The organism is Halorubrum miltondacostae (genome assembly GCF_041379815.1).
Classification (GTDB): Archaea; Halobacteriota; Halobacteria; order Halobacteriales; family Haloferacaceae; genus Halorubrum; species Halorubrum miltondacostae.
The window spans coordinates 223,557-279,687 of record NZ_JBEDNY010000003.1; the positions used below are offsets into that span (position 1 = coordinate 223,557).

Sequence of the window (56,131 nt, forward strand, 5' to 3'; positions counted from 1 at the left end):
GGAGCGGGAGCCCCGCGGGACGCTCGTGACGGTCTCCGTGCCGGTCGAACGGTCGGGAGTGCCCGGTACCGATCGCTGAACGGTCCTCGACCGGACCGCCGCCGGCAGACGGCAGGGAGTCGATCCCGGGTCGACAGGCACTTGCCGCCGGGCGTCGACCCCGAAGTATGGACGCCTCGGCCACGACGTATCTCCCGTTCGCGCTGCTCGCCATGGGCGCGTACGCGCTCGTCTCCCCGCTGATGCGCGTCGCCACGACCGGACCGAACGCGATCCCGAGCGACGTCGCCGTCGTCGTCTCGAACACGCTGCTCGTCGCCATGGCGGTCGGCGTGATCGCGTACACCGGACAGGGATTCACCGCGCACCTCGGGTCGCCGAAGCTCGCGTACGTGCTCGCCGCGGGGGTGTTCCTCGGGATCGGGATCCTCGCGCTGTACCGCTCGCTGTCGCTCGGCCCGGTGAGCGTCGTGACGCCGATCTTCGCGATGTTCCTCGTCTTCTCCTCGGTGATCGGCTTCCTGTTCCTCGGCGAGTCGTTCACCGCCCGCAAGGGGGTCGGCATCCTCTTCGCCGCCGCGGCCGTCTACCTGGTCTCCGGGGCCTGATCCGCCCGGCCGCACCCCGCCGATCCGGAACCGACTGCCGCGTGACGAAACGCCTTTAGCCGCCAGTAAAAAAGGAGCGTATCTGCCGTGTCTCGCCTGCCGAACCCCTTCCGTGCGCTGATCTTGTACATCGGCTTCGCCCTCGCGCGCGCTGGGCTGATCGACCGGCACCGGGTGGTCAGGACCACCGACCTCGCGTGGCCGCGGATCGTCACCGGCATCGCCCGGATGTCGAAGAACGCGGTCGACGTCGCGATGGTCGGCGTCGCGGTCGGCACGAGCGCCGTCGCCGGCGTCGGCTTCGCGGGGCCCTACTGGGGGCTCGCGTTCGCCTTCGGGGGCGGCGTCGCCGGCGGGACAATTGCCTTGGTCTCCCAGCGGTTCAGCGCCGAGGCGTTCGGCGAACTGGGCGACGCGGTGCGCTCCAGCGTCCTCCTCGCGGTGGCGATCACGCTGCCGGTCAGCGCGGCGTTCTGGCTGTTCGCCCCCGCGTTCATCGACGCGCTGAGCAGCAACGAGGTGGCGATCGCCTACGGCGCGGACTACCTCCGCGTCGTCGGGCTGGGCGTCCCCTTCGCCGCGCTCAACCTCGTCGGGAGCCGGATCCTCGTCGGCTGTGACGACGCTTACACCGCGATGCAGGTCCGAGCGGGCGGCGCGGTCGCGAACATCCTCCTCAGCGCGCTGTTCATCTTCGGCTTCGGGTGGGGCGTCGAGGGGGCCGCAGTCGGAACCGTCCTCTCGAACGTGCTCGCTGTCGGCGGGTTCACCGTCGGGCTCGTGCGCGGGAGCGCCCCCCTCATCGGCCAGTTCCCGGTTGCGATCGACCCGACCGGATCGTACCTGAACCCCGGCATGCTCCGGGACCTCGTCGAGATCGGCGTCCCCGTCGGCGCGCGCAACCTCGTGTGGACGGCCGCCGAGTTCCCGATGCTCTCCATCCTCGACGTGTTCGGCGAGAACACCGTGGCGGCGTTCGTCATCGCCCGCCGCATCTGGGGGATCATGAACACGCCCGGCTGGGGGTTCGGCCTCGCTTCCTCCAGCCTCGTCGGGCAGGAGCTCGGCGTCGAGCGCCCGGACGAGGCGGAGGCGTACGCCAGCGACATCATCCGCTTCTCGGTGGCGACGTACGCCGTCTCCGCGGTGCTGATCGCGGTCTTCGCGACCGACATCGTCTCGATGTTCGCCGAGTCGCCCGACAGCCCGGAGATACCGATCGCCGTCAACCTCGTGTACGCGGCCTGCGCCGCGGTGATCTTCCAGGGCGTCTCCGGCGGCGCGGCCGGCCCGCTCGACGCCGCCGGGGACACGAAGATCCCCTTCGCGAGCCAGTTCCTCGGGATGTTCTGCGTGTCGATCCCGCTGGCGTACGTCGGCGCGCACGACGCGACGCCGGCGATCAACCTCCCGCTCGTCGGCCTCACGATCCCCGAGGTGGCGCTCCCGGCGATCGGACTGTGGGGGCTCTACTTCGCGTTCATGGCCGAGACCACGATCCCCGCCGCGATCAACTACCTGCGGTTCCGTTCCGGGAAGTGGAAGGCGATCAGCGAGGCGTATCGGCCCGAGGCGACCGCCGACGACTGAGACGGCTCGGTCTTCCCGGTGACCGCACGCTCGCCGGTATCCGCAACTGAACCGGACTCCAATACCGGCGGTACGAACGGACAGAACGGCTACCGCTCTCCGAGGCGCGGAAGTCCTCGGAGCGGTCGCGCTCGTGATCCCGACGTTCTCGGTCCCCGACTTCACTGACGCGGCGCTCGCGTGGTGCGTGCTCGCCGCGTTCATGGCCGCCGAAGGCGGTTACAAGCACTTCGACGTCATGAAGACATGAGCGCCGAGGCCCCCGTCCGGTCACTTCTCGTCGCTGTGCCGGACCTCGACCGCGACGCCGCGGGTGGACCCCGCCATCTCCGGCCCGGACATCGCCGCCCGGCCGACCGCGAACGCCTTCGGCCCCTCGATCACGACCTCGTCGCCGACCCGAATGTCGTCGGCGGCGTCGACGACGCCGGGCGCGAGGACGGAGCCGCGCGGGACGAAGGAGTCGATCTCGACCCGCTTCGTCGGGGCGTCGCTCGCGACCCAACGGCGCGCGCCGGCGAGGGTGAAAGAGAGGGTGCCGTACTGCGGGACCATCGTCGCGAGCTGTTCGCCCGGCTCGCCCTCGCGGCCGGCGTCGGGGTCGTCGCCCCACACCTGGAGCTTGGGGTAGCGGCCGGTAGTGCGCACGTCGGCCTCCCCCGGTCCGCCGAACAGGGCGTCGCCCGCGCCGTCGCCGATCAGGTAGTCGGCGATGGCGCGGACCGTGTTGTGCTCGCGCTCCCGCTTGCTGTACGCTGGCTCGCCCTGGAGGGCGGCGTTCAGCTCGCCGAGCGACTCGTCGGTCGTCGGGTGGTCGACGCAGGTGTACTCGAAGTCGAGGTCGACCGCGCCCTCAACGCGCTCGCAGATCTCGCGGTAGCCGTCCTCGGGGACGTGCGCGACGACGCGCGAGTAGTCGTTGCGTTCGAGGTACCGCCGGAGGACCTCGGCGACGAACTCGATCTCGCCCTCGCTCCAGTCGCCGGTGACGACCGAGTCGTAGTGTTGGGCGGGGTAGGTCGTCTCCAGCTCCTGGGGCACCACGCCGATGGGCGAGGTCATCGAGACGGTGTGGCCGCGCCACTTGATCGCGTCGTGGAACTGGCGGTGGCTCTGCGAGTCGCTGTACGGCTTCGTCGCCGAGCAGGGGACCAACACGAGCGGCTGGTCGGTGAACCGGTTCCGGTAGCGGCTCGTGACGCGGTCGGCGAACCGCCGGATCTCGACGCGGTCGAGCGTCTCCGCCGAGGCCGCCGTCACCTTGGCGTCTCGCATGAGCGGGGTCCGTTCTTCGAGGTACCCCCACTGGTCGTCGAACTCGCGGAACGCGGCCGTGAGCCACCCCTCGTGGCGGGCCTGTCCCTCGACGTAATCGCGCAGGCGGCCGCTCCGGATCCGCTCGCGGACGCGGCGGAGCTCGGAGCGGAGGGCGTTGACGTTGTGGTCGGCGCAGTCGGCGCGAGTGAACTCGTCCCGAGGTTGCGCGCAGGCCGGACAGGCGCACGGCAGTTCGTCCAGGTCCTCGAGGAAGTGTTCCGCGTCGGCCGTGAGGTACATCCCCTGGGTCCCCTTCGTCCGCGCGAGCGTCGCGTCGACGAGGTCGACGCCGGCGTACGCGAGCAGCGCGACGTTCCGTGGGGTCGCGACGCCGGAGAGGCCGAGCGCGGCGTCGGGCGGCAGCGCCGCCTTGGCGCGGACGATCGCGTCCCGGAACGCCTCGCCGTGGCCGACGAACCCCTGCGCGTCCGACAGGAGGTAGGCGTCGGCCCCGAGGTCGCGGGCGCTCCGGCTGTCGACGGCCGCTGCGGCCGGGAACGCGACGTCGGGGTGGTCGACCGCGAACGACTCGCGGACCTCGTCGCGGGTGCCGGCTGGGAACGCCCGGTGGGGGAGCACCGTCAGCGCGCTCTCGTCGCCGTCCGGGACCTCGCGGTCGCCGGCCCAGAGGCTCCCGGCGTCGTCGAGGAACGGGTCCGCGAGCGCCGGCGTCGGCGCGGGGTCGGCGAGGCGGACCTCCCCGAGGCGGGCGGCACCGTCGCGCTCGTGGACCTCGAAGTAGTCGGTCATACTTTCCCTCGCGGGGGGACGGTCAATTCTCTTGTGTTCCGCCGCCGGCCGGACGCCTGAGTTCCTCGCCGTCCGGCCGTCGACCCCGCTCGGACCGAGCGTCGCCGCAACTGTTAGGCGGACGGCGGCCGACCGATCGGTATGGACCCGACCGGGCCGTGGGACCGACCGCGAGTCGACGAGTTCCTCGGCGCAGCGCGCGTGCCGGTCCGCCTCGGCTGCCGGACGCCGGGCGACCACCCCTGGATCGTCTCGCTGTGGTTCGCGTGGGACCCGGAAGCGGATACCGCCGACGACGGGGAGGACTCGGCGAACGCGACCGGCGCGATCCGCTGTGCGACGAGCGCGAACGCGGACCTCGTCGAGTTCGTCGACCACGACGACAGCGTCTCCTTCGACGTGTCGACGAACGACCCGCCGTACAAGGGGGTCCGCGGCCGCGGCCGGGCGTCGATCCATCCCGACGAGGACAAGCGACTCCTGCGGTCGCTCTTGAAGGAGTACCTCGGCGGCACCGACAACTCGACCGCCGAGCGGCTCCTCCGCCCCGAGCGCGAGGAGGTCGAGATCCGGATCGAGCCGGAGCGGCTCCACACGTGGGACTACTCTGAGCGCATGGGATCGGCCGAGGAGTGAGCCGCCTCCGGTCGGCTCCGATGCGGTCCCCGTCGCTCTCCGACAGGCGACGTTTTAAGCTGTCCCCGGGCCACCCACGGGTATGAGCGTTCTCGAAGACGACGAGTACCGCGCGTTCCGCCGCGACCTCCACCGCCATCCCGAGCCCGCATGGCGCGAGTTCTACACCACCGCCCGCATCGTGGCGGCCCTCGGCGAGCGCGACCTCGACGAACTCCACATCGGGCCCGACGCGCTCGCGGCGGACGAGCGCATGAACGTGCCCGATGACGAGGAGCTGGCCGAGTGGGAGGAGCGGGCGCGCGAGGCGGGCGCGGACCCGGAGATACTCGATCAGCTCTCCGGCGGCTACACCGGCTGTGTCGCGGTCGTCGAACGCGGCGACGGGCCCGTGGTCGGCCTGCGGGTCGACATCGACGCGCTGCCGATCACGGAGTCGGAGTCGGGCGAGCACGTCCCGGCCGCGGAGGGGTTCCGCTCCGAGCACGAGGGGTTCATGCACGCTTGCGGCCACGACGCCCACGCGACGATGGGGCTCGGCGCGCTCGACGCCGTCCTCGACTCCGACTTCTCCGGGACGCTGAAGGTGTTCTTCCAGCCGGGCGAAGAGCAGGTCGCCGGCGGGAAGCCGATGGCCGAGTCTGGCCACCTCGACGACGTCGACTACCTCTACGCGGTCCACGTCGGTCTCGATCACCCGTCGGGCGAGGTCGTCTGCGGCGTCGAGGGGTTCCTCGCGGTGCGGCACCTCCTCGCGGAGTTCACCGGCGAGCCGGCGCACGCCGGCGCGCGCCCCGAACAGGGCCGGAACACGGTCCAGGCGATGGCGGCCGCGGTCCAGAACCTCTACGCCATCCCGCGCCACGCCGACGGGCCCACGCGCGTGAACGCCGGGCTAGTCGGCGGCGGCACCGCGACGAACATCATCCCGGAGGAGTCGCACATCGAGGGCGAGCTCCGCGGGCAGACGACCGAGCTCGCGGAGTACATGTCCGACCACGCCGACCGCATCCTCGACTCCGCCGCGGATATGCACGACTGCGAGGTCGACGTGTCCACGCTCGGTGAGGCGCCCAGCGCAACGAGCGACGACGCGCTCGCCGCCCTCGTCCGGGAGTCCGCGGGCGACGTCGAGGGCGTCACGAATATCGTCGACAGCGACGAGCTCGGCGGCTCCGAGGACGCCACGTACCTGATGAACCGCGTCCAAGAGCAGGGCGGGCTCGCCTGCTACCTCGGCGTCGGCACCGACCACCCCGGCGGGCACCACACGACAGACTTCGACGTGGTCGAGGACGACCTGTCGGTCGGCATCGACGTGATCGCCGGCGCGATCCGGCGGGTCGCGGAGACGCAGCCGTAACGAATCCTCTTTTACAAACAACTCTGCGGCGCGTGTCTACGAGCGGGCCGCAGGCCCGCGAGTTAGCACGCGGGAGGGATTCGGTCGTCGAGCGAAGCGACGGCGACCGACGAGGCTGGGGAGGTATGAGGTGTAGCTGCGGTGCGGGAAGTGAATCGAAGGGGCAGCCGCGAGGCGGGCGCAGGCGACGCGAGCACCGCAAGAGCGAGTGAAACGAGCGACGAGGAGCGCGGCGAGCGTGCGCCCGCCTCGCGGCTGGGGCTTCGGTGGTGTTGGTGTCGGTCAAAAGGTTATCACCTAAGGAGTAGAACGGCGCGCTGTCCGCACGAACCTCTCGCCGACTCAAAATGTAAGGTGCGAACTCGACGACGGCCCCTCATCGCCGTCGCCGTCGTCCTCGTCCGGCAGCCCCTCGCGGAGGTAGTTGAGGTCGTCGTCGGTCAGGAACACCGCGCCGTCGCGGACGGTCACGTCGACCGAACGGAGCGTCGTCCCCGCCGCCTCGCCGTTGTCGCAGGATCCCTCGCAGGCGTCGAACGCCGAGCCGTGCTTCGGGCAGACGACCGACCCGCCGCGAGTGACCGCGCCGACCCCCTCGCGGTGGAGCCGCTGGTCCTCGTGGGTACAGCGGTTGATCCACGCCCGGACGGGCTGGTCCGGACTCGCCTCCTCCCAGTCCGGCTCGTCCGCGCACGGCACGAGGAACACCTCGCGGTCCGCGTCACCTTCCCGGGCCGTGAACGCCCACGACCCCCGCTCGCGGACGGTCTCGACGGTAGTGAGCCGGTACCCGCTCACGGCCTCAGTACTTCGCGTCCGCGCCGGTCGTCTCGTACACGCGGTCCATGATCGCGTCGCGCTGACGGGTCCAGTTCGCCATCGCGGCCGGGCTCGTCGGGTACTCGTCGTAGTGGCCGATCAGCTCGTCGGCCAGCGACTTCGTCTGGTAGAAGTTCCGGATCGTCCCCCAGTAGCCGAAGCTCTTGACCGCGGCCTTCAGCTTCAGCCCGAAGGACATCGAGGTCGACCCCTCGTACAGCGCCTCCGCCAGCTTCTCGCCCGGGAGCGACGCGAGCAGGCCCATCAGGTTGTCCACGTCGACCGCGGTCGCGAGGACGTTGTACACGTCGAGGCCGGCGTACCGGCCGCCGAAGTGCTCCATCACGCGGGTGTTGTACCGCCAGAGGTTCTCCTCACTGACGTCGCCGTCCGAGATCGCCTTCACCGCCTGCTCGCCGGCGTACTTGCCCGCGTACGCCGCGCCGGCGATGCCGCCGCCGGTCGTCGGGTTCACATGGCCCGCGGCGTCGCCGACCGCCATGTACCCCGGCGCGACCGCCGAGTCGTACGGGCGTCGGGTGGGCAGCGCGGCCCCGAGCTTGTCGCGTACCTCCGCGCCCTCGAACTCGGGGCGGTCCCGGAGGTCCTGCTTCAGCGACTCGACGAGCTGCATCGGCTCCTCCGTCATCTGGAAGCCGAGGCCCGCGTTGATCTCCGTCGCGGTCCGCGGGAAGTACCAGAGGTACCCCGCTGCGCGGTCGGTCGCTTTGAACACCAGCGCGTCGTCCCACTCGACCGGCTCCGGGACGTCGACGATCTCGCGGTACGCCGAACAGAACTGCGAGTACCGGACGTTCGTGTCGAAGGTCGTCCCCTCAAAGTCCGCCTTGTCCTGGAGCAGCGAGAGCGACCCGGCGCCGTCGATCACGACGTCCGCTTCGTACGTCCGCGGGTCGCCCTGCCGCACCGCGTGGATCCCGGTGACGCGACCGGTCTCGTCCTGTCTCACGTCGTTGATGACGGTGTCGTAGTGGAAGTCGACGCCCGCGTCCTCGGCGCCGGAGATGAGCTGGCGGCCGTACTCCCAGCGGTCGATGACGGCGAGCTCGCCGGGGACCGGGATCTCTAAGATCGTGTCTTCCTGGGGGATCTCGAAGCGACCGTGGTCGACGCCGGTGTTCGTGAACGCGGGCTCGAGTCGGTCCTTCGGGATCGCCTCCGGGAAGGCGTCGGCCCCCTTCAGGGCGTCACCGCAGGCGATGTGGCCGGCCTCCTCGACGTCCTTCCGCTCCACGATGACGACGTCGAGCCCCTCGTTCGCGATCGTCGCGGCGGCGTAACAGCCGGCGGTCCCGGCCCCCGCCACGACAACGTCGTACTCGTCGATATCCATTACCGGACCGTGTCGTGCCCCCGGCAAAACTCTTTGCTCCCGTTTCGGTCGGGTTCGATGGGACGGATTTCGTCCGCCGGCCGGTCCCGACGCCGCCCGGCGATGCCGGCGGCCGAGCCTAACTGTTCAGGCTCACCGTTTAATGGCTCCGAGACGGACGCTCCGGTATGAGTCAGCTCGATCGGATCGACGCGGACCTGCTTCGGGCGTGACTCCCGGAGGTCCGCTCGGCGGACGCGACCGCGGCGCTGATGATCGCCGTCGCGTACGACAGGGGGATCGGCACGGCGGAGCTCGCCTCGTGGTACGACCGCTCGGAGGAGTGGATCGAGGAGACGGTCGCGGCGCTCGACTCGCCGCGGTTCGTCTCGACCGTCGCCCGGCTCGAGGGGGTGAACTTGGAGGCCGTCGCCGCGGAGTCGAACCTCGCCCCGGCGACGGTCCGCGACTGGTTCGACGCGCTCGCCGACGACCCGGTCGACGAGGCGGCCGACGTCGTCCGGCGGTACGCGGAGGGGTCGGTCGAGCCGGTCCGCACCGGATCGCCCTCGACCGTCTACCACCTCGACCGCGACGCGCTGACGGAGCGGGGGTGGTCGCTGTCCGACGACGATCTCTTCGAGAAGACGGCCGACGCGGACCTCGACCTCCCGGAGTATGGGCGCTTCCTCGTCGAACCCGGCGAGTCGATCCTCGACGCGGCGGAGCGGGGCGGCCGCTCGTGGCCGTACGCCTGCCGCGGCGGGGCCTGCTCGAACTGCGCCGTCGTCGTCGTCGAGGGCGACGTGGCGATACCGGGGCAGTCGATCCTCTCCGACGAGCAGATCCGAGGGGCGAACGCCCGGCTCTCGTGCGTGGGAGTCCCGATCACCGACGAGGTCAAGATCGTCACGGGGATCGGCGACACCGAGGCGTTCGCCGATCTGCGGCTGCCGTCGCCGACCGAGGTGGCTGGGGCGTCGAACTGACGCTCCGGCCGCGGCGATGGCCGCCCGGGAGCGCGACCTACTCTTCGGTCTCGTAGTGCTCGCCCGCGGCCTCGGGGATCTGCGTCCGCCCGACCAGCGTGAGCACGACGATCACGACGACGTACGGGATCGTCTGGACGAGCGTGTCCGGGATCGCGTAGCCGAGCTGTTGGAGCCGGATCTGTGTCGCGTCGAGCCCGGCGAACAGCACGCCGGCCCCGAGCGTACCAAGCGGGTTGTAGTTGCCGAACAGGTACGCGACGATGGCGATGAACCCCTTGCCCTGGACCATCGTCTCGCCGGAGCCGACGAACTGCCCGATCGACAGCGCGAGCGCCGAGCCGCCGACGCCGGAGAGCACGCCAGAGAGGAGGACGCCGGCGTACCGGACCCGAGAGACGGAGACGCCGACGGTGTCGAGCGCCTTCGGGTTCTCCCCCGAGGCGCGGAGGTGCTTGCCGAAGGCGGTCCGGTTCAGGAGCCACCACGAGCCCAGCGTCGCGACCACGACGAGCGTCGCGGAGTACCGCCAGCCGACGCTGGCCCCGAGGTTCGGCGTGTTGACGCCGCCGAAGAGCACCCGCGATAGGAACGGCGCGAGCCCAAGCGCGATGAGCCACACCGCCAGTCCGGCGATGATCTGGTCGGCCTTGAACTCGATACAGACGACCGCGAACACCGCGGACAACACCGTCGACGCGGCGATGCCGGCGAGGAACGCGACCGCGAGGGCGGGAACGCCCAGCACGCTGTTCCCGATCCCGACGACGGACGCCGCGTAGATCGAGACGAACGCCGAGATGATGAGCAGCCCCTCCAGTCCGATGTTGATGACGCCGGACTTCTCCGCGAAGATCCCACCTAGCCCGGCGAGCACGATGGGCGCCGCGAGCCGCGCCGTCGACGTGGCTGTGCTGGTCGAGAACGCAATGGCAGCGAGGTCTCCGGCGACGGAGTCGGGGAATGCCGCGCCCACAACGCCGAGCAGTCCGAACACGACGACGACGCCGACGACGAGCGACCGCGTGTAGTCGGACTCGATCAGGTCGTCGAGGATCGGGATCGAGAGGTCGGCGATCGGGTTACGCATCGGGCTCACCTCCGTCGGTACCGACGGCCTCGTCCGTCTCGTCGGGGTCGGTCCGGACCCCGCTTCCGGGGCCGCTGGCACCGATGCCCGCGTACTTGCCGATCATCCGGAAGAACTCCGGCATCGCGACGAACAGGATGATGAGCCCGCGCAGCACGCCCACGAGCTCGGTCGGGACGTCCGTCCGGAACCCGATCTCCAAGGCGCCGCCCTTCAGAATGCCGAAGAGGAACGCGGCCGGCAACACCCCGATGGGATTGTTCCCGGCGAGGATCGAGACGGTGATCCCGTCGAACCCCAAGGTCGGGATCGAGGCCATCCAGCGGCCCTCGGACATGAGCACCCACACCGAGCCGCCGATGCCGCCGAGCGCGCCCGACAGCGTCATCGCGCGGACGGTCGTGAGCTTCGCGTTCACGCCGCCGTACTCCGCGGCGGCCGCCTGGACGCCGCTCGTCCGGACGTCGTAGCCGAACGAGGTGTGCTCGATGAGGTAGTAGAGCGCGCCGATGAACGCGATGCCGACGAGGAGCGCCACGATCGCGAAGTCGGCCGACTGCGGGAAGAACCACGGCAGGAACTGGGCGTACTCCGGGACGTACTGCGTAGCGACCACGGACGACCCCTCGGCGCGGAACACCTCCAGCACGAGCACGTACGCGACGTTCGCCGCGACGAAGTTCAGCATAATCGTCGTGATCACCTCGTTGGCGTCGGCGTACGCTTTGAGCGCGCCGGGTATCGCGCCCCAGAACCCGCCGCCGACCGCGCCGGCCGCGGTGCCGAGCACGATCAGGACCGCACCGCCCACGGGACCCTCGGGCAACAGCGGCGCGGCCGCGATGACGGTCAGCGCGGTCGCGAGCGCCCCGACGACCAGCTGGCCCTGCGTCCCGATGTTGAACAGGCCGGCGCGGAACGCGACGGCGACCGACAGCCCGGTGAAGATGAGCAGCGTCGTCTCGGAGAGCGTCAGCCCGAGCGAGAGGTTGAACGGCGTCCAGTTCGGGTTGAACAGCCCGGGCTCGCCGACGGCGATCGGGTTGCCGAACGCGCCGTTGAACAGCACGACGTACACCTGTATCGGGTCGTAACAGAAGCCGATCCCGGTGAGCGGCATCGTCCAGGCGGCCGTCGAACACTGAGCGATCCTGCCCGAGACCAGCACGATGACGAACCCGACAGCGATCGAGAGGAGGATCGCGGCGATGCTTATCACCAGCCGCTCCGCGACGCTCCGGTCGACGAACGGCGCGATCAGTCGAGAGACGACGGAGGGGGTTCGGTCGGCCTCCGGGCCGGCGTCGCTCACGCGTCCACCTCGTCGCCGTCGACCGTCGGCTCGCCCGCGACCGGGTCGGTCGCCTCCTCGTGAAGGGAGGCGGCCTCGACCGAGTCGTCGTCGGGCGTCTCGCCCGCCATCAGCAGCCCGATCTCCTCCTCGGTGACGGTCGCGGGGTCGACGACGCCGCTGAACTCGCCTTCGTGGATCACGGCGAGCCGGTCTGAGAGGCCTTGGACCTCGTCGAGCTTCGAGGACACGAGCAGGACCGCCTTCCCCTCCGCGCGCAGTTCGAGCAGTCGGTCGTGGAGGAACTCCGTCGAGCCGATGTCGACGCCGCGGGTCGGGTGCATCGCGACGACGAGGTCCGGGTCGCGCTCGAACTCGCGGCCGACGATGAACTTCTGCTGGTTCCCACCGGAGAGCGCCTCCGCCTCCGCCGCGGCATCGGGCGGCCGGACGTCGTACTGCTCGATCACGGACTCGGCGTGGTCGCGTGACGCGCCCCAGTCCAGTCGCCCGCCCTGAGCGAACGGCTGGTCGTGTTGGCTCCCGAGAATGGCGTTCTCGGTGAGGTCGTACGACATCACCAGTCCGCGCTCCTGTCTGTCCTCTGGGATGAACGCCATCCCGCGGTCGATCCGGTCGCGGCGCGTCGTCCCCGAGAGCGACTCGCCGCGGTACCAGATGTCGCCGTCGGCCAGCTCACGCAGCCCGGTGATCGCCTCGACGAGTTGGGACTGCCCGTTCCCGTCGACGCCGGCGATGCCGAACACCTCACCGGCCCGGAGCTCGAACGAGAGGTCCGAGACGGCCCGCACGCCGCGGTCGTCGTCGACGTCCAGCCCGCTGACGCTCAGCACGCGGTCGCCGGCCGCCTGCGGCGTCGTCGCGGGCTCCATCAGCACCTCCCGGCCGACCATCATTTCCGCGAGGTCTTCTCGGGTCACGTCTGCGGCGGCGACGGTCCCGACGTTGACGCCGTCGCGGAGGACGGTGATGTCGTCGGCCGCCGATAGCGCCTCGCCAAGCTTGTGCGAGATGAAGATGATCGTCTTCCCCTGCTCGGTGAGCTCCTCGAAGACGCCGTACAGCTCCTCGACCTCCTGCGGGGTGAGGACCGCGGTCGGCTCGTCCATGATGAGCACGTCCGCCCCGCGGTACAGCGCCTTCAGGATCTCGACGCGCTGCTGTTCGCCGACGGAGATGTCCGCGATCGTCGCGTCGGGGTCCACGTCGAATCCGTAGCGCTCGCTCAGTTCGACGACGGCCTCGCGGGCCGCCTCCTTGTCGACGCGCAACCCGCCCCACGTCGTCGGCTCGTTGCCGAGGACGACGTTCTCCCACACGGTCATCGGGTCGACCAGCATGAAGTGCTGGTGGATCATGCCGATGCCGGCGTCGATCGCGTCCCGCGGGGAGTCGAACGACTGCGGCTCGCCGTCGAGGCGGACGGTCCCCTCGGTCGGCTGATAGAGCCCGTACAGCACGTTCATCAGCGTGGTCTTTCCGGCCCCGTTCTCGCCGAGCAGGGCGTGGACGCTCCCGCGCTCCACCGCGAGATCAACGTCGTCGTTCGCGACGACCCCGGGGAATCGCTTCGTGATGCCGTCCAAGTGGACCGCCGGGTTCATTCACCCGTAACTCCGTGGGAGTCCCTAAAAACGCGCGGATTCGCGGCCGAGGGGCGCGAGAGCTGTCAGTTTACGGACCGTACCGATGAAAAGTGGAAGTCCGGCCGCCGCGTCGGATCCGGCCCGTAACGCTCGCCGTGCCCGACTCGGCCCGAGTGCTCGCCGCGCTCGGCTCAGTTGCTCGTGGTGTCCGGGACGTCGATGTCCCCGGCGATGACGCCGTCGCGGGCGTCGGAGACCGAAGACACGATGTCGTCGGGGACGTCGTCACCGATCTCCTGTCCGTAGACGCACTCGACGCCGTTCGACTCCAGCCCGAGCGCCGTCGTGCTGCCGCCCTGGTGGTTGTCGTCGATGACGTTCGAGATCGACTCGTACACCGCGGTGTCGACGCGCTTCACCATCGACGCCACGATCACGTCGGCGAACGACTCCTCGGAGACCGACTGGTCCTGGTCGACGCCGAACGCGAACCGACCCTCCTCCTGCGCGGCTTGGAAGACGCCGACGCCCGTCGCGCCGGCCGCGTGGTAGACGATGTCGGCGCCGCTCTGGTACATCGACAACGCCGCCTCCTGTCCGCCCGAGGGGTCGGCGTAGCTGCCGACGTAGCTCGTGATGACGTCGACGTCGTCGGTCGCGTAGTCGACGCCGGCCTCGAATCCGGCCTGGAACCGGCGGATGACGGGGCTGTCGACGCCGCCGACGAACCCGACGTTCGTCGAGTCGGGGTCGGTCGATCCCGCTCCGGCGGAGAAGTCGGTCGTGGACAGCTCGCCGGCGAGGACGCCCATCAGGAACGACCCCTCCTCCTCGCGGAAGAGGTAGTTCGCGACGTTCGGCTCCTCGACCACGGTGTCGACGATCATGAAGTCCTGGTCGGGGTACTGCGGCGCGGTCTCGGAGAGCGCGTCGCCCTGGTTGAACCCGATGGTGGAGACGAGGTCGTAGTCCGGGTCGGTCGAGCTCGCGTACCGCTGCTGGAACTGCGAGAACTCGCCGGCGCCCTCCGGCTCCGCCTCGTTGTACTCGATCCCGAACTCCTCTTCGGCCTGAAAGATACCCTGCTGGGCCGCGTCGTTGAACGAGTTGTCACCCAGCCCGCCGTCGGAGTAGACGATACCGACGGTCGCCGGCGGCGAGTCGGACCCGTCCCCGCCGTCGGAGCCGTCAGAGCCGTCGGAGCCATCGGAGCCGTCCATGCCGTCGGAGCCGTCGGAGCCGTCCGACTCGTCCTCGCCGTCGCTCGGCCCGCCACCGCACCCCGCGAGGCCGACGAGGCCCGCTGCGCTTGCCGCCTTGATGAACCGCCGCCGATCGAAGTCGGATGCCATCTCACTCGTAACCCCGTCGGAACACGGCATAAATTCGTCGTTCCCGCGCCGAGAGGGAGGCACGTTCGTGAAATGAGACGGCCGAACACCGGGTAAAAGCGGGCCTCGATCGGTGTTCCGATCCACGGACCCGTATCATTCACGGTCGTAAACGGGGACAGAACGCGAAGCCCGGACGCGCGCAGCGCCGGGGCGTCTCCCGTCGACGACTGTCTACGCCGCCTATACCGACTCCGTCGCCGCGACCGCGGTCTCGACCACGTTCTCGACGTCGGCGACGAGCTCGTCCACGTCATCGCTCTCGGCGTAGACGCGCACGTACGGCTCCGTGCCCGACGGACGCACGAGCGTCCACGAGGCGTCGTCGAACTCCAGCCTGACGCCGTGGTCGGTGTCGACCGCGGCCGCGGGGAACGCCTCCGGCAGCGCCGTCTCGAGTCGGTCCATCACCGATTCCTTCGCGTCGTCCGGGCAGCCGACGCTCACCTTCCGGTAGGGGCGCTCCGTGACCGGCGCGCGGAGCGCCGCCAGCCCCTCGTCGGCGACGAGGCGGGCGATCACCGCGGCGGAGGCGACGCCGTCGATCCACCCGCCGGAGGCGACGTGGATGTGCTTCCACGGCTCGGCCGCGAAGACGACGCTGGTGTCGGCGGCGGCCTCCGCGCGCACCGCGGCGATCCCCTCGTGGAGCGCGCCGAGCCGCACGCGCTCGACGCGGCCGCCGGCGTCGCGGACGCGCTCGCCGATCCGCCCGGAGGCGTTCGGCGTCGTCACGACGACCGGGTCCGCGGCGTCGCTCGCGCGAGTGTACCGCTCCGCGAGGACCGCGAGGACCGTGTCCTCGTGGACGACCTCGCCGTCGGCGTCGACGATCACGATACGGTCGGCGTCGCCATCGTGTCCGATCCCGAAGGCGAACCCTTCGGTCTCGCTCGCGTCCGCGTCGCCGCCCGCTCCGCCTCCCTCATCTACCGGTCGACCCGGATTCTCGACTCCCTCGTTGGCGTCCGCGACGAACGCGCGCAGGTCGGCGAGCGTCTCCGGCGTGGGCTTGCTCCCGCGGCCCGGGAAGTGGCCGTCGACGTTGCCGTTGAGCGTGACGACGGCGGCGCCGAGCTCGCGGAGGACGGTCGGCGTCGCGGGCGCGCTCATCCCGTTGCCGCAGTCGACGGCGACGCGGAGTCCGTCAAGATCCGCGCCAAAGCCGGCGGCGTACTCGCGCACGTGTCCGAGGTAGCCGCCGAGCGGGTCGACCCGGGTCGCCGCGGTCCACTCGTCCCACGGGGCCACCGGCGCCTCGTCGGCGACCCGCGACTCGACGGCGCGCTCCAGTTCGCGGTCGAACTCGACGCCGTCCCGGAACAGTTTGATCCCGTTGTCGGTGGGAGGGTTGTGCGAGGCCGTCAGCATCACGCCGTGACGGCCGCGCGAGGCGTGCGCCAGCGCCGGCGTCGGGAGCTGTCCCGCGCGTCGGACGGCGACGCCGCCGGCAGAGAGGCCGGCCTCAATCGCGGCCGCGAGCGCCGGGCCGGTCACTCGCCCGTCGCGGGCGAGCACGACGGTGGGGTCGGAGGTCGACTCGTCGGCTCGGTCCCGGATCGCCGCGCCGACGGCTCGCCCGACGGCGAGCGCGAGCGACGGCGTGACGCGGTCCTCGACGCCGCCGCGGATGCCGGCGGTTCCGAACAGGTCCATGTCGCCCACGTCGGCGCGCGGGAGTTAGTAGGCGTCGGTTGCGGGCGGGCCGTTTAACAGGGAGCGCGCCGCACCACCGACCGATGACCGACCGCGTTCGCGCGCACGTGTTCGTCTCGGGCCGCGTTCAGGGCGTCTACTACCGGGCGACCACTCGCGACACGGCCTGCGAGACGGGCGTCGACGGCTGGGTGCGGAACCTCGACGACGGCCGAGTCGAGGCCGTCTTCGAGGGCCCCGAGGGAGACGTCCGCGACATGGTCGAGTGGTGCGAGACCGGGAGCCGGGCCGCCGAGGTGGAGGAGGTAGACGCCGAGTACGGCGAGCCGGAGGGCGAGGACGGGTTCGAGGTCAGGTGGTGAGCGAGCGTCCGCCCCGGTCGACTCAGTCGTCGTCCGCCAGTGCGGCGGCGTCGCCGGGGCGCTCCCGCACGCCGAGCTCTTCTAACGCGCGCAACACGACGATCGCCTCCACGACGTCGCGCTCCTCGGTGTAGGGGTCGTCGACCGCGTCGAGGGTCGTCTCGGCCTCGCGCGCCAGCCGCGCCTCCAGTTCCGTCTGGTCCGTCTCGGCCTTCGTCGCCGACAGCAGCGCCTCGTGGTCCTCGCGGAGGTCCAGGGAGACGTGCGCCGCGTTACACCGCGAGAGCGGGTGGGAGTCCATCTCGATGGCGAGGTCGCTCACGAGGTCCCAGTCGTCGGCGCAGAAGCGGAGCGTGACCGTGCCGACGACGTCGCGCCACGCGATGGGCCCGCCGTTCTCCATGAGCCGGAGCGCCCGCGGCGGCACAGCGATCCGGGTGTGGGTGTCGTCCCGGCCGCACAGGCAACAGGGGGTGTTCTTCAGTCCGGCGTACACGGCGTCATGTATGCGCCGGAGAAGGGTGTGCGTTTCGGCGGTGGAGCGCGTTCCGCCCGTGCTGGGTGGTACTGTGCGGTTGGGGCTTTGGAAGTGTCCGTCGTCGAATTGTAGTCAGCGATTTACGAGCGAGAACCGATCGCGCTAACGCACTCTCACGCGTCGCACTCGGCGAGCCACTCGTTGGCCCACGAGTCGATCTCCTCGAAGACGGGGGCGAGCGACTCCCCCTTGGCGGTCAGACTGTAGTACGTCGCCACCGGCGAGTCCTCTTCCAGCCGACGGTCGACGAACCCCGTCTCCTGGAGGTCGTCGAGGACGCGCGAAAGCGTGCGGGCGTTCGCGTCGGTCTCGCGCTTGAGCTCGTTGAACCGCGACTCGCCGTTCAACAGCTCGTGGAGGACGACGAGCCGCCACTGCGACCCGATCTGTTCGATCGAGTCGACGACCGGACAGGGCGTGTCGGGCGTCGTCACCGCATCCGCCGTCGTGTCCATCTCCGCGTCCGCACCCGTCGCCTCGGTCGCCGCGTCGGCCGCTGTCTCCGCCGTGTCCACCGACTCCGAGCCGGTGAGGTCCTGTGATGACATCGGTGTTACCTACTAACTGTATTGTCCGGGAAGCGATAAATAGATTACGTCCGTATAGCAGGTTACACGATGTTAGCTGAACTCGCGACGCTACCGCTCCAGTTCGACACCCCCCTCGCGGGCGAACTCTTCCTACTCGGCCGGATCCTGTTCGGCGCGACGCTCGCGTTCATGGGCCTCAACCACTTCACTGACCTCGAGACGATGGCCGGCTACGCCGAATTCAAGGGCCTCCCCGCGCCGCGGTTCTCGGTGATCGCCTCCGGGGCCGTCCTCGCCCTCGGCGGCCTCGCCGTCGCCGCTGGCGCGTTCCCGGTCCTCGCCGCGGGCTCGCTCGCCTTCTTCCTCCTCGTCTCGGCCGTGACGATGCACGACTTCTGGTCGATGGACGACCCCGAGGAGAAGCAGAACGAGATGACGAGTTTCCTGAAGAACGTCTACGGCGCCGGCGCCGCGCTCGCGTTGCTCGCCGTCGGCGGCTCCGCGTGGCCGTACGCGGTCGGGATGGGCCTGTTCTGAACGGCGGCCAAAGCTACTGACCGCCCCGGTTCTCGACCGAACAGACTGACCGGACCGCCCGAACGACCCGTTCCGCGACCGCCGCGACATGTTCCACGCCACCGACACGGCCGACCCCCAGGTCGCCAGTACGACTAACTGTCCTCCCGACGACCGACCACACGGACCATGACCGACGCGCCGCCGACGACGGGGCTCCACCACGTCACGAACATCTGTACCGACATGGACGAGACCCAGTCGTTCTACGAGGACGTGCTCGGCTGGCACACGGTCAAGCGGACGCAGAACTACGACGACCCCGGGACGCCGCACTACTACTTCTCGTCGACCCCAGAGGGCGAACCAGGGACAACGGTCACCTACTTCGAGTACCCCCGCTCGCAGGGGACGCCCGGCCCGGGGGCGAGCCATCACTTCGCGTTCGGCGTCGAAGACGAGGCGACGCTCCGCGAGTGGAAGGAACGCCTCGAGGGACACGATGTCCGGGTCTCCGAGGTGAAAGACCGGACCTACTTCAAGAGCGTCTACTTTTCCGACCCCGACGGGCTCGTCTTCGAACTCGCGACGCATGGGCCGGGGTTCACCCTCGACGAGGCGGAGCCGGGCAGCGCGGTCATCGACCCGTTCGAGGACAATCACGAGGAGTGAGACCGTCAGGCGACGACGCGCGCTCGACGGGCTCGGTGGGACGACTGCGCGCGTGCTCGACGTGCTCGGCAGGCCCCGTCGCCCGACTCACTCCGCTCCTTCGACGAGCGCCGCGAACCGGTCGAGCGCCCGCCGACAAATGGGGACGTACGGGGCCGCGACAAGCGGGACCTCGATCACCGCTCGACACCGACCCGACTCTCTCGGGTAGCGGTCGACGCGATGGCCCGTCGCGGGCACCCCAGCGACTCGCCAGTCCCAGCGGAGCCGCGTCGCGGCCGTCACGCGGAAGGAGACCCAGCGGCACGCGACCCGGACGCGCCCGGCCGTCCCGGTCTCGACGTACCGGTCGGTGCTCTCGACGCCCCGAACGGACGGGCTCCACTCCGGCCACCGTCGCGTGTCGCGGAGCGCGGTCGCCGTCCGCTCCACCGGGGCGTCGACGTCGCGACCGACCGCGAGCCTCGCTCCCTCGCGGACCACCCCGGTTCGGGTGTCGTGCGCGGCTGTGGTGTCCACGCCGCGTCGTCCGACGCCGGCGACCCTCATCGCTGTGGTCCGCCAGAATACTCCTACGATCGTACGGTTCGGTGCGGTTCAAGCCCGACTAATTGGCAGTTCGTCCATCGATCGAGGAAGCGCTTCGTGAGTAAATATTAATACCTTATATGGTATCAGGTCTCATTATCTCTTTCCACGAAGGGTTAATACGGGGGTCCGGGCTATCGACTGCCAATATGGCAAGCGATCGCGATACCATGAAAGACGTCTCGCACACCGCACCGAACGACACCTCCGCCGACTCCGTCTGGGAACGAGGACGAGGACCGGTCGAGGAAGAGGAAGAAGAGGAGTAACGCGGTCCAACCGTCTTCTCTCGCCGGGCGGCCCCCCGGCACCACTCGTCGCCGACTGGAGAGCGACGCCGACGCGCCGGGTTCAGCAGTTCCTCCGACACCCTCTTTGGAGTTCTCTCTCGACACGGGGCATGGTCGGAGTCGCACTCGGCGTGGTCGGCGTAGCGGCGGTGATCGTGTTGCTGGGGTTCAGCGCGTTCTTCTCCAGCTCCGAGACCGCGATCTTCTCGCTGCCCGCGGAGTGGTTCGAGCGGCAGGCCGACACGGGCGGCCCCCGGGGCGACGTCCTGAAGCGACTCCACGACGACCCGCACCGCCTCCTCGTGACCCTGCTCGTCGGGAACAACGTCGTCAACATCGCCATCTCGAGTATCGTGACCGTCCTGATCGCGAGCTACCTCCCAGCCGGGCCGGCGATCGTGGTGACGACCCTCTGTACCAGCGTCCTCGTGCTCGTCTTCGGCGAGATCGTCCCGAAGGCGTTCGGCCTCGGCAACGCGGAGACGTGGTCGCTCCGGGTCGCGTCGCCGATCCGGCTCGTCGAGCGCGTTCTCTCGCCGCTCATCACATTGTTCGACGGGGTGGCGCGCCGGATGAACGCGTACATCAGCGGCGACGGGAGCATCGAGAAGCCGTACACGGAGTGACGAGTCTCTTGGCGGAGTCGGAGACCTAAGTATCGGTCACTCGCTGCGTTCCCTCGGTCGCTCGTGCGACTCGCAGTCCCCCGCCCCCGACGCGTTCTCGGGGCCGATAACCGCAGGCGTGGATTTAACCCACGCGCCGGCGGAAGCGCAGACATGATCGAGGTGTCGGGGCTGCGGAAGACCTACGGCGACTTCGCGGCCGTGGTCGACAGCGACTTCGCCGTCGACGACGGCGAGGTGTTCGGGATCGTCGGCCCGAACGGGGCCGGGAAGACGACGACGCTCAAGGTGATCGCCGGCCTCGTCGAGCCGACGGACGGCGAAGTGACCGTCGCCGGGTTCGACGCCTCGGACCCCGAGATGCGCCGACATCTCGGGTTCCTGCCGGAGGAGTCGCCCCTGTACGAAGAGATGACCGCGCTGTCGTATCTCCGCTTCTTCGCCGACCTCTACGACGTGCCCCGGGAGGTGGCCGACGAGCGGATCGAGGCCGCGCTTGACCGGCTCGAACTCGACCACCGCGAGCGCCGCCTTGGCGACGTCTCGAAGGGAATGAAACGCAAGGTCGCCATCGCGCGCTCGCTGGTCAACGACCCGGACGTGTTGGTGTACGACGAGCCGGCGTCCGGACTCGACCCCGTGACGACCAACTCCGTGCTGGCGTTCACCCGCGAGCTCCGCGAGACCGGGAAGACGGTCGTCTTCTCCGCCCACAACCTCTACCACGTGGAGTCGGTCTGCGACCGCGTCGTGGTGATGAACGAGGGCCGGATCGTCGCCCGCGGCAGCGTCGACGGGATCCGTGAGCGACACGGCGAGACGACCTACCGCGTGTTCACCGACGTCGAGCCGACCGCGACGCCCGCCCTCGTCGACCTCGACGCGGCGACGGCGGAAGTCGGTGACCGCTACCGGACGACCGTTCCGGACATGGACGCGGTCGCGGCGGTCCGCGAGGCCGTCGCCGACGCGGGCGGCGAGGTCGTCGACATACGGAGCCGCGAGCCGAGTCTCGAGGACGTGTTCCTCGACATCGTCGGGCGTCCGATGCCCGGGAGGTACACCGGCGACATCGGTGAGGACGCCGACGGAGACGGGGGTGACGGAGCGGATCGGGAGAACGACGCCGGCGGAGGCGGCGACGAGGAGGCGGAGACCGCGGCCGCGACGGCGACGGAGGCAACCGAGTGACCGATCGGCTGCGCCGCCTCGGCCGCCGGTTCGCCGTCGCCGCCCGTCGAGTGCTCCGCGTCGCCAAGTGGGAGTCCGCCCGGGCGTCCGGCGGCGTCGACCGGAAGACCCTCGCCGCGGGGGTCGCCCTGCTCCTCGTCGCCGGCGGGGTCGTCGGCGTCGGCGTGGCGACCGGCGTCGCCGGCCTCGACGTCGACCGCGACGTCTACCGCGTCGGCGTCGACCCCGGCTCGCCGTACGCGGACGCGATAGAGGCCGAACCGTCGCTGCGCGCCGTCTCGGCTGGCCGGGCGTCGCTCGGCGACACCGCCGACGCGGTCGTGGTGACGGTGGTGCGACCCGGTTCGGGAGACGGAGGCGCGATCGACCCGGGGGACGTCGAATCGGTCGTCGTCCGCGCGACCGACACCCAGAAAGGCGAGGCCGCGGCCGCGTCGGTCCGTGAGGCGGTCGAAGCGCACAACGAGCGCCTGATGCGCGCCGAGCCGAACCGGACGGCCGCGTTCCCGGTCACCGTCACGCTCCGGTACGTCGGTCGAACAACCGGGTTCGACGAGGGGACGACGCTCGGCGGGGACGGCGACCAGCCGACCGATTCGGACGGGGCGGCTGACGGTGGCGGGAGCGACGGAGACAGCGGGAGCGGCGGAGGCGACGAGAGCGACGGCGGCGGCTCGGGAGGCGACATCGACGGGGGCGGCGGAGACGAGGCGTCGGACGGCGACGGCGGCTTCGCGGTGCCCTCCATCGGCGGCGCGGCGTTCGGCGCCGACACGGTCGGCTCGCCGGGATCGATCACGCCGCCGTTCCCGTTCGCCTCGCTGCTCCTCGCCTTCGTCTTCCTCGTGCCGATGAACTTCCTGATCCAGGCGTACGGCTCCTCGATCCTCGACGAGCGGACGAACCGCCGGGGCGAGCCGCTGCTCGTCACGCCGCTGTCGCCGGCGGAGATCGTCGCCGGCAAGACGCTGCCGTACGCCGCGGCCGCGGTGGTCGTCACGACGCTCATCGCGCTGACGGTCGGCGGCGGGGCGCTGTCGGTGATCGCGGTGGCCCCGGTCGCCGCGACCTTCCTCGGCGCGACGTTCGTCGGCGCGATGTTCGCGCGGTCGTTCAAAGAGCTCACCTTCGTCACGGTCGGGGTGAGCGTCCTGCTGACGACGTACGCGTTCGTGCCGGCCATCTTCACGAACGTGACGCCGGTCGCGCTCGTCTCGCCGCTGACGCTCGTCGTCTTCGACCTCCAGGGCGAGGCCGTCTCGACCGGAGAGGTACTGTTCTCGACGGCACCGATGGCCGTCGGCGCGTCGCTGCTGTTCGGCCTGGGGCTCGGCGTCTACCGCGAGGAGGACATGTTCTCGCAGAAGCCGGTGACGCGGAAGTTCCTCGACGCGCTCTCGGTCCGCCTCTCCCCGGTCCCGACCGGCGGATCGCTCCTCGACCGGCAGCGGCTCCGAGCGCTCGGGGCCGTGGCGTTCCTCACCGCCTGTACGATCCCGTTCGTGTTCGTCGCGGAGCTGCTCGCCGTCGCGGTGCTGTTCGCGCTGCCGGTGACCGTGTCGATCCCGGTGTTACTCGTCACCATCGCCTTCATCGAGGAGGCCGCCAAGAGCGTCGGCCTCTACGCCGGCTTCGAGCGCGGCGTCTTCGAGCGGGTCGACGGCGTCGCGGCCGGCGACAGCGACGGGACCCTCCGCGTCGCGCTCGCGGTCGGCCTCGCTTCCGGGACGGGGTTCTTCCTCGCGGAGAAGGCCACCGCGGTCGTCCAGGCGGTCGGACTCACCGACCTCTTCCTCGGTCGGGCCGCCTTCGGCGACGTGGCCGGTCTCTCCGGGCTGCCCCCGGTCGCGCTGGTCGCGCTGTTCTTCGCGCCGCTGGTCCTCCACGTGGTCACCACCGGCGTCGCGAGTGTCGGTGCGAGCCGCGGGCGGACCGCCTACGCGCTGGCGTTGACACTGGCGACCCTCGGGCACGCCGCCTACAACGTGGGGGTGGTGAGCCTTGGATAGCCGGCTGACGATCGCCGGGCGGGAGCTCGCGGGGCTGCGCGCCGAGAAGACGATCCTGCTGGCGATCGGGATCCAGCTGTTCATCGCGATGTTCTCGTCGTTCCTCGTCGTCGGGCTCGTCTCGATGTACGACCCCGGCGCGCTCGACGGCGCGCAGATCGAGGTCGCGGCCGCGGGCGACGCGGTCGACGAGCTAGAGCGCGCCGCGAGCGAGGTCCCGGGCGCGTCGGTCACGGCGTACCCCGACGCGGACGCGGCGCGGGGCGCCTTCGAGCGGAACGCGGCCGACGCGGTGGTGGTCACGACTCGCCGGGAGTCGGGCCGGGTGTCGGCGGTCGTCACCGCACCCGACGCCACCGTCGAGACGACGGTGATCGTCGTACAGCTGCGCGAGCTATTGCGGACCTACGAGCTGAACGAGCGGGACGCGCGCGCCCCGTTCCTCGAGGAGTCGCCGCTGCCGCTGCCGGAGCGGAGCGAGACGAGCCCGTACTTCACGTTCACCTACACCGTGTTAATCCCGCTGCTCGTCTTCCTCCCGGTGTTCATCTCGGGGTCGCTCGTCGTCGATTCGATCACCGAGGAGATCGACCAGGGGACGATGGAGCTGCTCCGCGTCGCGCCGGTCACGCTGGCCGAGATCGTCGACGGCAAGGCGGCCGCCGCCATCGGCATCGCCCCCGGGCAGGCGCTGATCTGGCTCCTCCTCTTGGAGGCGAACGGCACGTCGGTCGCGAACGTCGGCCCGATCCTCGCGCTGATGACCGCGCTGACGACGCTCGTCGTCGCCGTCGCGGTCGGCATCTCGGCGGTCGCGCCCGACCGGCGGGCGGCACAGCTGCTCTACTCGGTCGCGGTCCTCGTGCTGTTCGGCGGCGCGACGGCGATGGCCGGCGGGCCCGCGAACGCCGTGGCGCGGCTCGCCATCGACAGCGCCGGCGCGACGACGGGCGCCCTCGTGGTCGCGTACGCCGTGATCGCCGGGGCCGCGTACCTCGGTGTCCGCCGCGTCGTCGCCGCTGAGGGACTGGGTCGCTGAGGGCCAGGGTCGCTGAGGGATGAGTGCGGCGCGGTTCGGTCGCCGGGGTGAGTCAGTCGGCGAAGCGGTCGCCGAACCGCTTCGCGGTCGGGAGCCGCCAGCCGCGGGCGATGGCGACGAGCCGCAGGCCGACGGTCACCGCCGCGCAGGCCGCGGCGGCCAGTCCGGCGGGCGCGCCGGCCGCGCCGACCGCCCAGTACGCGACGCCGCCCAGCACCGCGCAGCTCGCGTAGAAGTCCTCGAAGAGGATGAACGGCGCCCGGTCGAGCAGGACGTCGGCGAGCGCGCCGCCGCCGACGGCGTTGATCGTCGCGACGGTCACCACCCCGAACGCCGAGACGCCCGCCTGCGTCGCGACGATGGCGCCGGTGGTGGCGAACGCGGCGAGGCCGACGGCGTCCGCGACGACCGTCACGGGGTGTTCGTCGGGCGAGGCGAGCCACGCGCTCAGTCCGACCGCGAGCGCGACCCCGACCAGCCCGAGGAGGATCTCGACCGGCGAGCGCAGCGCGAGCGGGACGCGCGCGACGAGGAGGTCGCGGGTGACGCCGCCGGCGAACGCCATCGCCAGCCCGACGACGGCGACGCCGAAGAGGTCGAACTCCTCGCGGACCGCCTTGCTCGCGCCGACCAGCGCGAACGCGACGAGCCCGACAGTGTTCATGACGGCGAACGGGTCGCCGAACAGCGTCGTGAGGACGCCGCCGGTCATCCGCCGAACGCCCCGAGGCTCGACTGGAGCTCGCGCTCCGGGACGGCGTCTGTCAGCTCGTAGCCGACGAGGTCGCGCGCGTCGACCGCGTACGTCGAGCCACCGCGGTCGAGCACCAGCACTCGCCCCTTCCATCCGCGGACGGTCCCCGCAGCCATCGTCTCGACCACGGGGCGGTCGTCGAGGTCCAGCCCGTAGTCGAACGCGAACCGCTCGATCGGGTCGAACCGGTCGAGGAGCGCCTCCCACGCCGCCTCGTCGACCGTGCGCCCGAACCCGTCGAGCTTCGTCGGGACGCGGACGCGGTCGACGAGGTCGTCCCCGGCGGCCAGCTCCGCCTCGACCTCGCGGGCGATCCGCCCGTCCGGGAACTTCCTGACGAGCGCCGCGCGGTCGGCCCCCTGCTCGCGGAGGCGAGTCCCGAGCCGCCACTCGCGGGTGACGCCGACCTTCAGAACGTCGGGGGCGAACGCCGCGAGGTACATCGCGTGGGTCTCGTGACAGTCCATCTCGTCTTTCAGGCACGTCCCGGTACACCGCGCGCACACCCAGACGCCCGAGTGCTCGTCGCAGTAAGGCGCGTCCGCGGCGTCGCAGGCGACGTGGTTCCCCTCGTTGACCGTCCCCGCGCAGCCGCGCTCGCCGAGCCCGAAGGCGAGCTCGGTCCCCGGGTCGGCGGCCACGTAGTCGACGTTCCCGTCGCTCGCGACGTAGAGCCCGCCGCCGACCGGTCCGGCGGACTCGGCGACCCGACCGCCGTCGGACTCCGGCGAGTCGCTCGCGGCGTCCGTCTCGTAGCCGACGACCTGCACACCAACGGATAGGGAGAGCCGAGTTTTATAGCCGTCGTCGGGGAGCGCATTCGCCGCGTCGCGAGGTGGTCGTCCTCGTCGTCTTCACCGGGCTATCACCCCGGCCGCCGAGGTATTTTATTCGCGGGCGTCGCAGACGGAGGCATGCTCGACGCGGCGCTCGCGGCGACACGGGCCGACGACGGCGTGGCGCTCTCCCTGCGGATCGAGAACGCCGGGCAGGGACAGGTGACGCTCGACTTCCGGACGGGCCAGCGCGCGGAGTTCACTGCGTACCCCGCGGAGGGGGAGGTAACCGGATCCGACGGATCGCGGGCGGAACCGGTCTGGCGCTACGGGACGGGGCGGATGTTCACGCAGGCGCTCGGCAGCGAGACGCTCGCGCCCGGCGAGGCGGTCGAGTACGAGGCGACGTGGCCTGACCCCCCGTCCGGCACTCACCGCGTCGTCGTCGAGCTGACGGCGATCGAACACGACGCGCGCGCCGAGTCAGTCGTCGACGTGGCGTGAAACCAGCCTCCCAGATCGATTTTTATAAGTGAATCCCGCGTCGGCTAGCCGGTATGCGCACGGCAGCCCTCCCCCCGGTAATCGCCGCGGTCGTCGCGCTCGCGGTCAGCGGCATCAGGCGACTCGCGCCGATACTGCTCGAATCCTCGTTCTCGCTCCCGTCGGCCGAGACGCTCTCCGTGTACGTCGCGAGCGGTCGGTTCGCCGCGTTCCTGCTGATCTACGGCCTGCTGTTCGGCGTCGCACTCCTCGCCGGTCTGCGCGACGCGGACGTCTCCGCCACGTCGACCGCGCTGGCGACTGGCGCGAGCGCGACCGGCGCGTTCCTCGTCGGCTCCGCGGCGGTCCTCTGGTTCCTCGGTCCCGACCGCGGGCCGACCGTCACTGCCGCCCTCGCGCTCGGCGCGAGCCTCGGGATCGGGGTCCAGTTCGCCGTCGTTGCGTACGCGGGCGTAACGCTCGGCGACAGCCGTCGCGAGGGGCCGAACCCGACCCCGCCCTGACCTACTCGCCGCCCGCGTCGCCGTGAACCGCGGCGTCGACCGCGGCCGCCAACCGCTCGCGCGTGCGATGGCTGGCCTCGGCGTCCGTCTCGACCTCGATCAGGTGCGACCCCGGCTCCTCGTGACTCCGGGAGACGGCGGCGGCGACCTCCTCGGCCACCGTGTCCGCGCGGGCTCCCGGGCTCTCGCCGCGGTCCGCGAGGGCGTCGGGACGCGCGTCGATGTGAGCGTACTCGAGGCCGTGGAGCGCCGCGAGCGGCTCGAAGTCGAGTCCGTGCGGCGTTTTGAACGACTCGGTGAACGGCGGCTCGAACGACTCGATCGGGAGCTTGTGGAAGATGCCGCCGCCGTCGTTGTTGACCGTCACGACCGTGGCGTCGGCGTCACAGCGTTCGACCGCGAGGAGGCCGTTCGAGTCGTGATACAGCGCGAGGTCGCCGAGGACGAGCGTGAGGTCGTTGGTCGTGCCGGCGCGCGCGCCGAGCGCGCTGGAGACGATGCCGTCGACGCCGGAGACGCCGCGGTTGCCGAGGGCGGTGACGCTCGCGGTCGTGGGCCCGACGAACCGGTCGAGGTCGCGGACGGGCATCGAGTTCGAGACGAACAGCGTCGCCGGGTCGGGGAGCGCCCCGGCGACCGCGCGGAGCGCGTCCCCCTCGTGGAACCCGGCGTCGACCCCCTCGTTCGGGACCTCGTCGTCGGTCGTGCCCTCGGTGCCGACCGAGACCTCGGCGTCGAGTGCGTCCCACTCGCGGGCGTGGACCGCCGCCGCGACCCGGTCGGCCTCCTCCCACTGCGCGCGCCAGTCGGCGTCACCACCGCCGCCCCCGATGAGCCGCGAGAGGCGGGCGCAGAGCCGGCTCGGTTCGGCGACGACGAGGTCGGTCGCGGTGAACTCGGCCTCGCGCCACCGCCCGGCGGGGTCGACCTGGTACTGGTCGGCACCGGTCGCGGCGAGGTACTTCCGGAGGCGCTTGGAGGTCGGCGAGGCGCCGAGCCGGAGGACAAGGTCCGGATCGGTCCACGACTCCTCCTCCTCGTCCGCGAGGTCGGCCGAGAGGTACGCGTCGTAGTGCCCGATCACGGGCGCGACGCGGGTGTGCCCGCCGTACCGGAGCCCGGAGAGCGGATCGGCGACGATGGGGAAGCCCGTCGCGTGCGCGAGCGCCGTGACCGCTTCCGGGTCGATACCCGGCGGGTCGGCGGGACCGGCGACGATTAGCCCGCGGTCCGCCTCGCTCAGCTCGCCCGCCAAGGCCCGGAGTTCGTCGTCACCCGGTTCCGGCGCGCCGGCCGTCACATCGACGTAAGACCCGTCGCGCCCGAGTTCGGCCGCGGCCGGCAGGTCGTCCGGCACATCGCCCGGGACCCGCGTCGGCTCCAGCGGCTTCTTGAACGGCACGTTGAGGTGGACCGGTCCCTGGTCGGCACCCTCGGCGGTCGCGACGGCGCGGGCGACGGTCGTGCGGAGCGACCGGAGCGCCCGGTCGTTCGCGGCTGGCTCGGGGAGGTCCTTGTAGAACCGGACCGCGTCGCCGTACAGCTTCTCTTGATCCGCGGTCTGGTTCGCGCCGGAGTCGCGGAGCTCCGGCGGCCGGTCCGCGGTGAGCGCGAGCAGCGGGACGCGGGCCTCGCTCGCCTCCATCACGGCGGGGTGGTAGTTGGCGGCGGCGGTGCCGGAGGTACAGATCAGCGGGGTCACGCGACCCGTCCGACGGGCCCGCCCGAGCGCGAAGTACGCGGCGGCGCGCTCGTCGAGCATCGAGAACACGCGGAGCTCCTCGTGGCCCGCTGCGGCGACGGTCAGCGGCGTCGAGCGACTGCCCGGCGAGGCGACGACGGCGTCGACGCCCGCGGCGACGAGCTCGTCGACGAGCGCGTTCGCCCACAAGACGTTCCGGTTCGGCGCGGTCATTACCGTCGCTTCGGTCGCCGACCTAAATACTCCGGCGGGTTCGGTCGACGGTCGGCGAGCGCGCCCGGAGCTGTCCTCACTCCGACTCCGACGCCGACTCGCGCCCGGTCACCTTTCGGACGCACGAGGAGCCGAACGGGCCGAGCTCGCCCGCGTCCAATTGGACGAAGTGGCCCGTCGAGATCGAGGTCCCGCAGCGCCGACAGTCGAAGTCGCCCTCGCGTGCGACGACCTGGCTCTCGTACTCGACATAGGTGCCCCCGGTGTTGACGCGGAGCCGAGCGCCGTCGCGGTCGATGACGCCGCGCTTCTCGGCGGCGTCGAGGATGTCGCGGGTGAGCGCCGGGCTCGTCGTGACCGTCTCGATCCGGTCGACCGCCGCGGCGAGGTCGAGCGCCTCGCGTTCGACGTGGGCCAGCAGCTCGACGCCGAGTTCCAGCTTCTCGTCGCGGGTCGACAGCTCCGTCACGGGCGGCGAAACGGTACGATCCCTCTTAAGTCGGCTGGATGGCGGGCCGAACGCCGGATCGGCGGCTAATCGGTGATCGCCGCCCGCGCGAACCGGCAGTTTCAGTTCGCGGCCCGACAGGTTGGGTCGTGTCCCGCACCCGCGACCGGTCCCGGCGTCGCCCGGCGTACCGCCGCCGGCCGAACGAGTCCTACTGGCTCTGGATCGCGGCGACCGCGACGTACGGCGTCGGCGACATCGTGTCGACCGTCGCCTTCCTCCGGTACGTCCCGACGATCGACGAGGCGAACCCGGTCGTGCGGTTCGCGCTGGAGTCGTTCGGCCTCTCCGGGCTCGTCGCGCTGAAGATCGCCGTCTACCCCGTGATGCTCTGGATCAGCGTCGAGGGGACGCGCGAGGGCGACGTCCTCCTCTACTACTTCCCGCCGGTGCTGCTCACGATCACCGGGACGTACCTAACCGCGAGCAACGTGCGCCTGCTGTGGCTCGCCTGAGGGCGGGCGACTGCAGCGTCCCGGGATCCCCGCGAACGATCATCGACTTTCGCGCGCGGCACCGAACCGATCCCACGCTCGTTGACACCCCGGGCGCTACCACGTCGCAGGAATCGTCCGCGACCCGGAGGGCCACGCCAAGTGCTACGGCGAGACGATCGGGCTCCGCCTACTGCGCCGGACGGTGAGCTACGAGGGCGGCTTCCAATAGCGGATCCCGTTTGGTCACGGACTCACTGTTTCCCGTCCCCGCGCCGTCCATCGCCTTCGCGGCTCGACTGGTCCGCCATCGGCGGCGGCTCTGAGCCCGGCGTTCCGGTCGCCGCGGCGTTCCTCGACTCGTTCTCGGCCCGTCACTGGATCCGTTCGACGCCGTCGTCCTCGGGCGCCTCGAGCCCGACCGGGCGGCGCGGCAGGTCGTCGACGAACTCGCGGACGACGGTGCGCTCGACGCGCTGGAGCACCTCGCTACAGGTCGACTTGGCGATCCCCACGTGGTCGGCGACCTCCGTCAGCGTACACTCACGGGGGACGTCGTAGTAGCCGCGGTCGACCGCCTCGAAGAGGACCTCGCGCTGGCGCTCCGTGAGCGACCCGCCGGGGTTGACGCGCTGTTGGACGTACTCTACGTCGAACTCCGCGCCGACGTCGCGCAGGGCGTCGCCGAACTTCGCGACGCGCTCGTGGTCGCCGGTGAGGTCGATGCGGGCGACGCCGTCGCGGATCTCGACCGGCATCTCGATCGGGACGCCGGCCCGGCGCGCGACCATCTGTAACAGCGGGACGAGCGCCTCGACTTGGGCGGTGACCATCCCGTCGTCCTCGGCCATCACCGAACAGTGGGTGACGACGTCGTGGGCCTCGACGGCGTCGAGGATCGGCTCCGTGTTGTCGGCCGTGATCCGGACCAGCGCGAACCCCGCGCCGTCGTCGGGCGTCGCGGTCAGCACCTGGAACCGGGCGTCCGGGAACTCCCGCGAGACGTCGCCGACCCACGGGCCGTCCGGGATCGTCACGCGGAGGCGTGCCTGTGCCATGCCCACCGATTCGACGCCCGTGAGGGAAGTAGCTTCGGCTGCGCGGTCGCCGGAACATGTTCGTCACAAACCACGCGGGGCGCGCGGCCAAAGCGGTGGACATGGGTTCCGACACCGACAATCCGGCGGCGGTCGAACAGGCGGTGGCCGAGCGGACCGACGCGTCGATGGGCGCCGAGACCGCGTCTCTTGACGTCCGGAACCTCGGGCCGCCGAAGCCGCTGCGCGAGACGCTTGAACGCGCCGAGGCGCTCGGCGACGACGACATCCTGATCCAGTACAACGACCGGAGGCCGCAGTTCCTCTTCCCGCGGCTCGACGACCGCGGCTTCGCGTACGCTGCTGTCGAGACGGACGCGACCGACGCGGTCGCCACGGCGCTCTGGCGATCCGGCACGGAGGATCGGTCCGTCGAGGACGCCGCCGCCGCCGACGACGCGACCGCGACGTGAGGGCTCTCGACCGGCGGAAGAATCGTTCCAAGCGGGCGGGGGAACACGTTCGGGAACGACCCCAAGCGGGTCGGGACCGTAGCCGGTCGTAGGCGATGTTCGACGACCTCGACACGGACCGGCGACCGCTGGTCCTCGTCTGGGAGGTCACGCAGGCCTGCGGGCTCGCGTGTCGGCACTGCCGGGCCGACGCGCGGCCGCGGCGACACCCCGACGAGCTGACGACCGCGGAGGGGAAGCGACTACTCGAAGAGACCGCGGCGTTCGGCGACGGCCAACTCGTCGTCCTCTCCGGGGGTGACCCGCTGGCGCGCGACGACCTCACCGAGCTGGTCGCGCACGGCGACGACCTCGGCCTTCGGATGACGATCACTCCGAGCGGGACGCGATCGCTCACGCCGGAGCGCGTGCGCGACCTCGGCGACGCGGGTATCGCCCGCATGGCGCTGAGCCTCGATGGCCCGACCGGCGAGCGCCACGACGCGTTCCGCGGCGAGGAGAGCTACGCGGACACCGTCGCGGCCGCGCGAGCCGCGCGCGACGCCGGGATCCCGCTCCAGGTGAACACCACTGTCTGCGCCGACACCGTCGACGACCTCCCCGCGATCCGCGACCGCGTCCGCGACCTCGGCGCGGTCCTCTGGAGCGCCTTCTTCCTCGTCCCGGTGGGCCGGGGGCGCGTCCTCGACCCCGTCACCCCCGAGCGCGCAGAAGAGGTGATGGCGTGGCTCCACGACGTATCGGACGAGGAGCGCTTCGGCGTCAAGACCACCGAGGCCCCCTTTTACCGCCGCGTCGGCATCCAGCGCGCCGAGGCCGGCGGCGCCGACGCGGGAGCCGGCCGACGGGGCGGGATCACGGCCGGCCGCGGCTTCGCGTTCGTCAGCCACACCGGAGAAGTGTACCCGTCCGGCTTCCTGCCCGAGTCGGCGGGGAACGTCCGCGACCGGTCCGTCGTCGACGTTTACCGGAACGCCGACCTGTTCGAGTCGCTCCGCGATCCGGACGGGTTCTCGGGGAAATGCGGCGCCTGCGAGTTCCGCCACGTCTGCGGCGGAAGCCGCTCGCGGGCCCACGCCGTCACGGGCGACCCCACGGGTAGCGACCCGCTCTGCCCGTACGTCCCGGACGGCCACGACGGGCCGCTGCCGGAGCGCCAGCGAGGGGACGACGGGGGGCGGTCCGAACCCGCCGACTGATGCCGGCGTCGCCGGCGACTCACTCCGGCCGTTCGCCGACGAGGAGGTCGAGGTCGGCGACGCTGCCGGCCGGGTCGAAGTCGAACGCCGCGCCGTAGAACGCGAGTTCGGCGGCGTGCGCCCGGGCGACGTTGTCGGCGTCGCGGAACCCGTGGCGCTCCTCCGGGAACTCCACGTACGCGTACGGCGTCTCGTTCGCGACGAGGGCGTCGATCATCGCCTCGGCCTGCGCGGGTGGGACCACCTCGTCCTCGCCGCCCTGTAACAGCAGCAGCGGCGCGGTGATCCCCTCTGCGTGCGCGACCGGCGACCGCGCCTCGTAGACGTCGGCCGCCTCGGGGAGCGGGCCGACGAGCCCGTCGAGGTAGCGCGATTCGAACTTGTGGGTCTCCGCCGCCAGCGCGCGGAGGTCGGCGACGCCGTAGTAGCTCGCGCCCGCGTCGAACGTATCGTGGAACGCGAGCGCGGCGAGCACCGCGAACCCGCCCGCGCTCCCGCCCGATATCGCCAGCCGGTCTGGGTCGGCGAACCCCTCGGCGGCGGCGTACCGGGCGGCGTTGACGCAGTCGAGCACGTCGCGGACGCCCCACTCCCCCTTCAGCGCCTCGCGGAAGGCGCGGCCGTACCCCGTGGACCCCCGATAGTTCACCGCGAGCACCCCGACGCCGCGGGTCGTCCAGAACTGGACCGTCGACGACAGCGACGCCTCGGACCGACTCGTCGGCCCGCCGTGGACCCTCACGAGGAGCGGTGGCGCCGCGTCGGCCGGCGCCTCGGCGTCGGGGTTGTGGGGCGGGTAGTAGTGGCCGTACGCGGTCGCGTCGTCGGCGCCGACCGCGTCGCCGGTCGGGAAGGCAATCGGCTCCGGCTCCGAGACGTACGCGGCGTCGAGCGCGTCGTCGGTCGATTCGCGGAGCCGGCGCGGGCCACCGCCGTCCGCCCCCGGCCGCCACGCGACGACGGCGCTCGGCGCGTCGGTCCGGTGGCCGACGAAGACGACGCGGTCGCCGTCAGAGCGGATCGACGCCGGCCGGAAGGAGCTGTACGGCAGGCCGGGATCAACGAGGTCGCCCGTCTCCGGGTCGAGCAGGCGCAGGCTCGGGTCGCCGCCCTCGGTGACCAGCGTGGCGATCCGCCCGTCGTCGAGGAACGCGAACGTCGACACGTCGAGGGTCCACATCGGCACGCCGAACGCCGCCGCCATCTCACGGAGGACCTCCGCGTCCGAGGCCGTCGGGAGCCCGACGCCGGCGCCGCGTTCGCCCGCTTCGGTCCCGGACGCGACCGGGAACCGATAGAGGTTCCACCAGCCGGTGGGGTCGACTGCCGCGTGGAGGACGCCGTCGGGCGACCACGTCGGCGAGACGACCGACTCGTCGGCGCCGCCCGCGACGACGCGCTCGTCGCGGATGTCGCCCGCTTCGTCGACCGCGCCGACGACGAGTTCGGTCCCGTCCCACGGCATATTCGGGTGGTCCCACCGCAGGTACGCGATCCGGTCGCCGTCCGGCGCCGGCCGGGGCGCCGCGTAGAAGTCGTGCCCGGCCGCGACGACGACCGGGTCCGAGAGACCGGTCTCCGGAGCCGGGTCGGGGAACAGCGGGAAGCGGACCAACTCGTTCCGGGGCTCCTCGTCGGTGCCCGGCCCGACGTGGCGCTCGCGGACGGCGTAGACGGTCTCCCCGTCCGGAGCGAGCCGCATATCGGCGTAGCGGTGGGCCATCTGCTCCGGCGGCTCCGGCGTGACCGGGGTCGGTTCCGCGTCGCCCTCGGCCGCGCTCCCGTCCGCGGGCAGTCGGTAGAGCCGCTGGTCGTCCATGCTCGCCGCGAGCACCGTCCCGTCCGCGACGAGCACGTCGCCGCCGCCGTACTGGTGGACGAGCGTGCGCACGTCGAGTTCCGCCGGCGTCACCGCCGTCGGAGCGGCACCGGGATCGTCGACCGGGGCGCGGCAGACGACGCCTCGACCGCCCTCGGACGGACGGCGTTCGAGCCAGTAGACGTGGTCTCCGTCGATCTCGACGGACGCGAACGACCTGACGTCGGCGGCGACGTCCTCCGGGGCGACCGGTGACGGCCATTCGCCGTACGGTGTCGGCATGGGATCGACGAGCGTCGCCGCTCCATTAAACCTACGCGAGCCGGCCACCCGAGCCTCCGAGCGGGGTCCGGCGTCCGGGTCGGTGGTCGCCTGCGCGCGGTTCTTATTCCGGGGCGTCTCGCCTCACGCGTACGCCTCGAACTCCTTCCCGAACGCGAGGAAGTAGCCGGTGCCGACGAGCCCGATGACGGCCGCGACGGTGAACGCAACTTCGGGGCTGACGAAGTCCCACAGGTAGCCCCCGACCGCCGCGCTCGGGATGACGACGGTGTTCCGGAGCAGGTAGTAGGTCCCCGTGACGCGGCCGCCGGACCCGCTCTCGGCAGGACCGACGATCAGCGCCTTGTGTGACGGCAGCCCCGCGAACCGCAGCCCGGAGAACGCGAAGACGGCGACCATCACCGCGGAGAGCGGCAGGACCGATCCCGCGAGCGCCGGCGCGTAGATCAGCACGACCGGGAAGACGGCGTACACCGCGAATCCGACGGCGACGACCGGCTTGAGGCCCACTCGCTCCGAGAGCTTCGAGGCGGGGACCATGATCAGCAGCGCGACGAGCATCTCGACGCCGAGGAGGTAGCCGAAGAACGCCTGCGGCGAGAGGCTCACGTCGTACGAGAACCCGCCGAGCGCGACGGTCGTCTCGAGCCCGACCTGGAAGAACTGCGTGACGACGAGTACGAAGAACACGTACACCATTCCGTTCGCGAACCGCACCAGCGTATCTCCCACGAGCAGCGGCCGGAGCGGCGCCGGCATCTCTCGGAGGTCGCGCCGGATCTCCTCGACGCCCGCGAACGAGTCGCCGAAGGAGTCGCCGCTCGCGTCGTAGAGGACGTGCTGGACGAGCGTGCCGAGGGCGCCGACGGCGACCCCGACCGCGAGGACGAGCCGGAAGCTCGCGGTGAACTCCGTGCGGAACCCGATGAGGACCGCGGCCAGCACCGGGCCGACGAGGAACGCGGTCCGCCGGAACGTCTCCGTGCTCGCGAAGCCGGCGGCCAGCCGCGAGGGGTCGGTCGCCTGCTTGACGACCGCGAACGTCGCGCCGAGGCCGAACGACTTCCACGCCTGCGCGAGGACCAGTCCGACGAAGATCCACACCCACGGCTCGACGACGACCCCGGCGACGTCGACCGCACCGAGGGTCGGCGCGACGAGCCAGACGCCGAAGCCGAGCGTCGACAGCAGGCCGAAGAGCGTCAGCGCGTACCGCGAGCCGAGGCGGTCCGACACGGCTCCGCCGGGATACGGGTAGACCGCCGAGATAACGTTGCCGAACGTGCCGAACAGGCCGACCGCGAACCCGGACGCGCCGAGCGCGACCATGTACTCGGGGAGGAACCGGTTCGTCATCTGGAACCCGAGGCTGAACGCGAACATCGCGACCGACAGCACGAGCACGTCGCGCTCCAGCGCGAAGAACCGGCGGAACGCGTCGAGCGGCCCGGAGGACTCCGCGTCGGTGGGGTTACCGCCGGCGGTCACGGGACCGCCTCCCGCGTCGTTGAGGGGGGACGGTCGTCGACTCCGGTCGGGACGGGCGGCGCGAGGGCGACCACCATACGCGTCGTCGGATTCGCGGCGATAAAAATCCACCCCGCGGCGCGAGACGCCGCCGGACCCCGCGGGGATCCCGTCGTGGCGGAGCGGGACTTAGTCCTGATAATTTGCGGCGTGCGTTTTTATCAGTCACCCGATTCTGACCGGTATGAATCGACCGAACGGTCGGGACCGAGCGATCCACGTCGGCACCGACGCGGACTGGGTCCGCGAGGCGGCCGCGGCCTCGACGGTCGTCGGGGGATCCCAGCGGGTCGCGTCGTTCGACGAGGCCCCGACGGAGGCCGCCGTCGCGGACGCGACCGGCGCGCGACTGGTCGTCTGCGAGCTGTCTCCCGAGTCCGGCGTCGGGCCGCTCGTCGCGGTCCGGGAGGCGCTCCCGGACGTGCCGGCGCTCGCGGTCGTCCGAGAGGCCGACGCCGTCGACGACGCGCTCGCGGCCGGCGCGGCCGACGTGTTCGTTCGGCGGGACGGCGTCGACGAGACGGCGCTGCTCGCCCGCCGGATGGACGGGGTCGCGGCGTCGCCCGCCGACGCGTCGCTCGGCGCGGAGTCGACGGAGCGACTCCTCGACGCCATCGACGACTCCTTCTACGCGCTCGACGCGGACGGCGCGCTCGAGCGGTGGAACGACCGCTTCCGCGAGTCGACTGGGTACGACGACGGGGAGCTGGAGGGGATGCCCGCGCTGGACCTCTTCGCCGGCGCCGACAGGGACCGCGTCGCCGAGGCGATCGAGACCGTCTTCGAGACCGGCAGCGCGACCGTCGAGGCGGAGCTCGTCGCGAAGGACGGGGAGACGACCCCCGTGGAGTACACGGGGGCGCTCGTGACCGACGGAGACGGGTCCCCGCGGGGGATCGTCGGCATCGGCCGCGACCTGACCCAGCGCCGGGAGCGCGAGGACCGGCTGGTGCGGCTCCGGCAGGCCGTCGAGACGATCACCGACGCCGCGCCGCTGACGCTGTTCGAGGTCGGGCCGGAAGGGACGGTGTCGACCGTCCGCGGCGAGACGCTCGGTCGGCGACTCGGGGACGGAATCTCGTCCGGAGACGCCGTCGAGGAAACGTTCGCCGACCAGCCCGGGATGCGCCGGGCGATCGAGGCCGCCCTCGACGGCGAGTCCGCTCGCGACCTCGTCGACGTGTCCGACTCGACCTTCGAGGTGTGGCTGCGACCGGCGCTGGACGAGGCGGGGAGCGTCGCCCGGGTGGTCGGGCTCGCGCTCGACGTGACGGAGCGCGAGGAGCGCGCCGTGATGCTCGACCAGATTCAGGCGAACGCGGAGGAGGTCATCTGGATATCCACGCCGGGCAAGGAGTCGATGGACTTCATCACCGACGCCTACGAGGACGTCTGGGGGACCCATCCGGAGACGCTCGACGACGATCCGATGTCGTTCGTCCGGGCGGTCCACCCCGACGACCGCGTCGAGGCGGCCTTGGAGCGGCAGCAAGCGGACCCGGACGCGTACGACGAGACGTATCGGGTGGTCCACCCGGACGGGGAGGTCCGGTGGATCCACGACAAGTCGTCGGGGGTCTACGAGGACGGCGAGCTGACGCGCGTCGTCGGGATCGCGACCGACGTCACCGTGCGGAAGCGACGGGAGCGGAAGCTCCGGCTCAAGAACCGCGCCGTCGAGACCGCGCCGGTCGGGATCGCGATCCACGAGACGACGGACCCGGGGAACCCGATCTCCTACGTGAACGACGCGTTCGAGGCGATCACCGGGTACGACGGCGACTCGATCGCCGGCGAGGGGGTGTCGGCGCTCGGCGGCGAGGACACCGACCCAGACCGCGTCGAGACGTTAGCGTCGGCGATCGAGGCGGGCGACCGCGGCTCGGAGACGCTCGTGCTCCACCGGGCCGACGGCACCCCGTTCTGGGGGCGTATCGCCGTCGCCCCGGTCGTCGGCGGCGACGACGAGGCGACTCACGCCGTCAGCTTCGTTCAGGACGTGACCGAGTCGAAGGAGCACGAACAGGAGATCGAGCGACACCTGACGGAGTTCGGCGAGGTGCTCGCCGACGACCTCGGGGCACCGCTCCGTGAGGCGAGAGACCGCCTGAACGCCGCGACCGACGACGAGCCGGACGAGGAGCTCCGTCGGGCGGCGGCGTCCGTGGAGACGGCCGTGTCGCTCGTCGAGGACCTCGCGACCGTCCACTCGTTCTCGGTCGAACCGCGTCGCCTCTCCGAGTCGATGCGGGGCTCGTCGGCCCCGCTCGGGAGTCGGGACGAGTAACATGCCCGGACCACGAGCCGGTCGCGCTCGGGTCGGTGGGTGACCACCGTGGAGCTCCCGCTGTCGGCGGTCGTCGTCTGCGAGGCGAACAGGACGCGAGCCGACCTCTACGGGCTCTGGCTCGAGGGGTACGACGACCGGCGGGCGCTGACGGCCGCGCAGTTCGCCGAGGCGTTCGACGCCGGGGTGGCGGTGCTCGTGCTGGACGACTCGTTCGGCGACGGCGCGCGGGACCCGATCCTGGACCGGGTCGCGTCGGAGGCGGCCCACTGCCGCGTGCTCGGGATCCGAGACCGGTCGAGCGGCGACCCGGTCGCGGGATACGACCGCGAGCTCGAGCGCCCGGTGTTCGAGGCGGACCTGGCGTCGTGCGTCGAGACGCTGTCGTGCCGGGCGAACTACCACCTCCTGCTCGACAGGTACTACCGCACCACGGCGCTGATATCGACGTACGAGTGGCGGGCGAGCGACGACCCGGCCGACGAGGAGCGGTACGAGCGCCTCGTGGACCGAGCCGAGCGCCTCCAGGAGTACCTGAACGGGCTGCGCCCGCGGATGAGCGACGCGGACGTCCGCGCCGTCGCGGAGTCGATCGCGGTCTCCGACGTCGCCGACGTGGACGCGGAGCAGTCGACGGAGAGCAAGTACCGGCCGGACGAGTGCGCCCAGTGCGGGCAAGACTGGAGCGAGTCGGTCGACGGCGGGGACGCCGCCGCGAAGCTCGGCGCGTACGTCTGGCGGTGCGCCAACTGCGGCCACGTGGACATGCGCGCGGACCCGAACCACCGACACGTCAGCTACTCTTCGCGCTGAACCGCGCGCCGGGGCGTGGCGGGCGTCAGTTGGACGCCGCGTCGGCCGCGCGGACGAGCGAGCGCAGCCCGTCGAGACCGAGCGGCTCGATCGGTTCGCGCGACCCGTCGCTCGTATAGAACAGGCTCGTCCGGACTTCCCTGTCACCGAACCACTCGTCGAGGACGTGGTAGTAGACGCTGAGCTGTTTCCGGTACTCGGGCTCTGCGCGCCGCGTGGAGTCCGTCTTGTAGTCGACGACGTCGACCCGGTCGTCGGTCACGCGGACGAGGTCCGCGATCCCCGAGACGGTGACGCGGCGGCCGTCGACCTCGACCGGGAGCGTGACCGGCTCCTCGACGTGGAGCTCGCCGGAGAGTCCGTCGAGGAACGAGACGACCCGTCGCTCGTGGTCGTTCGACGGCGTCACGTCGTCGCCGAGCGCGTACGCCTCCGCGAAGTCGTGGACCTGAGTGCCGAACGCCATCCCCCGGGCCTCGGCCTCGTCCTCGGAGGCGGCTCCGACCTCGGGACCGGCTTCCCGCCGCTCGCCGGTCTCTTCGAACACCGTCTGGTCCATCAGCGAGTGCGGGGTGTGGCCGACCGGTCCGTCCGGCGCCGTCACCGCGAACGGCCGCTCGGCGTCGGCCGGCTCGTCGCGGTCGAACGGCTCGACGTCCGGGTCGATCTCCTCGACGGCGACCGGGAGCCCGTCGAGGAACGCGTTCGGGTCCTCGCCGGCGGCGAACACGACGTGGCTCTCGGCGCGCGTGATCGCGACGTAGAGCAGCCGGCGCTCCTCGTCGTACGCGCGGGGCAGACAGCGCCGGATCACGTCGTGCCGCCAGTTGTCGTAGACGTGCGGGTGGGTCCCCGCCTCCGAGTACAGCTTCCGCTGCCGGAGGCCGACCGGGTCCTGATACTCGAAGACGCTCGACCCGCCCGTCCGCGGCGGGAAGCGCCCCTCGTTCATGTTCGCCATCACGACGATCGGATACTCCAGTCCCTTCGCCGCGTGGATCGTCTGGACGGTCACCGCGTCGTCGCCCGCGGTCGCGCTGACGTCGACGGTGGTGCCGGCCTCGATCCCGCGCTCGATGAGCCGGATCAGGTCTCCCCGCGTCGCCGTCGTGGCGTCGTGGACCGACTGGACCGCGTGGAGGAGGGCATCGGCGGTGTCGCCGGCGAACCCGTAGCGGTCGAGGACGCGGCGCGCGACCGCGCCGACAGAGGCCAGGTCGCGGAGTTCGTCGCGGAACGCGACCGCGTCGGCCGGGTACGACGCCGTCTCCAGCACGTGGTCGATCTCGTCGAACGCGTACCCGATCTCCTCGAGGATCACCGCCCACCCGCGGTCGGCGTCCGACTCGAGGACCCGGAGCCACGCGAGCAGCAGCTTCGCCGAGTCGGTCCGGAACAGCTCGACCCCGCCGTCGTAGGCCATCGGGAAGTCGTACTCGTCCGCGACGGCGAGGAGGTCGCGGCCCCACTCCCGCGTCCGCGTGAACACCGCGACGTCCCCGTGCTCCGGCGGGCGCGGCTCGCCGTCCGCGCCCTCGACGGCGTACTCGTCGTTGCCGACGATCTCCTGAACCTTCGCGAGGACCGCCTCGTGTTCGTCATCGTGCGCGACGCCCTCGACGACCGTGTTGTCGAAGGCGGCGTTCGAGGAGAGTCCGACGACGTCGTCGAGGGGCGCGTCGACCGTCTCGCCGCTCGTCGCCGGCGTCTCGATCGCCAGCTCAGAGAGCTCGATGATCGACGCGGTCGACCGGTAGTTCTCCCGCAGTTCGATCCGCGTCGGGTCGGCGGCGTCGACGGCGGTGCGGTCGGCGTCGGCGTTGAGGTCCGCGGCGAACCGCTCGAGCCGGTCCTCGAACTCCAAGATGTTGCGCACGTCCGCGTACTGGAACGAGTAGATGCTCTGCTTCCAGTCGCCGACGACGCAGAGGTTGATCTCCGCCGACAGCAGCAGTGCGAGCTTGAACTGGATCTCGCTCGTGTCCTGGAACTCGTCGACCATCACGTACTCCAACTGCGCCGCCTCGCGGGCGCGCTCGTCCTCGCAGAGGAGGACGAACGCGAACAGCTGGAGGAAGCTGAACGAGAGGTAGTTGCGCCGGAGGGCGAACCGGAGGTACTCGACGTAGACGTCGTGCACGAACGCCTTGAGATCCTCGCGGTCCTCGCGAAAGACGTCGCGCGCCACGTCGTCGTCGAGCCGCTTCGTCCCGCGGCCGCCGCGGAGCTCCGACTTCGAGGGCGCGTCCGGGAGGTACGTCTTCCCGCGGCCGAAGCGACTCAGGTCCTCCCGCAGCGGGGACTGCTTCCGCCCGTCGTTCCGCGGTCGATTCGCGGCGTCGAAGCGCTCCGCGAACGCCGCGAAGTCGCCGTCGAGGTGTGACTCCCCGTCCCGATACCAGCCGTCGCTCGTGGGGAAGATCCCCTTCGACGCGAGCTCGTCGATCAGGTCGAGCAGCTCGCCCGGCCCCGGGAGCGCCCGGTAGAACGCGGCGTGTTCAGGGTGGTCATCGCGGAACCCGCCAAAGAACTCGCGGAAGCGCTCGGCCTCGACGAGGTCGTCGTCGACGATCCGGGTCGACCCCGTGATCCGCTCGTCGAGACCGAGGTGCGTCGGCGCGGCGTATCCGTGTTCTCGGAGGAGCTCATGGCAGTGCGAGTGGAACGTTCGGATCGGAGCGTCGGCCAGTTCGCGCACGCTGTACTCGCTGTGGTCGACGACGCGCTCTTTCATCTCGGTCGCGGCGCTCCGCGTGAACGTCGCCAGCAGCACGTCATCCGGGTCGACGCCGGGTCGGTCGACGATCCGCCCGTAGCGACGGGTGATCGCGAACGTCTTCCCGGTGCCGGGGCCGGCGTCGACGAGGTACGTCCCCTCGGTGCTCTCGATGAGTGCTCGTTGGGCGTCGTTCGGCGTCGGCTCCGTCATCGGTCGCCCTCCAGAAGCAGGTCGCGGTTGTCCACGCGCCGGTAGTTCGGTTCGCCGGCGAGTCCGTCGACCGGGAACCGCTCCTTGCCCGCCCGCCGCGCGTTCAGTTCGTCGAGGCGCTCGTCGACGAACGCCTCGAAGGCGTCCAAGTCCTCGCGGAAGAACGCCCGCCTGCGGAGGCCGTTGAGCTCCCGGATCGCCTGATCTGCGCCCTTTTCGGCGTCGACGTCTGACGACGTGCGGGCGTCGACCGTGGCGGTGAACCGCTCGGCGAACTCGGAGGCGCGCAGCTCCCCTTTGTCGGTCGTGTCGGGGAACGACAGCGAGGTCATGAGTTCCTCGTAGGCGGCGTAGCCGAGGTCCTCAAAGGTCTCCCGGCAGTCGTTGTATCCGTCCAACAGCCGCTCGTAGGCCTCGCGCGAGCCGACGTACTCGCTGAACGCGACCGGGTGGTAGGTGACCGTCGTGAGCGCGTCGTCGAGGTCGGCGTCGTCCGCGACGACGTCCGCCACCGGTTCGAGGAAGTGGAAGAAGGTGAACTCCAGCCGCTCGTCCGGGCGGACCGTCCGGTAGTAGGTCAGGTACAGCGCGGCCTGGAAGTTCGGAGCGTCCGCCGGCGGGTCGACCGCCGCGCCGCCGACGACCTGTGACGCGCGCTTCTGCGAGCCGCTCTTGTAGTCGAGCAGCGCGGTCGGCGAGCGCACGAGGTCGATCTTCCCCTTCACCCCGAGGGCCTCGTCCTCGAACCAACGCTCGGTGAGCGGGGAGTCGACCGGCTCGTCGAAGTACTCCGCGAAGAAGTTGGTCCCCCATCCCGAGGCCGGCGTAAGGAAGTCGTCTGACTCCGGCCCCTCGTCGTCGAGGTACTCGGCGATCAGGTCCAGGCCGATGCGGTACGTCCGGCGGCGGAGCGTCTCGTCGGCGGCAGAAAAGAACGCCTCGGCCTCCGCGACCATGGCGTCGACGAGGTCCTCGATGTCGGCCGCCGCGATGACATCGGGGTGGTTCACATAGAACTCCGCGAAGTCGTGGAAGAGGTTCCCCTCGACGAACCGCTCCTGATCGGGCATGTCGAGGAGGCGCCCGAAGAGATAGTCCCGCGGGCTGTTGACGTAGCTGTTCAGGGACGACTGGCTGATCGTGTCGTCCGATCGGGGCTCAACATCGAGCGGCGTGCGGTCGAGCCCAGTCCCCGCCGAGCGGTGTCGCCGGCGATGCTCGACCGAGTCGAGGTCGCTGAACCGCTCGAACTCGTCGTCGAGGAGGTCGCCGAAGTACAGGGAGGGCGTGACCGGCTCCCCGCCGGCCGCGTCGCGGACGAGGTAGTACTGCCGGTCGCCGCTCTGGAGCAGCCGTTGGAAGCTACCGACGTACCGCTCGAACTGGGCCTCGGTGTCGACCCACGGCCGCTGGGGGGCCGAGTGCGTCCACGCCTCGTCCATGCCGAGGTGGAAGACGACGGGGCGGTCGACGTACGCAGAGGACTTCGCGTCGGCGAGGAGGACGCCCTCGTTCTCCCTGTCGACCGGGACCTCGTAGGTCTGGAGGTAGTACGCCAGCCGGTCGACCGCCTCGCTCGTCACGTGGGCGCCGGCGAGCCCCAACCGCCGGAGCTCCTCGTCGAAGCGCGGCAGTTCGACGCCGGCCTCGGCGGCGTAGGCGTCGAGCGCCTCCCCGAACGTCCGCTCATCGATCCCGGCGCGGAACCGTCGGAGCCACGCCAGCTCCGGTCGGTCGACGGCGTCCAGCCGCCGCTCCCGATCGGCGAGCGGTACGTCGACGCCCATCTGCGCAAGCACCGGCGCGGCGTCGCCGACGGTCGCCTCCGTGCCGCGAAATCCGAGCCGGAGGAGCCGGACGAACGCCCGGTGGTGCGGGTCGTCGGCGAACCCGGGACCGCCGTAGAAGGGGATTCCGGCCGCCTCGAACGCGGACTCGACGAGCGAGGAGTACCGGCTCCCGCCGTCGAGGACGACGGCGACGTGCTCGGCGTTCTCCGCCGTGACCGCGTCGAGCAGCGCGCCGACGATGTCTGTCGCCGACTCGAACACGTGGAACGGGGGGTGGTCGAACGCCTCGTCCGCGAACAGGTCGATCCGATCGCACGTCTCCGGGAGGACGCTGCGCTCCAAGGCGGTCAGCTGATCGGCACCGACGACGGCCACCGAGCGACCGTCGTCGACCGTGTACTCAGTGAGCCGCTTCGACGTCGTCCGGAGGGAGCGCATGACCTCGACGACGTCGCGAGTCGCGTCGTCGACGTACGCGTTGTAGTCGAGGACCGCGTCGAGGCGGCCGCGGTGCTCCCAACACTGGAGCACGTTCCCGACGGCGTACGCGACCGCCTTCCAGTCGTGGTCCGTCCGCTCGATCGCTTCGAGAAAGGCGATGCGGTCCTCCGCCCGTTCGCGTCGACCCGCCGCGAGGCGCCGCGGCGTGGTCGCGAACGTCCCGAAGTGCGGGCGGTCGAGGCGACGGTTGATCGCGCTCGCGAGCGGGGCGTCGGGGGTCACGACGAGGTCGTAGTCGCGGAGTTCCGCGTAGAGAGCGTCGACAGGGGTCGCGCGGCGGATGGGCACGACTACGCGAGAGACGGACGGGCGACTAAAAGATAGCGGGGCGAGCGCTCGGTCGGCTCGGGGCGAGGACCGTCGTCGCCGACGCGCCGGCTACCAGTCGTACTCGTCGCGGGGGTCGACCACGTCGCGCTCGCGGTCGAACACGTGTTCGCCGTCGACGAACACGTGTCGCGTCCGGCTGTCGTTCTCGTAGAAGACGCCGTCCCAGACCGCCACGTCGGCGTCCGTGCCGACCTCCAGCGTGCCGACGCTGTCGTCGATGCCGAGGATCTCGGCCGGATAGCGCGTCACCGCCTCCAGCGCCTCGTCCGCGGGGAAGCCCTCGCGGACCGCGAGCCCGACGCAGACGTCGAGGTGCTGTTGGGGGAGCACGGGCGCGTCCGTCTGGATCGCGACCTTCACGCCCGCCTCGCGGAGGATCGCCGGCGTCTCGAAGGTGATGTTCCGGAGTTCGTACTTCGCGCCCGAGTACAGCGAGGGGCCGACAATCGCGGGCACGTCCCGCTCCGCGAACTCCTCGGCGATCAGGTGGCCCTCGGTCGCGTGTTCGATCGAGAGCGACTCGATCCCGAACTCCTCGGCGATCCGGAAGACGGTCATGATGTCGTCGGTGCGGTGGGCGTGGACGCGGAGCGGGAGCCCCTCGGTGAGGACGCGCGCGAGGTTCTCCATGCCGAGGTCGCGCTCGAACGGATCGCCCTCGTTGCGGGCGTGCTCGCGCCGGTCGACGTAGTCCTCGGCCTCCATCAGCGCCGACCGGAGGGTGGCGGCGACGCCGGGACGCGTCGAGGGCTGGCGGCCCTGCTCCTTGCCGTGGAAGCGCTTCGGGTTCTCGCCCATCGCGGCCTTCATCCCGTCCTCGCGGATCAGCATGTCGTCGGCGGTGAGCCCGTGGGTCTTCATCGAGCAGATGATCCCGCCGATCACGTTGCCAGACCCCATCCGCGCCGAGACGGCGGTGACGCCGTTCTGGAACGCGTGTTTCAGCTCCTCGTCGCGCGGGTGGAACCCGTCGAGCGCGTTGACGTGCGGCGTGACCGCCGAGGTCCCCTCGTTGACGTCGCCGTCCTCCGGTTCGCCCCACTCGGCCATGCCGGCGTGGCTGTGCGCGTCGACGAGTCCCGGCGTGACGTGGTGGCCCGAGACGTCGATCACCGTCGCCTGCTCGGGCGGCTCACCGTCGTCGAGGGAGACGATCCCGCCGTCGTCGATGACGACGGTCGCGTCGATCGTTCCCCGCTCCGTTGCCGTGTGGATGGTCCCGCCGACGAGCGCGTACATGGAACTGGATCCGTCGGGACGGTACTAAACGGTTCAGGAGGCGGCTCGTCCGGCCGGAGAACGGTATCGGGTCGCGACGGCGATCGGTGTGACTCCCGGATCTGGTGGAATATCGAGGTCGCACCGAAGAACGTGAGATGTGGATGGGCGCTGCAGGATTTGAACCCACGGCAACTTGGTCCGAAGCCAAGCACTCTGTCCAAACTGAGCTAAGCGCCCTCACCGTCGCATACTCCCGAGAAGGTGTTAAGTCCCGCGATTCGAAACCGTCGTCCCACCGTCCGTCGGTCTCTCGGCGACCGACGGCGTTCGATCGATTCGGCGACGTGATACGTCGGCGGACTTGGCCCCCCGTGCGATGCGAATTCCGGGGGAGACGCGGCCCCGAGCGGGCCCGTCACCGGACGGCGATGCGATCGATACCTGGCAAGGGGCGATCAAAAAGAATATTATTCGGAGCGGGCATGTTTCGGTAGTAGATGTGCCCTGGTCGTACGGCCTCGCGGCCGAACGAGAGGCTCGCGCCGACGACGTCGTCCCCGAGGTGCGTCCATGTATGAGCTGACGCCGCATTTCGACGCCGAGGTCGAGCCCGGGACCAACATCCTGTTGACCGGCCACCCGCTGAGCGGGAAGCGGTCGATGATGATGGACGTCCTCGCGGCGGGGACCGACCGCGACGAGGGCGCCATCGTCGTCACCACCAAGGACGGTGCCGACCGGGTGCTCCGCGACTACGAGAAGCGGACGCCCTACGAGGGCAAACCCGTCGCGGTCGTCGACTGCGTCACCCAACAGCAGGGCGGCGAGACCCGCGAGTCCGACCGGATCAAGTACGCCTCCTCGCCGGTGGACATGACCGGCATCGGGATTAAGCTCTCCGAGTTCCTCCAGGCGTTCGGGGACCGCGGGATCAAGCAGAACCGCGTGATGGTCCACTCGCTGTCGACGCTGTTGATGTACTCGGACCTCCAGACGGTGTTCCGGTTCCTCCATGTGTTCACCGGCAGAGTCCAAAGCGTCGACGGACTGGGGCTGTTCAGCATCGACTCGACGGCCCACGACGACCAGGCGATGAACACGATTAAACAGCTGTTCGACGGCATCGTCACCGTCCCCGAGGACGGCGAGCCCGAGATCCGGCTCCCCTGACCGGGAGACGGCGACCGGCGACCGCTTTTCTTCCCGCGAGGACCGGGGATCCGTTTAATCGCGTGGCGGTCGAACCGACGGCCATGCCGATTACTGACGACGCCGGATTCGACCGCCTGCTCGACGCGGAGACGATCGCCGTCGTCGGCTGTTCGACGACGCCCGGGAAGGCCGCGCACGACGTGCCTGGCTACCTCCAGCGGCAGGGGTACCGCGTGATCCCGGTGAACCCGTTCGCGGACGAGGTGCTCGGCGAACCGGCGTACGACGCGGTCGGCGACGTGGAGGAAGCAATCGACCTCGTCGACGTCTTCCGCCCGAGCGAGGAAGTCCCGGAGATCGTCGACGCCGTCCGCGAGCGGCACGCGGCGCGCGGCGACGCCGGCGCGGTGTGGCTCCAGCTCGGGATCAGCCACGACGAGGCGGCCGCCGCCGCCGAAGAGGACGGGATCGACGTGGTCCAGGACCGCTGTCTCAAGGTCGAACACGGCCGACTGCGCGGGTAGGGGGCGACGACGGACGGCGCTGCCGAACTACCCTTCCCACTCCTCGAAGGAGCGGTAGACCCCCTTCGAGAGGTAGCGCTCGGAGGAGTCGCAGAACACGGTGACGACCGAGTCGTGCGGGGCGTCGATCTCGCCGTCGCGGATGTCGCGGGCGACCCGCTTCGCCGCGAGCGAGTTCGCGGCCGCCGACGAGGCGACGAGCTGGCCCTCCTCGGCCGCGAGCCGACCCATCTCTTCGTGGACGTCGCGGTCGGCTATCGCCTGGATCTCGTCGACCAGGGACGGGTCGAACAGCTCGTTGCGCTCGGTGTCGTGGGTGCCGATCCCCTCGGTCTTGTACTCCTCGTGCTCGACGTCTTCGCCGAGGAGCTCGCGGTACGCGGACCCGGCGGGCTCGACCGCGACGACGTGGGTGTCCGGGTCGGCCTCGCGGAAGTAGCGGGCCATTCCCATCAGCGTCCCGGCGGTGCCGCAGCCGGCGACGACCGCGCCGACCTCGCCGTTGAGGGCCTCATCGATCTCCGGCGCCGTCGTCTCGTAGTGCGCCTCCACGTTGAGGGGGTTGGAGAACTGCTGCGGGACGACGGCGTCGTCGAGCTCGTCGGCGATCTCGTGGGCGCGGTCGATCGCGAGCCCCATCCCGTCCTCGCTCGGGGTGTTCACGACCTCGGCGTCGAGCGCGCGCATGAGCTGCTGTTTCTCCACCGAGAAGCGCTCGGGGACGACGAAGATCGCGTTCAGTCCGAGCTGCTTGGCCGCGACCGCGAGGCCGATCCCGGTGTTGCCGGCCGTCGGCTCGATCACGGTACCGCCCTCGGGGACGTCGCCGCGCTCCAGCATCCGTTCGAGCATGTACTTCCCGATGCGGTCCTTGATGCTCGCGCCGGGGTTGAACGACTCCAGCTTGGCGTACACCGGCACCGCGTCCGGCGCGTCGTGGACGTCGACGAGCGGCGTCTCCCCGACCGTCTCCAACACGGACGACAGGGGCTCCCGATGGTCGGTCATAGGCCGGCAAACGTTGCCGCGGGATTTGTGTGTTGCCATCGCTCCCCGCCGATCCGGGGCTCCCGGGCGACGGCGTGATTTGCCGCGAGCGGGGTGGCGAGCGCCGAACGACGTTCGCTCGACCGTGTCACGCCGCGGCGCGGATCGAACACACTTATTGCGGTCGTCCGGCTCCGACACAGTATGAGCGAGACCGATGCGGAGGCCGAGGTGACGGTCGTCCTGCCGGACGGATCAGAGCTGACCGTTCCGGCGGGCTCGACAGTCGAGGACGTCGCCTTCGAGATCGGCCCCGGGCTCGGTCGCGACACCGTCGCGGGGAAGATCGACGGCGAACTCGTCGAGAAGCACGCGGCGGTCCACGACGGCGCGCGGATCGAGATCGTCACCGACCAGTCTGACGAGTACCTCACGGTGTTGCGCCACTCCGCGGCCCACGTGTTCGCGCAGGCACTCCAGCGCGTCCACCCGGAGGCGACGCTGACGATCGGCCCGCCGACCGACGACGGTTTCTACTACGACGTGACCGACGTCGACGTCGACGAGGACGACTTGGCCGCCGTCGAGGACGAGATGGACGAGATAATCGCCGCCGACTACGACATCGAGCGCGAGGTCCGCTCGCGCGACGAGGCAAAGGAGGTCTACGCCGACAACGAGTACAAGCGCCAGATCCTCGACGAGGAGGCCGACGGCGAGGAGGTCACCTTCTACGTCCAGGACGACTGGCAGGACCTCTGTCAGGGCCCCCACGTCGAGTCGACAGGCGAGATCGGCGCGGCGACGCTGCTCGAGGTGTCGGCCGCCTACTGGCGCGGCGACGAGGAGAACGACACGCTGACGCGCGTGTACGGCACCGCGTTCGCGAGCGAGTCCGACCTCGACGAGTACCTCGAACTGCGCGAGCAGGCCCAGGAGCGCGACCACCGGAAGATAGGCCAGGAGATGAACCTCTTCTCGATCCCGACGGTGACCGGGCCGGGCCTGCCGCTGTACCACCCCCCGGGGAAGACGGTGCTGCGCGAGCTCTCCAACTTCGCGAACGAGCTCAACCGCGACCACGGGTACGAGGAGGTCGAGACGCCGCATGTGTTCCGAACGGAGCTGTGGAAGCAGTCGGGCCACTACGAGAACTACAAGGACGACATGTTCCTCCTCGACGTCAACGACGAGGAGTACGGGCTGAAGCCGATGAACTGCCCGGGCCACGCGACCATCTTCGACCAGCAGAACTGGTCGTACCGCGACCTGCCCCAGCGCTACTTTGAGAACGGGAAGGTGTATCGGAAAGAACAGCGCGGCGAGCTGTCGGGGCTCTCGCGCGTCTGGTCGTTCACCATCGACGACGGCCACCTGTTCGTCCGCCCGGACCAGATCCGCCAGGAGATCGAGTCGGTGATCGAGATGATCTTCGAGGTCGTCGAGACGCTCGACCTAGAGGTCGAGGTGGCCCTCGCGACCCGGCCCGACAAGTCCGTCGGCGGCGACGAGATCTGGGAGTCCGCCGAGGAGCAGCTGCGCGACGTGCTCGAGTCGGGGGGCTACGACTACGACGTCGAGCCGGGCGACGGCGCGTTCTACGGCCCGAAGATCGACTTCGGCTTCGAGGACGCGCTCGGGCGCGTCTGGGACGGGCCGACCGTCCAGCTGGACTTCAACATGCCCGACCGGTTCGACCTCACGTACACCGGCGAGGACAACGAGGACCACCAGCCGGTGATGATCCACCGGGCGCTGTACGGGAGCTACGAGCGCTTCTTCATGGTGCTCATCGAGCACTTCGACGGCAACTTCCCGCTGTGGCTCGCGCCGGAGCAGGTCCGGATCCTCCCCGTCTCCGACGAGACGCTCGGCTACGCCCACCGCGTGAAAAACGAGCTGGAGGACGCGGGCTTCCGCGTCGAGGTCGAGGACCGCGACTGGACCGTCGGCCGCAAGATCCGCGCGGGCCACGACGACCGGCTCCCGTACATGGTCATCGTCGGCGAGGACGAGCAGGAGGCGGGCACCGTCTCGGTCCGCGATCGCTTCGAGAACCAGCGCGGCGACGTCGACCTCGACGAGTTCGTCGACCACCTCGTGGCGGAGCGCGACGCGAAGCGCACGGAGCCCGACTTCGTCGACGAGGAGTGAGCCGAGACGAGCGGCCGACGCCGCACGCGTCGTTCGGGGCGGCTCAAGCCGACTCGACGCCGGTGACCTCGAAGCGAGCGCCCCCGTCTTCTGACTCGACGACGCGGATCGCCCAGCCGTGCGCGTCGACGATCTCACCGACGATGTTCAGGCCGAACCCCGTCCCGTCGGCAGTCGTGGTGTACCCGGTCTCGAACACCCGGTCACGCTCGTCCTCGGGGATCCCCGGTCCGTCGTCGGCCACGTAGAACCCGGAGCCGTCCGCGAGCGAGCCCACCGTCACGGTCGCGTCCTCGCCGCCGTGTTCCGCGGCGTTGCGGAAGAGGTTCTCGAGGAGCTGGCGGAGCCGCGCCGCGTCGGCGAGGATTTCCCCACCGTCGACCGCGGTCTCGAGAGTTCCGCGCCGCGTGTCGGCCGTCTCCCACGCGTCGGTCGCGGTCGCGACGAGGTCGACGGGGCGCGGGTCGTCGACGGCGTCTCCTTCGCGCGCCAGCGTCAGCAAGTCGTCGATGAGCGTCTCCATCCGCGAGAGTGACCGCTCGACCGGGTCGAGGTGGTCGCTGTCGCAGTCGTCGGCCAAGAGGTCCAGCCAGCCCCGCGCGGTCGTGAGGGGGTTCTGGAGGTCGTGGCTCACGACGCTCGCGAACTCGTCGAGCCGGTTCCGCTCGCGTTCGAGCCGCTCGGCGGCGCGCTGTCGCTCCAGCTCGTAGCTCACCCACCGCGTCAGCAGTTCGACGAACGTCCGTTGGGTGTCGGTGAACGGCTCCCCGCGAGGGGTCGTCGCGGCGAAACAGAGGGTGCCGTACTGCTCCCCGTCGACCGCCACCTGTCCGCCGAGGTACGTCTCGAGGCCGAACGTCTCGTAGGCCGGATCGCTCTCCCATCCCTCGTCGGACGCGTCGACGACGGTCAACAGCGTGTCGCGTTCGATCGTGCGCTTACAGTACGCCTCGTCGAGGGGGCACGTCTCCCCCGCTTGGAGCAACGGGTGGTCGGCATGAGAGACGACGACGCGTTGTTTGCCGTCCTCGATCCGGGTGAGGAAGCCGTTCGGCACGTCCAGGTACTCACAGCCTAGCCGCAGGATGGCCTCGACCTTCTCCTCGAACGTGCGGTCATGGTCAGACGAGACCGCGTACAACTGCTGGATCGCTTTGAGGCTCTCCCGCTGTCGCCGCTCCAGTTCACGCCGCTCGGACACGTCCCTGAGGTACACGGAGAGCCCGTCGTCGTCGGGGAACACGCGCACGTCGAACCACGTGCCCAGCGGCTCGTAGTACGAGTCGAACGAGACGGGTTCTTGTGTCGCCATGGCGCGGTGGTACTCGTCGTAGAACTGCGTCTCTGCCGAGCCGGGGATCGAGTCCCACAGGTGGCGGCCCTCGACGGCACCGTTCGCGCCGACGGCCTCGTCGCTCATCGCGGACCGGAGGATCCGTCGGCCGGCGTCGTTGGCGTACGTGACGGTCCAGTCCGCGTCGAGGGCGAAGAACCCGTCCGCCATCCGGTCGAGGACCGTCTGGAGGTCCCGTTCCGAGTTCGAGCCACGCGGTGGGCCGGGCATGGGTCAGTGTACTCGTCCGGGCGGCTTAGTTGCCCGGGATCGATGCGCGAACGGACCGGGGGCGAAGGATCGACGTCGTTCGATCGGGCGGCTCCCGTCGCCGCAGATTCCCGGTTCCGTCGGGTTTTTCACGTCGCTTTCCGGATCCGAGGTATGTCGAACTCCCACGTCGAGCCCGGCGTCGACGAGCGACCGCCCGAGGTCGGCGAGCTGACGCCGCCGGACCGGACGCTGATGGGTCCGGGTCCGAGCGACGTCCACCCGCGCGTCCTCAAGGCGATGAGCACGCCGCTCGTCGGCCACCTCGACCCGTCGTTCGTCGAGATCATGGACGAGGTCCAGGAGCTGTTGCGCTACACGTTCCGGACCGACAACCGGTGGACCATTCCGGTGTCCGGGACGGGGTCCGCGTCGATGGAGGCCGCGATCGGCAACCTCGTCGAGCCGGGCGACACGATGCTGGTCCCGACGAACGGCTACTTCGGCGGCCGGATGAAGTCGATGGCCGAGCGGGCGGGCGGCGAGGTCGCCGCGGTGGACGCCCCGTGGGGCGAGCCACTCGACCCCGTCGACGTCGAGCGCGCGTTCGACCAACACCAGCCGGACGTGTTCGGCTTCGTCCACGCGGAGACCTCGACCGGCGTCCGCCAGCCGAACGTCGACGAGCTGACGGACATCGCGCACGCCCACGACGCCTTCGTGATCGCGGACTGCGTCACCTCGCTCGGCGGCGTGGAGATGCGCGTCGACGAGTGGGGCGTCGACGCCGCCTACTCCGGCCCGCAGAAGTGCCTCTCGTGTCCGCCGGGCGCGAGCCCGCTCACGCTCAACGACCGTGCGATGGACAGGGTGCTCGACCGCGAGGAGCCGGCCCGCTCGTGGTACCTCGACCTCTCCCTGTTGGAGGGGTACTGGGGCGACGACCGCTCGTATCACCACACCGCGCCGATCACGAACGTGTACGCGCTGCGCGAGGCGCTCCGCCTCGTCGCCGAGGAGGGCATCGAAGAGCGGTGGGCGCGCCACCGCGAGGTCGCGAGCGAGCTGAAGACGGGGCTCCGCGAGCTGGGCCTCGAAATGAACGCGCCCGACGAGTACTGGCTCCCGAGCGTGAACGCGGTCCGGGTGCCCGACGGGGTCGACGACGCCGCCGTCATCGACCACCTCCTCGCGGCGTACGACCTGGAGATCGCCTCCGGCCTCGGCGACCTGGAGGGCGACATCTGGCGGATCGGCTGTATGGGCCACTCCGCCCGCCCGAAGAACGTCGAGTACGTCCTCGCCGCGCTGGAGGACGCGCTGGCCGAGCAGGGGTACTGACGGGTCTTAGCGGCGCGAACCCCGAGTCTCGCCGTATCGAGAGACTTTTGCCCGTCCGACTCTCTCCTCGCTAGGGGTATGAACGATCTACGAACCGGGCTGAGCTACGGGGACGTGCTGCTCGTCCCGCAGCGGTCGCCCGTCGACAGCCGGAGCGACGTGGACCTCTCGACGCGGCTCACGCCGAACGTCGAACTCGAGACGCCGCTGGTCTCGGCGGCGATGGACACCGTCACGGAGGCCGAGCTGGCGATCGAGCTCTCGCGCGCCGGGGGGCTCGGCGTTCTCCACCGCTTCCTCACCGCCGACGAGCAGTCGGCGCAGGTCGAGCGGGTGGCCGCGGCCGGCGAGCAGGTCGCCGCCGCGGTCGGCATCAACGAGGACCACCTCGCTCGCAGCGCCGCACTGGTCGACGCCGGCGTGGACGCGATCGTCGTCGACGTCGCGCACGGGCACCTCGACCGGACGATCGCGGCCGTCGAGGAGATCGCGACGGAGTTCCCGGAGACGGACCTCGTCGCGGGCAACGTCGCCACGCCGGCGGGCGTCGAGGACCTCGCGGCGGCCGGGGCCGACTGCGTGAAGGTCGGCATCGGCCCAGGCTCGCACTGTACGACCCGGAAGGTCGCCGGGGCCGGCGTCCCGCAGCTGACCGCGGTCGACGACTGTGCGACCGCGGCCGCGGACCTTGACGTCACGGTCTGCGCCGACGGCGGGATCCGCACCTCCGGCGACGCGGCGAAGGCGCTGATGGCCGGGGCCGACACGGTGATGCTCGGGAGCCTCTTCGCCGGGACCGAGGAGGCCCCGGGCGCGGTCGTCGAGGTCGACGGCACGCGGTACAAGCGGTCGCGCGGGATGGCGACGACCGCCGCCGCGGAGGACCGGGACGACAAGGGCGCAGACGTCGGAGCCGACGAGGGCGTCGAGGCGCTGACGCCGTACAAGGGGCCGGTGGCGACCGTCGCCGAGGAGTTCTGTCAGGGGATCCGCTCGGGGCTCTCGTACTGCGGCGGGCACACGATCGAACGCGCCCGGGAGCGCGCCGAGTTCATGCGCGTCGCCCCCGGCGCGAAGGAGCGCGAGGGGTTCCACACCGACGACGACTGGGAGGGGATCAGCGTGGACAGCGAGACGAAGCGGGTCGCCGACTCGACGGGCGGGTCGGCGGCCGAGAGCGACGACTGAACGGTCGACCGCGTCCGGTTCCGTCGCCGGCTGACACGGCGTGCGACTAGGTGCGTCACTGTGTGACGATCTCACGAACCGCTTTTCACCGTGAGCGGACAGTCCGGCGTATGGCCGACGCCTTCGGACGCGCGATCCGCGACCACCACCGCGGCGAGCGGACGGAGCCGCTCTACCAGGGAGACGGCGAGACGGTCCGCGAACACCCGATCGAGGCGTTCTATTTCGCCGAGTTCGACCCCGACGACGAGGCGGGGTCGTGGCTAGCGTCCCGGCTGGACGGCCCGCTGGTCGACCTCGGCGCGGGCGCGGGCCGCCACGCGCTGCGGTTTCAGGAGCGGTTCGAGACGGTGGCCGTCGAGCACAGCCCGGCGCTCGTCGAGACGATGCGGGACCGGGGGGTCGAAGACGCCCGCGAGGGCGACATGTTCGCCCTCCGCGAGTCGTTCGGGCGTGACCGGTTCGCGTCGGCGCTCGCGATCGGGACGCAGATCGGGCTGGCGGGGTCGATGCGCGGGCTCTCTGCCTTCCTCGCCGACCTCGCGTTCGTCACGACGCCCGACGCGACGGCGGTCGTCGACTGCTACGACCCAGTCCACCCCGAGGCGGCGGACTTCCTCGGGTACCGCGCGGATCCGACGCCGGGGCTCGCACACCGCGTCATGTGGTTCCGGTACGACGGGGAGACGGACCCGACGCTCCAATTCAGGCTGTTCTCGCCGGACCGACTCCGCGAGGCCGCCGTCGGGACCGACTGGGTCGTGGACGCGATCGACCGCGAGGGCTCCGGCGACGGTCCGCACTACCGGGCCGCGCTCCGGAAGCGCTAAGCGACCGCC

49 protein-coding genes, 1 tRNA gene and 1 pseudogene (1 of these 51 running past the window's edge) are annotated in these 56,131 nt (G+C 70.8%); 27 read left to right on the forward strand and 24 right to left on the reverse strand.

Translation table 11 applies throughout. The annotated features are described in order from the left end of the window. The 3 genes and pseudogenes from ABNG04_RS10145 to ABNG04_RS10155 form a co-directional block, all read left to right on the forward strand. Positions 1-79: pseudogene (locus ABNG04_RS10145) on the forward strand (sensor histidine kinase) (it extends 1,622 nt beyond the left edge of the window). Between the two features lie 88 nt (positions 80-167). After that, positions 168-608, forward strand: a complete 441-nt coding sequence (locus ABNG04_RS10150; protein WP_371162304.1) for an EamA family transporter — start codon at positions 168-170, stop codon at positions 606-608. Positions 609-695: 87 nt separating this feature from the next. Beyond that, entirely contained in the window at positions 696-2,198 is a 1,503-nt protein-coding gene (locus ABNG04_RS10155; RefSeq protein WP_371162305.1) for an MATE family efflux transporter, read from the forward strand. Positions 2,199-2,468: 270 nt separating this feature from the next. Here ABNG04_RS10155 and arcS read toward each other — a convergent pair whose 3' ends face one another. After that, entirely contained in the window at positions 2,469-4,265 is a 1,797-nt protein-coding gene (gene arcS / locus ABNG04_RS10160) for an archaeosine synthase subunit alpha (protein ID WP_371162306.1), read from the reverse strand. Between the two features lie 141 nt (positions 4,266-4,406). On the opposite strand from arcS, the gene ABNG04_RS10165 reads away from it, so the two are divergent. Continuing rightward, entirely contained in the window at positions 4,407-4,901 is a 495-nt protein-coding gene (locus ABNG04_RS10165) for a pyridoxamine 5'-phosphate oxidase family protein (protein WP_371162307.1), read from the forward strand. 82 nt (positions 4,902-4,983) lie between these two features. Beyond that, positions 4,984-6,264 carry an amidohydrolase gene (locus ABNG04_RS10170; RefSeq protein WP_371162308.1) on the forward strand — a complete coding sequence of 427 codons (1,281 nt, stop codon included), beginning with the start codon at positions 4,984-4,986 and terminating at the stop codon, positions 6,262-6,264. 342 nt (positions 6,265-6,606) lie between these two features. On the opposite strand, the gene ABNG04_RS10175 is transcribed toward ABNG04_RS10170, so the two are convergent. Together ABNG04_RS10175 and ABNG04_RS10180 are read right to left on the reverse strand one after the other, a co-directional pair. Beyond that, the gene (locus ABNG04_RS10175; protein WP_371162309.1) at positions 6,607-7,062 is read right to left on the reverse strand and encodes a Rieske (2Fe-2S) protein; all 456 of its coding nucleotides are present in this window, start codon (positions 7,060-7,062) and stop codon (positions 6,607-6,609) included. Positions 7,063-7,066: 4 nt separating this feature from the next. Further along, complete coding sequence (locus ABNG04_RS10180) at positions 7,067-8,437, reverse strand: geranylgeranyl reductase family protein (RefSeq protein WP_371162310.1); 1,371 nt, start codon at positions 8,435-8,437, stop codon at positions 7,067-7,069. Between the two features lie 251 nt (positions 8,438-8,688). Between ABNG04_RS10180 and fer the strand changes: the two genes are divergently transcribed. After that, positions 8,689-9,405 (forward strand): ferredoxin Fer, encoded by a 717-nt coding sequence (gene fer / locus ABNG04_RS10185; protein ID WP_371162311.1) that lies wholly within the window; start codon positions 8,689-8,691, stop codon positions 9,403-9,405. 37 nt (positions 9,406-9,442) lie between these two features. Here the strand turns inward: fer and ABNG04_RS10190 are convergent, their stop codons facing one another. From ABNG04_RS10190 to ABNG04_RS10210, 5 genes are all read right to left on the reverse strand, one after another. Then, positions 9,443-10,495: an ABC transporter permease gene (locus tag ABNG04_RS10190; protein ID WP_371162312.1), complete on the reverse strand. Its 1,053-nt coding sequence runs from the start codon at positions 10,493-10,495 to the stop codon at positions 9,443-9,445. Continuing rightward, positions 10,488-11,807, reverse strand: coding sequence for an ABC transporter permease (locus tag ABNG04_RS10195; protein WP_371162313.1), 1,320 nt, complete (start codon positions 11,805-11,807; stop codon positions 10,488-10,490). The genes ABNG04_RS10190 and ABNG04_RS10195 overlap by 8 nt, the downstream gene beginning before the upstream one ends. Then, positions 11,804-13,411, reverse strand: a complete 1,608-nt coding sequence (locus tag ABNG04_RS10200; protein ID WP_371162314.1) for an ABC transporter ATP-binding protein — start codon at positions 13,409-13,411, stop codon at positions 11,804-11,806. The genes ABNG04_RS10195 and ABNG04_RS10200 overlap by 4 nt, the downstream gene beginning before the upstream one ends. Positions 13,412-13,584: 173 nt before the next feature. Beyond that, positions 13,585-14,745 (reverse strand): BMP family lipoprotein, encoded by a 1,161-nt coding sequence (locus tag ABNG04_RS10205; RefSeq protein ID WP_371162315.1) that lies wholly within the window; start codon positions 14,743-14,745, stop codon positions 13,585-13,587. 222 nt (positions 14,746-14,967) lie between these two features. After that, complete coding sequence (locus ABNG04_RS10210) at positions 14,968-16,440, reverse strand: phosphohexomutase domain-containing protein (RefSeq protein ID WP_371162316.1); 1,473 nt, start codon at positions 16,438-16,440, stop codon at positions 14,968-14,970. An 83-nt stretch (positions 16,441-16,523) separates the two neighbouring features. Here ABNG04_RS10210 and ABNG04_RS10215 point away from each other — a divergent pair, with 83 nt between their 5' ends. Further along, on the forward strand, positions 16,524-16,802 hold the full coding sequence (locus ABNG04_RS10215) for an acylphosphatase (protein ID WP_371162317.1): 279 nt from the start codon (positions 16,524-16,526) through the stop codon (positions 16,800-16,802). Between the two features lie 22 nt (positions 16,803-16,824). Here the strand turns inward: ABNG04_RS10215 and ABNG04_RS10220 are convergent, their stop codons facing one another. Together ABNG04_RS10220 and ABNG04_RS10225 are read right to left on the reverse strand one after the other, a co-directional pair. Further along, a complete protein-coding gene (locus ABNG04_RS10220; protein ID WP_371162318.1) occupies positions 16,825-17,298 on the reverse strand; it encodes a DUF7960 family protein in 474 nt (157 codons plus the stop codon). Between the two features lie 155 nt (positions 17,299-17,453). Further along, positions 17,454-17,888, reverse strand: a complete 435-nt coding sequence (locus ABNG04_RS10225; RefSeq protein ID WP_371162319.1) for a winged helix-turn-helix transcriptional regulator — start codon at positions 17,886-17,888, stop codon at positions 17,454-17,456. A 69-nt stretch (positions 17,889-17,957) separates the two neighbouring features. Between ABNG04_RS10225 and ABNG04_RS10230 the strand changes: the two genes are divergently transcribed. Both ABNG04_RS10230 and ABNG04_RS10235 read left to right on the forward strand, forming a co-directional pair. After that, positions 17,958-18,407 (forward strand): DoxX family protein, encoded by a 450-nt coding sequence (locus ABNG04_RS10230; RefSeq protein WP_371162320.1) that lies wholly within the window; start codon positions 17,958-17,960, stop codon positions 18,405-18,407. A gap of 168 nt (positions 18,408-18,575) precedes the next feature. Further along, entirely contained in the window at positions 18,576-19,058 is a 483-nt protein-coding gene (locus tag ABNG04_RS10235; RefSeq protein ID WP_371162321.1) for a VOC family protein, read from the forward strand. 87 nt (positions 19,059-19,145) lie between these two features. On the opposite strand, the gene ABNG04_RS10240 is transcribed toward ABNG04_RS10235, so the two are convergent. Next, the gene (locus ABNG04_RS10240; RefSeq protein WP_371162322.1) at positions 19,146-19,607 is read right to left on the reverse strand and encodes an SRPBCC family protein; all 462 of its coding nucleotides are present in this window, start codon (positions 19,605-19,607) and stop codon (positions 19,146-19,148) included. A gap of 188 nt (positions 19,608-19,795) precedes the next feature. Here ABNG04_RS10240 and ABNG04_RS18150 point away from each other — a divergent pair, with 188 nt between their 5' ends. The 5 genes from ABNG04_RS18150 to ABNG04_RS10260 all read left to right on the forward strand — a co-directional run bounded on the left by ABNG04_RS18150 (position 19,796) and on the right by ABNG04_RS10260 (position 24,801). After that, a complete protein-coding gene (locus ABNG04_RS18150) occupies positions 19,796-19,915 on the forward strand; it encodes a DUF7989 family protein (protein ID WP_510952315.1) in 120 nt (39 codons plus the stop codon). Between the two features lie 131 nt (positions 19,916-20,046). Continuing rightward, positions 20,047-20,562 carry a CNNM domain-containing protein gene (locus ABNG04_RS10245; RefSeq protein WP_371162323.1) on the forward strand — a complete coding sequence of 172 codons (516 nt, stop codon included), beginning with the start codon at positions 20,047-20,049 and terminating at the stop codon, positions 20,560-20,562. A 153-nt stretch (positions 20,563-20,715) separates the two neighbouring features. Continuing rightward, entirely contained in the window at positions 20,716-21,753 is a 1,038-nt protein-coding gene (locus tag ABNG04_RS10250; RefSeq protein ID WP_371162324.1) for an ABC transporter ATP-binding protein, read from the forward strand. Next, positions 21,750-23,762 carry an ABC transporter permease family protein gene (locus tag ABNG04_RS10255; protein ID WP_371162325.1) on the forward strand — a complete coding sequence of 671 codons (2,013 nt, stop codon included), beginning with the start codon at positions 21,750-21,752 and terminating at the stop codon, positions 23,760-23,762. Before ABNG04_RS10250 ends, ABNG04_RS10255 begins: the two co-directional genes overlap by 4 nt. Beyond that, a complete protein-coding gene (locus ABNG04_RS10260; protein WP_371162326.1) occupies positions 23,755-24,801 on the forward strand; it encodes an ABC transporter permease in 1,047 nt (348 codons plus the stop codon). Before ABNG04_RS10255 ends, ABNG04_RS10260 begins: the two co-directional genes overlap by 8 nt. A gap of 52 nt (positions 24,802-24,853) precedes the next feature. Here ABNG04_RS10260 and ABNG04_RS10265 read toward each other — a convergent pair whose 3' ends face one another. Both ABNG04_RS10265 and ABNG04_RS10270 read right to left on the reverse strand, forming a co-directional pair. Continuing rightward, positions 24,854-25,513: a trimeric intracellular cation channel family protein gene (locus ABNG04_RS10265; RefSeq protein ID WP_371162327.1), complete on the reverse strand. Its 660-nt coding sequence runs from the start codon at positions 25,511-25,513 to the stop codon at positions 24,854-24,856. Then, positions 25,510-26,325, reverse strand: a complete 816-nt coding sequence (locus ABNG04_RS10270) for a DUF2797 domain-containing protein (protein WP_371162328.1) — start codon at positions 26,323-26,325, stop codon at positions 25,510-25,512. Before ABNG04_RS10270 ends, ABNG04_RS10265 begins: the two co-directional genes overlap by 4 nt. Before the next feature lie 144 nt (positions 26,326-26,469). On the opposite strand from ABNG04_RS10270, the gene ABNG04_RS10275 reads away from it, so the two are divergent. Continuing rightward, positions 26,470-26,835 (forward strand): BsuPI-related putative proteinase inhibitor, encoded by a 366-nt coding sequence (locus ABNG04_RS10275; RefSeq protein WP_371162329.1) that lies wholly within the window; start codon positions 26,470-26,472, stop codon positions 26,833-26,835. A gap of 53 nt (positions 26,836-26,888) precedes the next feature. Then, positions 26,889-27,338, forward strand: a complete 450-nt coding sequence (locus tag ABNG04_RS10280; RefSeq protein WP_371162330.1) for a hypothetical protein — start codon at positions 26,889-26,891, stop codon at positions 27,336-27,338. 1 nt (position 27,339) lies between these two features. Here ABNG04_RS10280 and menD read toward each other — a convergent pair whose 3' ends face one another. Together menD and ABNG04_RS10290 are read right to left on the reverse strand one after the other, a co-directional pair. After that, complete coding sequence (menD, locus tag ABNG04_RS10285) at positions 27,340-29,253, reverse strand: 2-succinyl-5-enolpyruvyl-6-hydroxy-3-cyclohexene-1-carboxylic-acid synthase (RefSeq protein WP_371162331.1); 1,914 nt, start codon at positions 29,251-29,253, stop codon at positions 27,340-27,342. Positions 29,254-29,329: 76 nt separating this feature from the next. Continuing rightward, the gene (locus tag ABNG04_RS10290) at positions 29,330-29,722 is read right to left on the reverse strand and encodes a DUF5830 family protein (protein WP_371162332.1); all 393 of its coding nucleotides are present in this window, start codon (positions 29,720-29,722) and stop codon (positions 29,330-29,332) included. 128 nt (positions 29,723-29,850) lie between these two features. On the opposite strand from ABNG04_RS10290, the gene ABNG04_RS10295 reads away from it, so the two are divergent. Continuing rightward, on the forward strand, positions 29,851-30,216 hold the full coding sequence (locus tag ABNG04_RS10295; RefSeq protein WP_371162333.1) for a DUF5658 family protein: 366 nt from the start codon (positions 29,851-29,853) through the stop codon (positions 30,214-30,216). A gap of 353 nt (positions 30,217-30,569) precedes the next feature. Here ABNG04_RS10295 and ABNG04_RS10300 read toward each other — a convergent pair whose 3' ends face one another. Further along, the gene (locus ABNG04_RS10300; protein WP_371162334.1) at positions 30,570-31,253 is read right to left on the reverse strand and encodes a helix-turn-helix domain-containing protein; all 684 of its coding nucleotides are present in this window, start codon (positions 31,251-31,253) and stop codon (positions 30,570-30,572) included. A gap of 56 nt (positions 31,254-31,309) precedes the next feature. On the opposite strand from ABNG04_RS10300, the gene ABNG04_RS10305 reads away from it, so the two are divergent. After that, positions 31,310-31,705, forward strand: coding sequence for a DUF2249 domain-containing protein (locus ABNG04_RS10305; RefSeq protein WP_371162335.1), 396 nt, complete (start codon positions 31,310-31,312; stop codon positions 31,703-31,705). Between the two features lie 95 nt (positions 31,706-31,800). Continuing rightward, positions 31,801-32,904 (forward strand): radical SAM protein, encoded by a 1,104-nt coding sequence (locus ABNG04_RS10310; protein ID WP_371162336.1) that lies wholly within the window; start codon positions 31,801-31,803, stop codon positions 32,902-32,904. 19 nt (positions 32,905-32,923) lie between these two features. Here the strand turns inward: ABNG04_RS10310 and ABNG04_RS10315 are convergent, their stop codons facing one another. Then, on the reverse strand, positions 32,924-35,005 hold the full coding sequence (locus tag ABNG04_RS10315; RefSeq protein WP_371162337.1) for a S9 family peptidase: 2,082 nt from the start codon (positions 35,003-35,005) through the stop codon (positions 32,924-32,926). Positions 35,006-35,128: 123 nt separating this feature from the next. Beyond that, positions 35,129-36,493 carry an MFS transporter gene (locus ABNG04_RS10320; protein ID WP_371162338.1) on the reverse strand — a complete coding sequence of 455 codons (1,365 nt, stop codon included), beginning with the start codon at positions 36,491-36,493 and terminating at the stop codon, positions 35,129-35,131. A gap of 223 nt (positions 36,494-36,716) precedes the next feature. On the opposite strand from ABNG04_RS10320, the gene ABNG04_RS10325 reads away from it, so the two are divergent. Together ABNG04_RS10325 and ABNG04_RS10330 are read left to right on the forward strand one after the other, a co-directional pair. Continuing rightward, a complete protein-coding gene (locus ABNG04_RS10325; protein WP_371162339.1) occupies positions 36,717-38,819 on the forward strand; it encodes a PAS domain-containing protein in 2,103 nt (700 codons plus the stop codon). A gap of 48 nt (positions 38,820-38,867) precedes the next feature. Further along, the gene (locus ABNG04_RS10330; RefSeq protein ID WP_371162340.1) at positions 38,868-39,632 is read left to right on the forward strand and encodes a response regulator receiver protein; all 765 of its coding nucleotides are present in this window, start codon (positions 38,868-38,870) and stop codon (positions 39,630-39,632) included. Between the two features lie 25 nt (positions 39,633-39,657). On the opposite strand, the gene ABNG04_RS10335 is transcribed toward ABNG04_RS10330, so the two are convergent. The 4 genes from ABNG04_RS10335 to ABNG04_RS10350 all read right to left on the reverse strand — a co-directional run bounded on the left by ABNG04_RS10335 (position 39,658) and on the right by ABNG04_RS10350 (position 46,640). Further along, positions 39,658-42,561 (reverse strand): UvrD-helicase domain-containing protein, encoded by a 2,904-nt coding sequence (locus tag ABNG04_RS10335; RefSeq protein ID WP_371162341.1) that lies wholly within the window; start codon positions 42,559-42,561, stop codon positions 39,658-39,660. Then, positions 42,558-45,140, reverse strand: coding sequence for a PD-(D/E)XK nuclease family protein (locus tag ABNG04_RS10340; RefSeq protein WP_371162342.1), 2,583 nt, complete (start codon positions 45,138-45,140; stop codon positions 42,558-42,560). Before ABNG04_RS10340 ends, ABNG04_RS10335 begins: the two co-directional genes overlap by 4 nt. A gap of 90 nt (positions 45,141-45,230) precedes the next feature. Beyond that, positions 45,231-46,421: an amidohydrolase family protein gene (locus ABNG04_RS10345; RefSeq protein WP_371162343.1), complete on the reverse strand. Its 1,191-nt coding sequence runs from the start codon at positions 46,419-46,421 to the stop codon at positions 45,231-45,233. A 144-nt stretch (positions 46,422-46,565) separates the two neighbouring features. Further along, positions 46,566-46,640, reverse strand: a tRNA-Arg gene (locus ABNG04_RS10350). A 333-nt stretch (positions 46,641-46,973) separates the two neighbouring features. Here ABNG04_RS10350 and ABNG04_RS10355 point away from each other — a divergent pair. Both ABNG04_RS10355 and ABNG04_RS10360 read left to right on the forward strand, forming a co-directional pair. After that, positions 46,974-47,573: an RAD55 family ATPase gene (locus tag ABNG04_RS10355; protein WP_371162344.1), complete on the forward strand. Its 600-nt coding sequence runs from the start codon at positions 46,974-46,976 to the stop codon at positions 47,571-47,573. A gap of 83 nt (positions 47,574-47,656) precedes the next feature. Beyond that, positions 47,657-48,079 (forward strand): CoA-binding protein, encoded by a 423-nt coding sequence (locus ABNG04_RS10360; protein ID WP_371162345.1) that lies wholly within the window; start codon positions 47,657-47,659, stop codon positions 48,077-48,079. Positions 48,080-48,106: 27 nt separating this feature from the next. Here the strand turns inward: ABNG04_RS10360 and ABNG04_RS10365 are convergent, their stop codons facing one another. Then, positions 48,107-49,087, reverse strand: a complete 981-nt coding sequence (locus ABNG04_RS10365) for a PLP-dependent cysteine synthase family protein (protein WP_371162346.1) — start codon at positions 49,085-49,087, stop codon at positions 48,107-48,109. Between the two features lie 183 nt (positions 49,088-49,270). Between ABNG04_RS10365 and thrS the strand changes: the two genes are divergently transcribed. Continuing rightward, positions 49,271-51,220, forward strand: coding sequence for a threonine--tRNA ligase (thrS, locus tag ABNG04_RS10370; RefSeq protein WP_371162347.1), 1,950 nt, complete (start codon positions 49,271-49,273; stop codon positions 51,218-51,220). Positions 51,221-51,263: 43 nt separating this feature from the next. Here thrS and ABNG04_RS10375 read toward each other — a convergent pair whose 3' ends face one another. Continuing rightward, positions 51,264-52,784: a PAS domain-containing sensor histidine kinase gene (locus tag ABNG04_RS10375; protein ID WP_371162348.1), complete on the reverse strand. Its 1,521-nt coding sequence runs from the start codon at positions 52,782-52,784 to the stop codon at positions 51,264-51,266. A 153-nt stretch (positions 52,785-52,937) separates the two neighbouring features. On the opposite strand from ABNG04_RS10375, the gene ABNG04_RS10380 reads away from it, so the two are divergent. The 3 genes from ABNG04_RS10380 to ABNG04_RS10390 all read left to right on the forward strand — a co-directional run bounded on the left by ABNG04_RS10380 (position 52,938) and on the right by ABNG04_RS10390 (position 56,122). After that, complete coding sequence (locus tag ABNG04_RS10380) at positions 52,938-54,104, forward strand: pyridoxal-phosphate-dependent aminotransferase family protein (protein WP_371162349.1); 1,167 nt, start codon at positions 52,938-52,940, stop codon at positions 54,102-54,104. A 78-nt stretch (positions 54,105-54,182) separates the two neighbouring features. Continuing rightward, positions 54,183-55,292 (forward strand): guanosine monophosphate reductase, encoded by a 1,110-nt coding sequence (locus ABNG04_RS10385; RefSeq protein ID WP_371162350.1) that lies wholly within the window; start codon positions 54,183-54,185, stop codon positions 55,290-55,292. A gap of 110 nt (positions 55,293-55,402) precedes the next feature. Then, positions 55,403-56,122, forward strand: coding sequence for a class I SAM-dependent methyltransferase (locus ABNG04_RS10390; protein WP_371162351.1), 720 nt, complete (start codon positions 55,403-55,405; stop codon positions 56,120-56,122). The last annotated feature ends 9 nt before the right edge of the window (positions 56,123-56,131 follow it).

What these genes read in the sequence shown, in the direction of transcription:
- ABNG04_RS10215 (WP_371162317.1), top strand. Translation starts at nt 16,524, where the DNA reads ATGACCGACCGCGTTCGCGCGCACGTGTTCGTCTCGGGCCGCGTTCAG.
- ABNG04_RS10325 (WP_371162339.1), top strand. Translation starts at nt 36,717, where the DNA reads ATGAATCGACCGAACGGTCGGGACCGAGCGATCCACGTCGGCACCGAC.
- ABNG04_RS10280 (WP_371162330.1), top strand. Translation starts at nt 26,889, where the DNA reads ATGCGCACGGCAGCCCTCCCCCCGGTAATCGCCGCGGTCGTCGCGCTC.
- ABNG04_RS10205 (WP_371162315.1), bottom strand. Translation starts at nt 14,745, where the DNA reads ATGGCATCCGACTTCGATCGGCGGCGGTTCATCAAGGCGGCAAGCGCA.
- menD (WP_371162331.1), bottom strand. Translation starts at nt 29,253, where the DNA reads ATGACCGCGCCGAACCGGAACGTCTTGTGGGCGAACGCGCTCGTCGAC.
- ABNG04_RS10360 (WP_371162345.1), top strand. Translation starts at nt 47,657, where the DNA reads ATGCCGATTACTGACGACGCCGGATTCGACCGCCTGCTCGACGCGGAG.
- ABNG04_RS10235 (WP_371162321.1), top strand. Translation starts at nt 18,576, where the DNA reads ATGACCGACGCGCCGCCGACGACGGGGCTCCACCACGTCACGAACATC.
- ABNG04_RS10180 (WP_371162310.1), bottom strand. Translation starts at nt 8,437, where the DNA reads ATGGATATCGACGAGTACGACGTTGTCGTGGCGGGGGCCGGGACCGCC.
- ABNG04_RS10345 (WP_371162343.1), bottom strand. Translation starts at nt 46,421, where the DNA reads ATGTACGCGCTCGTCGGCGGGACCATCCACACGGCAACGGAGCGGGGA.
- ABNG04_RS10390 (WP_371162351.1), top strand. Translation starts at nt 55,403, where the DNA reads ATGGCCGACGCCTTCGGACGCGCGATCCGCGACCACCACCGCGGCGAG.
- ABNG04_RS10300 (WP_371162334.1), bottom strand. Translation starts at nt 31,253, where the DNA reads ATGGCACAGGCACGCCTCCGCGTGACGATCCCGGACGGCCCGTGGGTC.
- ABNG04_RS10230 (WP_371162320.1), top strand. Translation starts at nt 17,958, where the DNA reads ATGTTAGCTGAACTCGCGACGCTACCGCTCCAGTTCGACACCCCCCTC.
- ABNG04_RS10265 (WP_371162327.1), bottom strand. Translation starts at nt 25,513, where the DNA reads ATGACCGGCGGCGTCCTCACGACGCTGTTCGGCGACCCGTTCGCCGTC.
- ABNG04_RS10200 (WP_371162314.1), bottom strand. Translation starts at nt 13,411, where the DNA reads ATGAACCCGGCGGTCCACTTGGACGGCATCACGAAGCGATTCCCCGGG.
- thrS (WP_371162347.1), top strand. Translation starts at nt 49,271, where the DNA reads ATGAGCGAGACCGATGCGGAGGCCGAGGTGACGGTCGTCCTGCCGGAC.
- ABNG04_RS10385 (WP_371162350.1), top strand. Translation starts at nt 54,183, where the DNA reads ATGAACGATCTACGAACCGGGCTGAGCTACGGGGACGTGCTGCTCGTC.
- ABNG04_RS10225 (WP_371162319.1), bottom strand. Translation starts at nt 17,888, where the DNA reads ATGTCATCACAGGACCTCACCGGCTCGGAGTCGGTGGACACGGCGGAG.
- ABNG04_RS10380 (WP_371162349.1), top strand. Translation starts at nt 52,938, where the DNA reads ATGTCGAACTCCCACGTCGAGCCCGGCGTCGACGAGCGACCGCCCGAG.
- ABNG04_RS10305 (WP_371162335.1), top strand. Translation starts at nt 31,310, where the DNA reads ATGTTCGTCACAAACCACGCGGGGCGCGCGGCCAAAGCGGTGGACATG.
- ABNG04_RS10150 (WP_371162304.1), top strand. Translation starts at nt 168, where the DNA reads ATGGACGCCTCGGCCACGACGTATCTCCCGTTCGCGCTGCTCGCCATG.
- arcS (WP_371162306.1), bottom strand. Translation starts at nt 4,265, where the DNA reads ATGACCGACTACTTCGAGGTCCACGAGCGCGACGGTGCCGCCCGCCTC.
- ABNG04_RS10170 (WP_371162308.1), top strand. Translation starts at nt 4,984, where the DNA reads ATGAGCGTTCTCGAAGACGACGAGTACCGCGCGTTCCGCCGCGACCTC.
- ABNG04_RS10245 (WP_371162323.1), top strand. Translation starts at nt 20,047, where the DNA reads ATGGTCGGAGTCGCACTCGGCGTGGTCGGCGTAGCGGCGGTGATCGTG.
- fer (WP_371162311.1), top strand. Translation starts at nt 8,689, where the DNA reads ATGATCGCCGTCGCGTACGACAGGGGGATCGGCACGGCGGAGCTCGCC.
- ABNG04_RS10365 (WP_371162346.1), bottom strand. Translation starts at nt 49,087, where the DNA reads ATGACCGACCATCGGGAGCCCCTGTCGTCCGTGTTGGAGACGGTCGGG.
- ABNG04_RS10250 (WP_371162324.1), top strand. Translation starts at nt 20,716, where the DNA reads ATGATCGAGGTGTCGGGGCTGCGGAAGACCTACGGCGACTTCGCGGCC.
- ABNG04_RS10355 (WP_371162344.1), top strand. Translation starts at nt 46,974, where the DNA reads ATGTATGAGCTGACGCCGCATTTCGACGCCGAGGTCGAGCCCGGGACC.
- ABNG04_RS10375 (WP_371162348.1), bottom strand. Translation starts at nt 52,784, where the DNA reads ATGCCCGGCCCACCGCGTGGCTCGAACTCGGAACGGGACCTCCAGACG.
- ABNG04_RS18150 (WP_510952315.1), top strand. Translation starts at nt 19,796, where the DNA reads ATGGCAAGCGATCGCGATACCATGAAAGACGTCTCGCACACCGCACCG.
- ABNG04_RS10315 (WP_371162337.1), bottom strand. Translation starts at nt 35,005, where the DNA reads ATGCCGACACCGTACGGCGAATGGCCGTCACCGGTCGCCCCGGAGGAC.
- ABNG04_RS10190 (WP_371162312.1), bottom strand. Translation starts at nt 10,495, where the DNA reads ATGCGTAACCCGATCGCCGACCTCTCGATCCCGATCCTCGACGACCTG.
- ABNG04_RS10165 (WP_371162307.1), top strand. Translation starts at nt 4,407, where the DNA reads ATGGACCCGACCGGGCCGTGGGACCGACCGCGAGTCGACGAGTTCCTC.
- ABNG04_RS10240 (WP_371162322.1), bottom strand. Translation starts at nt 19,607, where the DNA reads ATGAGGGTCGCCGGCGTCGGACGACGCGGCGTGGACACCACAGCCGCG.
- ABNG04_RS10275 (WP_371162329.1), top strand. Translation starts at nt 26,470, where the DNA reads ATGCTCGACGCGGCGCTCGCGGCGACACGGGCCGACGACGGCGTGGCG.
- ABNG04_RS10335 (WP_371162341.1), bottom strand. Translation starts at nt 42,561, where the DNA reads ATGACGGAGCCGACGCCGAACGACGCCCAACGAGCACTCATCGAGAGC.
- ABNG04_RS10210 (WP_371162316.1), bottom strand. Translation starts at nt 16,440, where the DNA reads ATGGACCTGTTCGGAACCGCCGGCATCCGCGGCGGCGTCGAGGACCGC.
- ABNG04_RS10310 (WP_371162336.1), top strand. Translation starts at nt 31,801, where the DNA reads ATGTTCGACGACCTCGACACGGACCGGCGACCGCTGGTCCTCGTCTGG.